The 57671-nt window shown below is 50.1% G+C and carries 56 protein-coding genes (1 of these 56 running past the window's edge); 24 read left to right on the top strand and 32 right to left on the bottom strand.

The window, feature by feature from the left end:
* The 5 genes in view from OMP95_RS07345 to OMP95_RS07325 are tightly spaced (at most 30 nt apart) and all read right to left on the bottom strand, a layout consistent with a single transcriptional unit that may run on beyond the window.
* Nucleotides 1-1242, bottom strand: partial view of a phosphomannomutase/phosphoglucomutase gene (locus OMP95_RS07345; RefSeq protein ID WP_266327472.1) — the 5' portion only. The gene continues 1236 nt to the left of window position 1, outside the view; the window shows 1242 of its 2478 coding nt (coding positions 1-1242); the start codon lies at nucleotides 1240-1242; the stop codon falls past the left edge of the window.
* Between the two features lie 30 nt (nucleotides 1243-1272).
* Nucleotides 1273-1728, bottom strand: coding sequence for a dUTP diphosphatase (dut, locus tag OMP95_RS07340; protein ID WP_266327470.1), 456 nt, complete (start codon nucleotides 1726-1728; stop codon nucleotides 1273-1275).
* Entirely contained in the window at nucleotides 1700-2929 is a 1230-nt protein-coding gene (gene coaBC / locus OMP95_RS07335) for a bifunctional phosphopantothenoylcysteine decarboxylase/phosphopantothenate--cysteine ligase CoaBC (protein ID WP_266327468.1), read from the bottom strand. Before coaBC ends, dut begins: the two co-directional genes overlap by 29 nt.
* Complete coding sequence (locus OMP95_RS07330) at nucleotides 2922-4283, bottom strand: YhjD/YihY/BrkB family envelope integrity protein (RefSeq protein ID WP_266327466.1); 1362 nt, start codon at nucleotides 4281-4283, stop codon at nucleotides 2922-2924. Before OMP95_RS07330 ends, coaBC begins: the two co-directional genes overlap by 8 nt.
* 8 nt (nucleotides 4284-4291) lie before the next feature.
* Nucleotides 4292-5053: a Nif3-like dinuclear metal center hexameric protein gene (locus OMP95_RS07325; RefSeq protein WP_416234636.1), complete on the bottom strand. Its 762-nt coding sequence runs from the start codon at nucleotides 5051-5053 to the stop codon at nucleotides 4292-4294.
* A 53-nt stretch (nucleotides 5054-5106) separates the two neighbouring features.
* Between OMP95_RS07325 and OMP95_RS07320 the strand changes: the two genes are divergently transcribed.
* On the top strand, nucleotides 5107-5772 hold the full coding sequence (locus tag OMP95_RS07320; RefSeq protein ID WP_266327462.1) for a DUF4126 domain-containing protein: 666 nt from the start codon (nucleotides 5107-5109) through the stop codon (nucleotides 5770-5772).
* Here OMP95_RS07320 and OMP95_RS07315 read toward each other — a convergent pair.
* Complete coding sequence (locus OMP95_RS07315) at nucleotides 5769-6605, bottom strand: CheR family methyltransferase (RefSeq protein ID WP_266327460.1); 837 nt, start codon at nucleotides 6603-6605, stop codon at nucleotides 5769-5771. The genes OMP95_RS07320 and OMP95_RS07315 overlap by 4 nt on opposite strands.
* A gap of 125 nt (nucleotides 6606-6730) precedes the next feature.
* On the opposite strand from OMP95_RS07315, the gene OMP95_RS07310 reads away from it, so the two are divergent.
* The gene (locus tag OMP95_RS07310) at nucleotides 6731-7573 is read left to right on the top strand and encodes an SDR family NAD(P)-dependent oxidoreductase (RefSeq protein ID WP_266327458.1); all 843 of its coding nucleotides are present in this window, start codon (nucleotides 6731-6733) and stop codon (nucleotides 7571-7573) included.
* A 47-nt stretch (nucleotides 7574-7620) separates the two neighbouring features.
* Complete coding sequence (locus OMP95_RS07305) at nucleotides 7621-9786, top strand: putative bifunctional diguanylate cyclase/phosphodiesterase (RefSeq protein ID WP_266327456.1); 2166 nt, start codon at nucleotides 7621-7623, stop codon at nucleotides 9784-9786.
* A 109-nt stretch (nucleotides 9787-9895) separates the two neighbouring features.
* Here the strand turns inward: OMP95_RS07305 and OMP95_RS07300 are convergent, their stop codons facing one another.
* From OMP95_RS07300 to OMP95_RS07280, 5 genes are all read right to left on the bottom strand, one after another.
* The gene (locus OMP95_RS07300; protein WP_266327454.1) at nucleotides 9896-10744 is read right to left on the bottom strand and encodes a formate/nitrite transporter family protein; all 849 of its coding nucleotides are present in this window, start codon (nucleotides 10742-10744) and stop codon (nucleotides 9896-9898) included.
* A gap of 120 nt (nucleotides 10745-10864) precedes the next feature.
* Nucleotides 10865-13438: an ATP-dependent chaperone ClpB gene (gene clpB, locus OMP95_RS07295; protein ID WP_266327452.1), complete on the bottom strand. Its 2574-nt coding sequence runs from the start codon at nucleotides 13436-13438 to the stop codon at nucleotides 10865-10867.
* A gap of 81 nt (nucleotides 13439-13519) precedes the next feature.
* Entirely contained in the window at nucleotides 13520-14218 is a 699-nt protein-coding gene (locus tag OMP95_RS07290) for a lysophospholipid acyltransferase family protein (protein WP_266327450.1), read from the bottom strand.
* A complete protein-coding gene (locus OMP95_RS07285) occupies nucleotides 14193-14816 on the bottom strand; it encodes an L-threonylcarbamoyladenylate synthase (protein WP_266327448.1) in 624 nt (207 codons plus the stop codon). Before OMP95_RS07285 ends, OMP95_RS07290 begins: the two co-directional genes overlap by 26 nt.
* Nucleotides 14817-14871: 55 nt before the next feature.
* Nucleotides 14872-15702, bottom strand: a complete 831-nt coding sequence (locus OMP95_RS07280; protein WP_266327446.1) for a PHP domain-containing protein — start codon at nucleotides 15700-15702, stop codon at nucleotides 14872-14874.
* Between the two features lie 236 nt (nucleotides 15703-15938).
* Here OMP95_RS07280 and OMP95_RS07275 point away from each other — a divergent pair, with 236 nt between their 5' ends.
* Genes OMP95_RS07275 through OMP95_RS07260 form a run of 4 tightly spaced genes read left to right on the top strand, consistent with a single transcriptional unit; the run spans nucleotide 15939 to nucleotide 19307 of the window.
* The gene (locus OMP95_RS07275) at nucleotides 15939-16520 is read left to right on the top strand and encodes a septation protein A (RefSeq protein ID WP_266327444.1); all 582 of its coding nucleotides are present in this window, start codon (nucleotides 15939-15941) and stop codon (nucleotides 16518-16520) included.
* Nucleotides 16521-16532: 12 nt separating this feature from the next.
* Nucleotides 16533-16832, top strand: a complete 300-nt coding sequence (locus tag OMP95_RS07270; protein ID WP_266327442.1) for a YciI family protein — start codon at nucleotides 16533-16535, stop codon at nucleotides 16830-16832.
* A complete protein-coding gene (locus OMP95_RS07265) occupies nucleotides 16829-17095 on the top strand; it encodes a BolA family protein (RefSeq protein ID WP_266327440.1) in 267 nt (88 codons plus the stop codon). Before OMP95_RS07270 ends, OMP95_RS07265 begins: the two co-directional genes overlap by 4 nt.
* Before the next feature lie 16 nt (nucleotides 17096-17111).
* Nucleotides 17112-19307 (top strand): PilZ domain-containing protein, encoded by a 2196-nt coding sequence (locus tag OMP95_RS07260; protein ID WP_266327438.1) that lies wholly within the window; start codon nucleotides 17112-17114, stop codon nucleotides 19305-19307.
* Here the strand turns inward: OMP95_RS07260 and pmbA are convergent.
* From pmbA to OMP95_RS07225, 7 genes are read right to left on the bottom strand one after another with little or no spacing between them, the layout of a single operon-like run.
* Nucleotides 19304-20638, bottom strand: coding sequence for a metalloprotease PmbA (gene pmbA, locus OMP95_RS07255; protein ID WP_266327436.1), 1335 nt, complete (start codon nucleotides 20636-20638; stop codon nucleotides 19304-19306). The genes OMP95_RS07260 and pmbA overlap by 4 nt on opposite strands.
* Entirely contained in the window at nucleotides 20635-21042 is a 408-nt protein-coding gene (locus OMP95_RS07250) for a M67 family metallopeptidase (RefSeq protein ID WP_266327434.1), read from the bottom strand. The genes pmbA and OMP95_RS07250 overlap by 4 nt, the downstream gene beginning before the upstream one ends.
* Nucleotides 21039-21797 carry a HesA/MoeB/ThiF family protein gene (locus OMP95_RS07245; RefSeq protein WP_266327432.1) on the bottom strand — a complete coding sequence of 253 codons (759 nt, stop codon included), beginning with the start codon at nucleotides 21795-21797 and terminating at the stop codon, nucleotides 21039-21041. Before OMP95_RS07245 ends, OMP95_RS07250 begins: the two co-directional genes overlap by 4 nt.
* 31 nt (nucleotides 21798-21828) lie before the next feature.
* A complete protein-coding gene (prmC, locus tag OMP95_RS07240) occupies nucleotides 21829-22665 on the bottom strand; it encodes a peptide chain release factor N(5)-glutamine methyltransferase (protein ID WP_266327431.1) in 837 nt (278 codons plus the stop codon).
* Between the two features lie 17 nt (nucleotides 22666-22682).
* Nucleotides 22683-23732, bottom strand: coding sequence for a response regulator (locus OMP95_RS07235; RefSeq protein ID WP_266327429.1), 1050 nt, complete (start codon nucleotides 23730-23732; stop codon nucleotides 22683-22685).
* Nucleotides 23733-23765: 33 nt separating this feature from the next.
* Nucleotides 23766-24077 carry a DUF3301 domain-containing protein gene (locus OMP95_RS07230; RefSeq protein WP_266327427.1) on the bottom strand — a complete coding sequence of 104 codons (312 nt, stop codon included), beginning with the start codon at nucleotides 24075-24077 and terminating at the stop codon, nucleotides 23766-23768.
* Nucleotides 24074-24802, bottom strand: a complete 729-nt coding sequence (locus OMP95_RS07225; RefSeq protein ID WP_266327425.1) for a 16S rRNA (uracil(1498)-N(3))-methyltransferase — start codon at nucleotides 24800-24802, stop codon at nucleotides 24074-24076. The genes OMP95_RS07230 and OMP95_RS07225 overlap by 4 nt, the downstream gene beginning before the upstream one ends.
* A gap of 367 nt (nucleotides 24803-25169) precedes the next feature.
* On the opposite strand from OMP95_RS07225, the gene OMP95_RS07220 reads away from it, so the two are divergent.
* From OMP95_RS07220 to OMP95_RS07180, 9 genes are all read left to right on the top strand, one after another.
* A complete protein-coding gene (locus OMP95_RS07220) occupies nucleotides 25170-25964 on the top strand; it encodes an inositol monophosphatase family protein (protein WP_266327423.1) in 795 nt (264 codons plus the stop codon).
* Nucleotides 25964-26707, top strand: coding sequence for a peptidoglycan editing factor PgeF (gene pgeF, locus OMP95_RS07215; protein WP_266327484.1), 744 nt, complete (start codon nucleotides 25964-25966; stop codon nucleotides 26705-26707). Before OMP95_RS07220 ends, pgeF begins: the two co-directional genes overlap by 1 nt.
* A gap of 37 nt (nucleotides 26708-26744) precedes the next feature.
* Nucleotides 26745-27551, top strand: coding sequence for a ZIP family metal transporter (locus OMP95_RS07210; RefSeq protein WP_266327421.1), 807 nt, complete (start codon nucleotides 26745-26747; stop codon nucleotides 27549-27551).
* Between the two features lie 4 nt (nucleotides 27552-27555).
* On the top strand, nucleotides 27556-28611 hold the full coding sequence (gene waaF, locus OMP95_RS07205) for a lipopolysaccharide heptosyltransferase II (RefSeq protein ID WP_266327419.1): 1056 nt from the start codon (nucleotides 27556-27558) through the stop codon (nucleotides 28609-28611).
* A complete protein-coding gene (locus OMP95_RS07200) occupies nucleotides 28592-30103 on the top strand; it encodes a hypothetical protein (protein ID WP_266327416.1) in 1512 nt (503 codons plus the stop codon). The genes waaF and OMP95_RS07200 overlap by 20 nt, the downstream gene beginning before the upstream one ends.
* Nucleotides 30081-30851 carry a lipopolysaccharide kinase InaA family protein gene (locus tag OMP95_RS07195; RefSeq protein WP_266327414.1) on the top strand — a complete coding sequence of 257 codons (771 nt, stop codon included), beginning with the start codon at nucleotides 30081-30083 and terminating at the stop codon, nucleotides 30849-30851. The genes OMP95_RS07200 and OMP95_RS07195 overlap by 23 nt, the downstream gene beginning before the upstream one ends.
* A gap of 173 nt (nucleotides 30852-31024) precedes the next feature.
* Complete coding sequence (locus OMP95_RS07190) at nucleotides 31025-32746, top strand: carbamoyltransferase (protein WP_266327413.1); 1722 nt, start codon at nucleotides 31025-31027, stop codon at nucleotides 32744-32746.
* Nucleotides 32747-32750: 4 nt separating this feature from the next.
* Entirely contained in the window at nucleotides 32751-33344 is a 594-nt protein-coding gene (locus tag OMP95_RS07185; protein ID WP_266327412.1) for a YrbL family protein, read from the top strand.
* A 4-nt stretch (nucleotides 33345-33348) separates the two neighbouring features.
* Nucleotides 33349-34047 carry a CatB-related O-acetyltransferase gene (locus tag OMP95_RS07180; protein ID WP_266327411.1) on the top strand — a complete coding sequence of 233 codons (699 nt, stop codon included), beginning with the start codon at nucleotides 33349-33351 and terminating at the stop codon, nucleotides 34045-34047.
* Here OMP95_RS07180 and OMP95_RS07175 read toward each other — a convergent pair.
* From OMP95_RS07175 to OMP95_RS07160, 4 genes are read right to left on the bottom strand one after another with little or no spacing between them, the layout of a single operon-like run.
* Nucleotides 34033-34869, bottom strand: a complete 837-nt coding sequence (locus tag OMP95_RS07175) for a sulfotransferase family protein (RefSeq protein ID WP_266327410.1) — start codon at nucleotides 34867-34869, stop codon at nucleotides 34033-34035. The two genes, OMP95_RS07180 and OMP95_RS07175, sit on opposite strands and share 15 nt — an antisense overlap.
* Nucleotides 34870-34913: 44 nt before the next feature.
* A complete protein-coding gene (locus tag OMP95_RS07170) occupies nucleotides 34914-36308 on the bottom strand; it encodes a lipopolysaccharide kinase InaA family protein (protein WP_266327409.1) in 1395 nt (464 codons plus the stop codon).
* Between the two features lie 5 nt (nucleotides 36309-36313).
* Entirely contained in the window at nucleotides 36314-37117 is an 804-nt protein-coding gene (gene rfaP / locus OMP95_RS07165) for a lipopolysaccharide core heptose(I) kinase RfaP (protein ID WP_266327407.1), read from the bottom strand.
* Entirely contained in the window at nucleotides 37114-38208 is a 1095-nt protein-coding gene (locus tag OMP95_RS07160) for a glycosyltransferase family 4 protein (protein WP_266327404.1), read from the bottom strand. The genes rfaP and OMP95_RS07160 overlap by 4 nt, the downstream gene beginning before the upstream one ends.
* 219 nt (nucleotides 38209-38427) lie before the next feature.
* On the opposite strand from OMP95_RS07160, the gene OMP95_RS07155 reads away from it, so the two are divergent.
* The 5 genes from OMP95_RS07155 to OMP95_RS07135 all read left to right on the top strand — a co-directional run bounded on the left by OMP95_RS07155 (nucleotide 38428) and on the right by OMP95_RS07135 (nucleotide 42346).
* Nucleotides 38428-38994 (top strand): D-sedoheptulose-7-phosphate isomerase, encoded by a 567-nt coding sequence (locus tag OMP95_RS07155; RefSeq protein ID WP_266327402.1) that lies wholly within the window; start codon nucleotides 38428-38430, stop codon nucleotides 38992-38994.
* Entirely contained in the window at nucleotides 38991-40187 is a 1197-nt protein-coding gene (locus OMP95_RS07150) for an FAD-dependent oxidoreductase (RefSeq protein WP_266327400.1), read from the top strand. The genes OMP95_RS07155 and OMP95_RS07150 overlap by 4 nt, the downstream gene beginning before the upstream one ends.
* Nucleotides 40184-41008: an aldo/keto reductase gene (locus OMP95_RS07145; protein ID WP_266327399.1), complete on the top strand. Its 825-nt coding sequence runs from the start codon at nucleotides 40184-40186 to the stop codon at nucleotides 41006-41008. The genes OMP95_RS07150 and OMP95_RS07145 overlap by 4 nt, the downstream gene beginning before the upstream one ends.
* A 353-nt stretch (nucleotides 41009-41361) precedes the next feature.
* A complete protein-coding gene (locus OMP95_RS07140) occupies nucleotides 41362-41814 on the top strand; it encodes a VOC family protein (protein ID WP_266327397.1) in 453 nt (150 codons plus the stop codon).
* 49 nt (nucleotides 41815-41863) lie between these two features.
* Nucleotides 41864-42346: a hypothetical protein gene (locus OMP95_RS07135; RefSeq protein ID WP_266327395.1), complete on the top strand. Its 483-nt coding sequence runs from the start codon at nucleotides 41864-41866 to the stop codon at nucleotides 42344-42346.
* A 124-nt stretch (nucleotides 42347-42470) separates the two neighbouring features.
* On the opposite strand, the gene hldE is transcribed toward OMP95_RS07135, so the two are convergent.
* The 4 genes from hldE to OMP95_RS07115 are packed head-to-tail and all read right to left on the bottom strand — an operon-like array spanning nucleotide 42471 to nucleotide 46308.
* Nucleotides 42471-43916, bottom strand: coding sequence for a bifunctional D-glycero-beta-D-manno-heptose-7-phosphate kinase/D-glycero-beta-D-manno-heptose 1-phosphate adenylyltransferase HldE (hldE, locus tag OMP95_RS07130; RefSeq protein WP_266327393.1), 1446 nt, complete (start codon nucleotides 43914-43916; stop codon nucleotides 42471-42473).
* Between the two features lie 37 nt (nucleotides 43917-43953).
* A complete protein-coding gene (gene waaC / locus OMP95_RS07125; RefSeq protein ID WP_266327391.1) occupies nucleotides 43954-44991 on the bottom strand; it encodes a lipopolysaccharide heptosyltransferase I in 1038 nt (345 codons plus the stop codon).
* Nucleotides 44992-44995: 4 nt separating this feature from the next.
* A complete protein-coding gene (locus OMP95_RS07120) occupies nucleotides 44996-45943 on the bottom strand; it encodes a homoserine kinase (RefSeq protein WP_266327389.1) in 948 nt (315 codons plus the stop codon).
* Nucleotides 45944-45969: 26 nt separating this feature from the next.
* Complete coding sequence (locus OMP95_RS07115; protein ID WP_266327387.1) at nucleotides 45970-46308, bottom strand: DUF2782 domain-containing protein; 339 nt, start codon at nucleotides 46306-46308, stop codon at nucleotides 45970-45972.
* Between the two features lie 94 nt (nucleotides 46309-46402).
* Here OMP95_RS07115 and polA point away from each other — a divergent pair, with 94 nt between their 5' ends.
* The gene (gene polA / locus OMP95_RS07110; protein ID WP_266327385.1) at nucleotides 46403-49129 is read left to right on the top strand and encodes a DNA polymerase I; all 2727 of its coding nucleotides are present in this window, start codon (nucleotides 46403-46405) and stop codon (nucleotides 49127-49129) included.
* A gap of 12 nt (nucleotides 49130-49141) precedes the next feature.
* On the opposite strand, the gene OMP95_RS07105 is transcribed toward polA, so the two are convergent.
* The 6 genes from OMP95_RS07105 to lptM all read right to left on the bottom strand — a co-directional run bounded on the left by OMP95_RS07105 (nucleotide 49142) and on the right by lptM (nucleotide 54025).
* Nucleotides 49142-49651 carry a hypothetical protein gene (locus OMP95_RS07105; protein WP_266327383.1) on the bottom strand — a complete coding sequence of 170 codons (510 nt, stop codon included), beginning with the start codon at nucleotides 49649-49651 and terminating at the stop codon, nucleotides 49142-49144.
* A 533-nt stretch (nucleotides 49652-50184) separates the two neighbouring features.
* Nucleotides 50185-51084, bottom strand: a complete 900-nt coding sequence (gene xerC, locus OMP95_RS07100; protein WP_323135117.1) for a tyrosine recombinase XerC — start codon at nucleotides 51082-51084, stop codon at nucleotides 50185-50187.
* Nucleotides 51085-51107: 23 nt separating this feature from the next.
* On the bottom strand, nucleotides 51108-51815 hold the full coding sequence (locus OMP95_RS07095) for a DUF484 family protein (RefSeq protein WP_266327379.1): 708 nt from the start codon (nucleotides 51813-51815) through the stop codon (nucleotides 51108-51110).
* Nucleotides 51791-52639, bottom strand: a complete 849-nt coding sequence (gene dapF / locus OMP95_RS07090) for a diaminopimelate epimerase (RefSeq protein WP_323135116.1) — start codon at nucleotides 52637-52639, stop codon at nucleotides 51791-51793. Before dapF ends, OMP95_RS07095 begins: the two co-directional genes overlap by 25 nt.
* Before the next feature lie 2 nt (nucleotides 52640-52641).
* The gene (lysA, locus tag OMP95_RS07085) at nucleotides 52642-53892 is read right to left on the bottom strand and encodes a diaminopimelate decarboxylase (RefSeq protein ID WP_266327377.1); all 1251 of its coding nucleotides are present in this window, start codon (nucleotides 53890-53892) and stop codon (nucleotides 52642-52644) included.
* A gap of 4 nt (nucleotides 53893-53896) precedes the next feature.
* Nucleotides 53897-54025: an LPS translocon maturation chaperone LptM gene (gene lptM, locus OMP95_RS07080; RefSeq protein WP_266327375.1), complete on the bottom strand. Its 129-nt coding sequence runs from the start codon at nucleotides 54023-54025 to the stop codon at nucleotides 53897-53899.
* Between the two features lie 314 nt (nucleotides 54026-54339).
* Here lptM and pilB point away from each other — a divergent pair, with 314 nt between their 5' ends.
* Nucleotides 54340-56055 carry a type IV-A pilus assembly ATPase PilB gene (gene pilB / locus OMP95_RS07075; RefSeq protein ID WP_266327373.1) on the top strand — a complete coding sequence of 572 codons (1716 nt, stop codon included), beginning with the start codon at nucleotides 54340-54342 and terminating at the stop codon, nucleotides 56053-56055.
* Between the two features lie 3 nt (nucleotides 56056-56058).
* Nucleotides 56059-57300, top strand: a complete 1242-nt coding sequence (locus tag OMP95_RS07070) for a type II secretion system F family protein (RefSeq protein ID WP_266327371.1) — start codon at nucleotides 56059-56061, stop codon at nucleotides 57298-57300.
* Nucleotides 57301-57671: the final 371 nt, after the last annotated feature.

Below are 57671 nucleotides of genomic sequence, written 5' to 3'. Positions count from 1 at the left end.
ACCCACAACCAGTTTTGTCTGGCCTTGATCCACAGCTTCACTGCCCATGGCCTGCCCCAGTTGCTGCATCACCTCGGCATTCAACTGCTGTCCGACAATCCCCCGAATGTCATAAGCTTTAAAAATTTCCTCATCCGGCAGCGTCATTACGGCTGACTGATTCATTGACTTCTGTGAAGCCTCCGCCAGCGCTTGGTCAACAATCAATTCCGAATCGGGAGATAGCGGCAGGCTTTCTTCCGCTGTAACTTCAGGCTCAGGCATACTGACAACTGATGCCGCTTTCACGGCTTTTTTGGGAAAGGCCAGTTGTTGAATGGTATCGCGGACGGGCCTTAATTGCGTCAGGACGATGGGATAATTTTTTTCCAGGTTTTGCCGTTGCAGATCGGTCAGTTGCTGCCGCAGAGAATCCGCATCCATCGATACAATCTTGCTGAACCAGTGCTGATTTAACCGCCACACCACCGCCAGTAACACCGCTATCACCACCATCAATAACCCGATATCGGCAACACCCTCGGGTTTGGGCCAGTAGTGCAGCTGCCAATGGCTGCCTGATACAGGCTGAATCATGGGGGCGGCACCCTGCTTGTACTCAGGATTGCCGAGTTGTGTCAATACCGCCTGGTTGGATGTTCCCTGCGTTAATTCTGCATAACCATGGGCAACAAATTTATCGTCAATCAGGCTGTCCACCCGTTCTGGTTTGATCGCCATTAACAACGCGGCTGGCTGCTGACTGGCGGAAGTTTCAACCTTGTGCACCAGCAAAATGTGGGCGGCATCGCTACCTGGCTGAATCATCGCGGCATCGGCCTGTTTGTTATCTTTGAGCTGACGCAGGCTGTTCAGTGTAGCGAAAGTGATTGGCAGGCATCCCAAATCCGTAGGCGCCGATATATCACCGATCAGCAAACAGAGCTTGGACACCTCAGGCAGCGCAGCACTGTAACGGTCTTGCCATTGATTAATGCGATCAGGATCATTCAACGCGACCAGCTGCTGCGTGTCCGGCAGGCTGGCCAGCTGTTGCAACTGGTTTTGCCAATCAGCGACTCTGGTCTCGACCGTCACCGCCATGGTCTGCAAGGTTTGCTGTTGATATTGCGATTTTTGCTCTGCTTGTTTAGCCAGATAATAACCGTGATACGCGCTGAGCAGACTCAGTAACAACGCCACCGTGATCAGCAATAAAATAAAACTGATCGATTTCTGGCCGATTTTACGTGCGAGCTTCACCGCTCACCTCCGCCCACGCAAAGGATTAATTTAGTGACGTCCGGTGTGACCGAAGCCACCCGTGCCCCTCTCTGATGTGGTAAATTCCTCCACACGTTCAAACCCGACCTGGACAACGGGAATAAACACCATTTGCGCAATGCGTTCGCCGATATTGATTTCAAAAGCTTCCTGCCCCCGGTTCCAACATGAAACAAATACCTGACCCTGATAATCGCTGTCAATCAGGCCCACCAGATTACCCAGCACAATACCATGTTTGTGCCCCAAACCGGAGCGGGGTAACAGCACCGCCGCCAGGTCCGGCTCATCAATATGTATAGCCAGGCCGGTCGGGATCAGGATAGTTTCTCCGGGCTTGAGTATCACCGCTTCTTCAAGGCAGGCCCGCAGATCCAGTCCGGCAGAGCCGGTCGTCGCATAGTCCGGCAACTCTATGCTGTCGCCGAGACGTGGGTCAAGAATTTTCAGTTGAATTTTTTGCATAAAATCTTTCTATTATCAGAGTCATTAAATCCCGAGCCAACTGACCTTTAGCTGCCAGCGGCAAAATCTGTTCACCATCAGCCCACAACACTTGCAAGGCATTGTCATCAACCGCAAAACCTAAACCGTCACCCACTTGATTAGCGGCAATCATATCCAGGCCTTTTCGCTGTAATTTATCCCGGGCATAATCCGCAACATGGCGGGTTTCGGCGGCAAAACCAACGATAAAAGCACTGTTATTCTCGCTGTTTACCACACTGGAGACAATATCCACCGTCGGCTCCAGCAGCAATTCCAGCTTGTCGTGTACGGTTTTCTTGATTTTGTTGGCTTCAAAAGCCACCGGTTTAAAGTCAGCCACGGCCGCACAACTGATAAAAATATCACTCTGTCCAACGTGATCCATGACCGCTTGCTGCATTTGTTCAGCGGTTTCGACATCAAACCGCTCGACACCTGCCGGAGTGGTCAAGGCAACCGGACCGGCTATCAGTTGCACTTCAGCGCCGGCTTCCTTCGCAGCCTGGGCCATGGCAAAGCCCATTTTTCCGGAACTGCGGTTACCGATAAACCTGACCGGGTCAATGGGTTCATAGGTAGGGCCGGCAGTAATCAACACGCGTTTCCCTTGCAAACGACCGGGTACCACCAGATGCGATAAGGCTTTCACGATATCCAGCGGCTCCATCAAACGCCCTTCGCCCTGTTCGCCACAAGCCTGATCGCCACTGGCAGGGCCGATTATCTGCACGCCCTGAGACCGCAGTTTGTTGAGATTTTCCTGTGTCGCCGCGTGAGACCACATTTTGTTATTCATTGCCGGTGCAATCGCTACCGGAGAGGCCGTTGCCAGATATAAGGCCGTTAATAAATCATCCGCCCGCCCTTGGGACAATCGGGCAAGGGTATCTGCACTGGCCGGTGCAATCAAAACCCAATCGGCCCAGCGCGCCAATGTGATATGGCCCATAGCAGATTCCTGATCGGCATCCAGCAGTTCCATCGCCACCGGATGACCGCTCAGCGTCTGCAAGGTTAACGGCGTAATAAACTCTGCGGCACCCCGGGTCATTACCACCCGCACTTCAGCCCCTTCGTCACGCAGACGACGGATCAGATCGGCGGATTTATAAGCAGCGATGCTGCCACTGACACCGACAACAATATGCTTGCCGGCAAGCGAGCGCTGGTCATTCATGCTTTTTTACTCCCATAGCCAGCTCACGCAAGGTCAGATCACCCAACACTTCAGCCTGGGCATTGCCGATATCCTGTAACAGTTTGTTCACGTCCTGGTCGGCCAGGCTTTTTATCGTCCAGTTGCTGTTTTCTTCCGACGTTCGCAAGCAATTCAAAACCGCGGCCACTTTAATTGAGGCAACATCCTGTGCCGGCACATAACGGGTTTCTTCACCGGCCAGTTCGGCCAGCAGGCCACCTTTTTCCAGATTATTAAGCAGCTCCTGCACGGCGTTATTAGTCAATCCGGATCGTTCTTCCAATGCCTGTACAGTCAAAGGCGGCTGGTTTTTACAAAAACGTCTGGCAATAACGGTCATCAGCCACAAACCTTCTTTCTCACGTAATCTGGGACTCAGCGTCAGCGGTTTGCCCGCCATCTGTACCAGTTTAGGATGCTGCAGATAAAACGCCACCTGCGAACCGGTTAGCAAGATAAACCACGCCAGATACAACCAGATCATAAAGAAAAACAGGATGGCAAAACTGGAATAAATCGCTGTGTAGTTAGTTGAGGAAGCAACAAATGACGCAAACAAAGTACCAATCGAGATCCATAACACACCCGCCACCGTGGCACCGATCAGTGCCGGACTAAAATTGACCTTGGTATTGGGGATGAATTTATAAAGGAAGGTAAATGCCAGAATAATCATGATGTAAGGCAGTAATTTAGTGACAATGAGCAATAATGTGCCGAAAGGTTCAATGGATCGCAGTTGTTGAACCACTTCGTGATCAAGCACTGTCGTCGCCAGGCCCAGCGCCGAAAACACCAGTACCGGCCCAATCATCACCACGCTGAGATAATCGGTAAAGCGACGGGCCAGCGAGCGTGACCGTTTTACCCGCCAGACAAAGTTAAAGGCGTTTTCGATTTTCTGCACCAGGGCAATGATAGTGTAGAACAGCATCGCCAGACCCAGCGACCCCAGCACACCGACTTTAACGTTTTGCACAAAGCCGATGATATTGGCGGTGATTTCCGGCCCTCGTTCTCCCAGCGGCTCCAGTAATCCAAGCAATAACGGCTCCATCTGATTGTGTACACCAAAGGCTTTCAGCACAGAAAAAGCAACAGCAATCAGCGGCACCAGCGATAGCAGCGTCGTGAACACCAGGCTCATCGCACGCAGATTCAGTTCACCGGTAGCCAGCTCCCTGATCATAATGTAGGAAACCCGCAGCGTATTCAGCCACAATTGCCACAAGGCGGAGGCCTGCTCCGGAATTTCCTGCCACAGCGATACATGGAAAAAGTGTCGCAACTGCATCAGTTTGGCGTGGAGTCGTTGCGAATAAGGATTAGTCATAATACTGTTTACACCGGATTGTCGATATCAATGAAATGATGGCGGATATTGAATCTTTGTGCCAGCTCCTGCCCCAGCGCCTGCACACCATAGCGCTCAGTCGCATGATGTCCGGCAGCAATGTAGTTGATACCCAGTTCGCGGGCAAGGTGCACCGTTGGCTCTGATATTTCTCCGCTGACAAACACATCCAGCCCCAACTCCGCCGCTTGTTGCAAATAGCCTTGTGCGGCACCGGTACACCAGCCTATCGTGGTAATAGGCCGGTCGTGCCCCTGAATCACCAGCGGCTCACGCTGCAACGTCTGACGAACTTCGTCAGCAAACCGGGTCAATGTCAGCGATTGCCGCAGACAGCCACACAGCGCAAGCGCCGGGTCACCGGTACCGGAGATGCGGCCGTCAATCTCGATGTCGAGTAAGCGGGCCAGTTGGGCATTATTGCCCAGAGAAGGATGGGCATCCAAAGGCAAATGATAAGCCAGTAAGTTGATATCGTTTTCCAGCAGTAGTTTCAGCCGTCGCTGTTTGATACCGACGATCCGGGGGTCTTCACCACGCCAGAAATAACCATGATGTACCAGAATGGCATCAGCCTCCCGTTCCAGTGCAGCCTCTATCAAAGCCTGGCTGGCGGTTACCCCGCTCACCAGCGTTGTCACCTGTTCCCGGCCGGCAACCTGTAACCCGTTGGGGCAGTAATCCTGAAAGCGTCCCGGCTCCAGCGTCTCGTCCAGATAGGCGAGAAGTTCAGTTCGGGTTATCATCAACGTAATCCTTGTGACCAATAAGCCATCACTATAGCAAAACGGAGAATAAAACGATGGATGCAGTGAGTATCATCGCTCTCAGTATGGGCGCGGCCTGGGCCAGCGGTATCAATCTATACGCCACTATCTTTATGCTCGGCTATATGGGCATGACCGGTAACATCGTACTGCCAGAAGAATTACAGGTATTGAGCAACCCGATGGTCATGACGGCAGCGGGTTTCATGTACTGCGTTGAGTTTTTCGCCGACAAGATCCCGGGCGTGGACTCCGGTTGGGACAGCTTGCATACCTTTATCCGTATCCCGGCAGGCGCCATGCTGGCTGCCAGCGCTGTCGGTGATGTGACGCCGGCGGTGGAATTAACCGCGGCGATTCTGGGTGGCGCGCTTGCAGCAGGCAGTCATACCACCAAGGCAGGCAGCCGTTTGCTGATCAACACCTCGCCCGAACCGGTTAGCAACTGGGGCGCATCCATTACTGAAGACTTGCTGGTGATCGGCGGTTTGTGGGCCGCGTTGAATCATCCGGTGCTGTTCCTGATGGCCTTGGTGTTGTTCATCATTTTGATGATCTGGCTGTTACCCAGGCTGTGGCGGCTGTTCAAGGTGATTTTCCGCCGTATCGGCAGCTGGCTGGGGTTATGTGAACCGCCGCCCCCGGCAGAGCCAAAACCATCGACTGACGAGCAAACCAGAATCACGAAAGATTCCAGTTAATCTTTTCGTTTATAAACACTGCCAAACGGTGTGCGAACCAGCTCAAAAGCATCAGAATAGCCACTGATGGTTTCCGAGGCACCCAGAAACAGATAACCGCCCCGGTTCAGTGTTTGCGCCATACGTTTCAGAATGTCCTGCTTGCGCTCAGCCGAGAAATAAATCAGCACATTACGGCAGAAAATAATGTCAAAACGGCCCAGCGTTGCAAAGCTCTGCAGCAGATTCTGTTCTCTGAAACTGACGCGCTGCCGGATATCCTCTTTTACCCGCCAACTTTCACCCACACGGGTGAAGAACTGCTGCCGCCGTGATTCCGACAGTCCTCTTCCCAATGCCACACTCTCATACTCGGCCAGCCTGGCCTGACTCAACATCGAAGTGGATATATCGGTGGCAATAATCTGACTGCCAGCCAGCCGGCTGTTTGGCACCCTACGGGCGTACTCGCTTAATGTGATGCTGATAGTGTAAGGCTCCTGACCCGACGAACAGGCGGATGACCAAATGCGCAGCGGGCTTGGTCGTTGCTGCTCCAGCGTGGGTAAAACGACCTGCCCTAATGTTTCAAAAGGTGTGCCATCGCGAAACCATGAGGTTTCGTTAGTGGTCATCGCATCAATAACCGCATCGCGTAAATGGCGGGGCTGTCCAAGCCTGATAGCGACCAGCAAGTCAGCTACATTGCTGATTTTCTCTTCTCTGAGCAGCTTGGTCAGCCTGCTGACAATAAGATATTGCTTACCGTCACCCAGCAGAATACCGCAGGCATCTTCAAGAAATTGCTTGAAGCATTGATAATCAACTGAACTGATTTCTTGCGTTTGCAGCATAAGAGGCTTTATGAATGAAACTGACAGAATATATCCCATGTATCGGCCGCAATGCTTAAACATTTACCCAAACATGCGTTAAAGTGCAACCTATACTTTATAAATATGGCCGGGCTGATTCATCCATGAAGAATATTTTGATTACCGGTTGTTCCAGCGGCATCGGTTTTACTGCTGCGCAGATTTTACATCAACGTGGTTTTAATGTAATCGCCACCGTACGCAATGCTGATGACAAAACCCGACTTGAACAGACGGGTCTGACCGTCACCCTGCTTGATCTGAACAATGAAAACAGTATCAGCCAGGCTTTTCAATTCACACTGGACACTTTTAACGGGCGTATAGACGCCTTATTCAATAATGCCGCTTATGGTCAGCCCGGCGCGGTAGAAGATCTGTCCAGATCGGCATTACGGGAGCAATTTGAAACCAATGTATTCGGTACTCAGCAACTGACCAACCTGGTCATCAAACAAATGCGGCAACAGGGTCATGGCCGTATCATCTATAACAGTTCTGTACTGGGTTTTATTGCGCTGGCTTATCGTGGTGCCTACAACGCCAGCAAATATGCCATCGAAGGTCTGGCTGATACCTTGAGACTGGAGCTGCATGGCAGTGGCATTCATATCAGTCTGATTGAGCCGGGGCCGATCTTGAGCCACTTTCGCGCCAATGCTTTTGCCAAATATCAGCAAAATATCGACAAACACAACAGTGCCCATCACCAAGTCTATGAAGCAATGGAGGCCCGCCTCAACAAACAAGGCCCTACAGCACCTTTCACCTTACCGCCGGAAGCCGTGGTCGCCAAACTATTACATGCGTTGCAGGCTAAAAAACCGAGCATTCGATACTACGTGACATTTCCCACCTATCTGTTTGCGATTCTGAAACGGATTTTGCCGGTTAATGCACTTGACTGGGTATTGAGAAAAGTGTCTGATAATGAAAAGCGATCATAGTTAACGCCTGGGGGCGTGTCGTATTCGCATAGGAACGGATTTTATATATGGCGAAAATCTCGCGTGACAGCCTTCAATGGCAGACAGCCGTAAGAACCTTTATCAGTGTGCTACTCGCTGGTGTAACGGCGCTGGCAGTATCCAGCTACCTCTATTACCAACACGCGACTAATGCCAATCTCAATTGGCTTTATTTTGTACTCTACTACTCACTTGCAGCATTGGTTTTACTGGTCTTTGCCGGACTTTTTGCTATTAGAAATTATCAGGCCCTGGCGCGGCCATTGGACAACCTGGAACGCATCACCCATGCCTTACCATTGCTATCATCCAAAAAATACGATGAAGCCAAACAGATTTTCCAGCAAATCGAGAATCAGACCCATCTAAAAGAAATTGGTGAACTGCAGGCGGCATCATTGCAGTTATCGAGTATTCTCGAACAGCTGGATGCCAATGTTATTCAGCGCACACGCACAATCAACGCTACCAATGAAGAACTGCGCGGTGAACGGGACTTTGTAAAAAACCTGCTTGATACTGCACAGCTTATCATTCTGACTATTAATGAAGATTTTCAAATCACCATGTTTAACGACTACGGTGAAAAAATTACCGGCTATACCGAATTGCAAGTCCTCAACTCGGATGTCGCGCGTTTTTTCCCTGCCGGTAACTGGACTGAGGCACAGACGTTTTTTCACGAATTATTTGCTGGCAATCTGCCCATCGCCCAGCAGGAATCAGAACTCATTGACAAGGACGGCCGCATCCGTCACATATCCTGGTTGCATTCCAGACTGGAAAATCACGCATCAAAGGCCGTTTTGCTGTCGGTCGGTCTGGATATGACCGAGAAAAAAGAAGCCGAGAAACGCATCGTATGGATGGCAGAACATGATCCGCTCACGGATCTGTGCAATCGCCGCAAGTTTACTGAAGAGTTTGAGAAATCCCTGCGTACCGCCATACGCTACAATCACAACAACAGCTTGTTATTTCTTGACCTGGATCAATTCAAGGATATCAACGACACCAGTGGCCATGGCGCTGGCGACGAATTACTTAAAATCGTAGCCAAAACACTTAAGCGTGTTACCCGTTTCACAGATCTGGTTGCAAGATTAGGCGGAGACGAATTTGCAGTGCTGATGCCTGAAAGTGATGAAATCGGCGCGGTGATACTGTCCCAAAAAATCATCAGTGAGCTGAGTAGAATCCAGCTTGAATATGGCAGCGTTAAACATAAAGTTTCTACCAGTATCGGTATTGTTAACTTTCCGATCCATGATGCCAGTATTCATGAGTTGATGGGCTTTGCCGATCTGGCCATGTACAAGGCAAAAGCCAACGGCAAAGGTAGTTACCATGTTTTCTCAGGTGATGACCACACTATCGAACAGCTTGAAACCCGCGTGTTCTGGAAACACAAAATCGAAGAGGCGCTGGAACATAATCTGTTTGTCTTGCACTACCAGCCGATTTTGAACATCGAAGCAAACACCATTCAGCATTATGAAGTGCTGATACGCATGCGTGATCCTAATACAGGGGAAGTGCGTATGCCCGGTAAATTTATTGAGATTGCCGAAGAGGTGGGCCTGATTCAGAGCATTGATCACTATGTCATTCAACACGGGATGCGGAAACTGGCGGCAATGCAGAAAAAAGGCATGAAAACCAAACTCGCGATCAACCTGTCGGGCTCTATTGTCGATGCCCCGGTACTGTTGCCGCTGCTGAAAAAACTCATCAAGAAATTGGCCATTGATCCAACCGGATTGATATTTGAAGTAACGGAAACGGCGGTAGTCTCGAATCTGCAGCAAGCGAAACTGATGATGACTGCGGTCAAAGCCCTCGGCTGCCAGTTTTCGCTGGATGATTTCGGTGTCGGTTTTGCCTCCTTCAACTACATGCGTGAACTGCCCGTTGATATCATCAAAATAGACGGCATATTCATTAAAGACCTTGATAAAAATGCAGATGACCAGTTATTTGTCAAAGCATTGATTGACGTTGCAAAAGGTCTGGGACGCAAAACCATCGCTGAATTTGTCGAAAATGAGGCCGTGTTAAACATGCTCAGCCAATATGGCGTTGATTATGCCCAGGGCTATTACATAGGGCGGCCTGACTCCGCTATCAGAAAAGATGAGAACTGGCATCCTTCTCAGGCCAGTCCAACCGTAATTACTTCTCCCCTGGACTGACTGGTGCTCTTTCATGCCGGGTTCCGCAACCCTGTGACGTTTTGACCTGAACGCTGACAGACCAACTGAACGCAACAATATCAAATTGAAAGAACACCAGCTTTATCGCTTATTCGTTGGGCCGTGAGAACACAAACACCAGATAATAAGCCATCGCCACAAAGCCGGCACCACCGACAATATTACCCAAAGTCACCGGAATAATATTGCTGATAAGGCCATGCAAAGACAGGTTCGCCAACAGAGCTGCATCAATACCACTGGCAGCAACAATACTCGGATCCATTGAAGCCAGGATGGCAACAGGGATCATGTACATATTCGCAATACAGTGTTCAAAGCCCATTGCCACAAAAGCTGAGATCGGAAAAAGAATCGCCAAGACCTTATCAGTCACTGTCCTTGATGCGTACACCATCCAGCTCGCCAGACACACCAGCACATTGCAGAAAAGACCGCGCACGAAGGCTTCCGTCATCGTATGATCGACTTTTGACAGACCCACCTTAATGGCCGTCGCACCTACCAGGTGATGGGCATTGTCCAGATAACCTGACAAGTAAACCAGGTAAACCATAACTAGTGCGCCGATGGCATTACCGATATAGACGATACCCCAGTTACGCATCAGCCCCCAGAATCCCACTTCGCCTTTTGCATAGGCCATGATGACCAGCGTATTACCGGTGAACAGTTCGGCACCGGCAATAACGACCAGGATAAAGCCTAATGAAAACACCAGGCCGCCCACCAGTTTTGTTATGCCGTATGAGGCATGACTGTCAGTAATTACCAGGTTATAGTACATGGCACCAAAAGCGATGAACGCACCAGCCATCAAAGACAATATCACCAGCGGGAAAGCGGGCATATTCGCCTTAACCACACCGAGTGTTTTCACTTTTTCAGCGACTTCCGCTGGCGTGAAAGCATCAACGAACTTGCCAAAATCAGACATCACAGCTTCTCAGTTTCAAACAAAAGCTGACAATTATATCAAGCACCTAATCTATACAACCAGGTAGATACCTATTTAGTAGAAATAAATATAAAAAGCCCTGACTCGCAGGGCTTTTTATCAGTGCTTGAAGACCAGTTTATCGTTGTCTACCGACACGCTAATCGTATCGCCTGCATTAAAGCTGCCTGACAGCAGATCCTGTGCCAGCGGATTTTCCAGTTCATGCTGGATCACCCGTTTCAACGGCCGAGCCCCATAAACCGGATCGAAACCGGCGGCGGCAATCATATCCAGCGCTTCGTCTGACAGTTCCAGCTTAATCTCACGTTCGGCCAGCCTTGCACGCAAATGCTCCAGCTGAATATCGGCAATAACGCGGATTTGTGCTTGTTCAAGGGGATGAAACACCACCACATCGTCAACACGATTGATAAATTCAGGGCGGAAATGCTGCGCTACAATTTCCATCACCGCCTGTTTCATCTGGGCGTAATTTTCCTCGCCTGCCATTTCCTGAATCAGATTGGAACCCAGGTTGGAAGTCATCACCACCACGGTATTGCGAAAGTCGACGGTACGGCCCTGACCATCGGTCAGACGGCCATCATCCAGCACCTGCAACAAAATATTGAACACATCCGGATGCGCTTTTTCCACTTCATCCAGCAGAATCACCGAATACGGTTTCCGCCTGACAGCTTCCGTCAGATAGCCGCCTTCCTCATAACCGACATAACCAGGAGGCGCTCCAACCAGCCTGGCGACCGAATGTTTTTCCATAAACTCGGACATATCAATCCTGACCATGGCTTCTTCGGTATCGAACAAAAATGTTGCCAGCGCCTTGCATAGTTCCGTCTTACCAACCCCGGTCGGTCCCAGGAACAGAAAAGATCCATTGGGACGGTTTGGATCAGATAAACCGGCACGGCTGCGGCGAATTGCATTAGCCACGGAAGTAACGGCTTCATCCTGTCCCACCACCCGCTGGTGCAGGGCTTCATCCATTTTCAGTAACTTATCCCGCTCACCTTCGAGCATTTTGGATACCGGAATGCCGGTCCACTTGGAAACAATTTCAGCAATTTCTTCCTCACCGACTTTGTTACGCAGCAGCGTAAACTCCTGCATCTCGGCCTGGGTGGCCATATCCAGTTGTTTTTCCAGTTCCGGAATGCGGCCATATTGCAGTTTGGCCATTTTTTCATAGTCAGCATTGCGATTGGCGGCATCCAGTTCCAATCTGGCTTTTTCCAGTTCTTCCTTGACGTGCTGACTGCCATGCAAGGCGGCTTTTTCCGATTTCCAGACTTCTTCAAGATCGGTGTATTCACGTGCCAGTTTCTTCATTTCGGCTTCGAGTGTTTCCAGCCGTTTTTTTGAGGCCTCGTCGCTTTCTTTCTTCAGTGCCACCCGCTCGATTTTAAGCTGAATCAGACGCCGTTCGAGTCTGTCCAGCACTTCCGGTTTGGAATCAATTTCCATACGGATACGACTGGCCGCCTCATCAATTAAATCGATGGCTTTATCCGGCAGATTGCGATCGGTAATATAGCGGTGTGACAAAGTCGCGGCAGCGACAATCGCCGGATCGGTAATATCCACCCCGTGATGCAGTTCGTAACGCTCACTGAGGCCACGCAATATCGCAATGGTGGATTCTACCGTCGGTTCACCTACCAACACTTTCTGGAACCGTCGCTCCAGAGCTGCATCTTTTTCCACATACTGGCGATATTCATCCAATGTTGTCGCCCCGATGCAATGCAACTCCCCCCGTGCCAGCGCAGGTTTGAGCATATTACCGGCATCCATCGCGCCTTCTGCTTTACCGGCTCCGACCATGGTGTGAAGTTCATCGATAAACAGAATAATCTGACCTTCCTGTTTGGAAAGATCATTCAATAAGGCTTTTAAACGTTCTTCAAATTCGCCACGGTATTTAGCACCGGCAATCAATGAGCCCATATCCAGTGACAAGACGCGTTTGTGTTTCATGCCTTCCGGCACTTCCCCATTCACGATACGCTGGGCCAGTCCTTCGACAATGGCGGTTTTACCAACACCGGGTTCGCCAATCAGCACCGGATTATTTTTGGTGCGACGCTGCAATACCTGGATAGTACGGCGTATTTCATCATCACGGCCGATAACAGGATCCAGCTTGCCGCTCTCGGCACGGGCAGTCAGATCAATCGTATATTTCTCCAGCGCCTGGCGCTGTTCTTCGGCATTGGGATCGGTCACACGTTCGCCTCCACGCATTTTTTCGATTACAGCTTCCAGCGCGGCTTTGCTGGCGCCATGTTTTCGCAATAACTCACCGGCCTGATTTTTGTCTGCCACCACCGCCAGCACAAACAGTTCGCTGGAAATATACTGGTCCTGTCTTTGCTGCGCCAGTTTGTCGGTCTGGTTGAGCAGACGATTCAGGTCTTGTGACACATGAATATCACCGCTGCCGCCTTCAACACGGGCACTGCGCGATAACTGCTGCTCCAGATCAGCCTGGTATGCCGGCACGTTAACGCCACTTTGTGCCAAAACCGGTTTGACGCTGCCGTTTTGCTGAGCCAGCAATGCCAGCATCAGGTGAGCCGGTTCGATGAACTGATGATCACGGCCGACTGCCATGCTTTGGGCCGCTGCCAACGCTTCCTGAAACTTGCTGGTTAATTTATCAATTTGCATGGGTTATTTCCCTTGAAAAAGTGTGTCATCAGGAAAGTGGGGAAAATAAATCGGAAAATCAAGAGCGGCCGCAATAAAACATCATTTGGTAACAGGTGTTTCTATTGCCAGGGTAATCTCCTCCAAGGCTTTAACCAGCTCAGTTCCGGTAACCCGAATAGGCGGCGTCAGCGTCAAAGTCACCCGACTGGGTTTAAAAGGGGCGAGCATGACTTTACCTTCAGCTGCAACGCCATCAATACGCACCGGATACACTGGTGCCTGAGACCAGGCAGCTAAACGGACAACACCACCTTTAATCCGGCGTGGCGGATCAGTATCAAGATGTATCGTGCCATGGGGAAACAAGGCGATCACTTCACCTTGCGCCAATGCCCGCAATGCCTGTCTTAAAGCCTGTTCGGGCTTACCGGCCCTGTCAACAGGAATGCAACCCGCCGCTTTAAATAACCAACGCAGTCCGCGCCGTTCATATTGCTCTCTGGCGATCAGAAACCGCAGCGGTCTGCGACTGGCACTGGCCAGCAAGAACGGATCCAAACCGGAAACATGATTCGCGACCACGATAGCGCCCCCCTTGTCCGGCAGATTCAATTGCGTATATTTCAAGCCATGCCAAAAACGGCAAATCAGCCGTGTCCAGCCGTCTAACCAGTTAATGTAAGCACTGCCCCAGTCGGCACCGGCATGGCGTTCACCAATCCAGACAATAAAGGCCGCGATACCAAGCAGCGCAAGAATCAGCAGCCACATATCAATCTTGAAACAGAGTCGGGTCACCGCGGCCGACCCTGATCACCTCAGGCAAATCGTCGATAAATTCAATCACTGTGGTCGGTTCAGCGCCACAGGCACCGCCATCGATGACCAGATCTACCTGCTTGCCGATACGCTCAACAATATCCTCGGCATCGGTCATTGGTAGTTCATCGCCTGGCAAAATCAAGGTTGAGCTCATTAAAGGTTCGTTCAACTCTTCCAATAAAGCCAGTGCGATGGAATGCTCAGGAATACGCAGACCGATACTTTTTCTTTTCGGATGTTGCAACCGTTTGGGCACTTCCTTGGTGGCGGGCAGGATAAAGGTATAAGGACCGGGGGTATGGGCCTTTAACTGGCGAAACACGGCATTATTCACTTTTGCATATAAAGACAGCTCGGACAGATCACGACAGACCAGGGTAAAGTTGTGCTCCTCATCCAGTTGGCGCAGTCGGCGAATACGGTTCATCGCGGTTTTATCCCCCAGGTGACAGCCAAGTGCATAGCCTGAATCAGTGGGATACACCACCAAGCCACCACCTCGAATAATATCGCAGGCCTGTTTTATCAGCCGCAGTTGCGGGTTCTGGGGATGGATCTGGAAAAATTGGCTCATGACTTACCTGCACTTTCTGCCGTAAAAAGGCACATCATACACAAAGCCGTGCAGCTCATTGCCATTGACTCCATATAGGTGTCACAAACGGCGGCATCGCTGTGCTTTTACCCAGTTCGGTCCAGGCATTGTCGGGACTGTGGAAGTCCGAGCCACATGAAGCCAGTAACTCAAAATCGTTAGCCAACCTGGCCATATTCCTGACTTCTTCAGGATGCTGATTACCGGAAGAGACTTCGATGCCGGCACCGCCAAGTGCTTTGAACTCCGTCAGCAGGCGGCGGCGTTTTGTCGCGGTCATTTTGTAACGTGCCGGATGCGCAATCACAGCCTGTCCGCCAGCGGCATTGATCCAGCCCACTGCATCGGTCAGCGATGCCCATTCTCCGGGCACATAGCCAGGTTTATTTTTCACCAGAAATCGTTTGAATACGTCTTTTATATCCCGTGCGTGACCCTGGTCTACCAGAAAACGGGCAAAGTGCACCCGTCCCAGCATGGTTTCAGAAGCATAAAGCTTTGCCCCTTCCAGCGCCCCGGCAATACCGGCTTTTTCCAAGCGCCGGGCTATGATTTCAGCCCGAAGCTTACGATAGCGACGCAAACCGGCAAGGCCCTGCTGCAAACCCGCATGGCCAATATCAATGTTCAATCCGACAATGTGAACGGTCGTACCGTGCCAGCTGACAGAAACTTCCACACCGGCAATAAGTTCTATATTTGCATGCTCCGCAGCTGCCCGCGCCGCCTTGATTCCTTCGGTACCATCGTGATCAGTCAGTGCCAGATGAGTGACACCTTGATTATGAGCGCGTTCTACCAGTGCTTGCGGCGTTAATGAGCCATCGGATGCGGTGGAATGTGTGTGTAAGTCATATTGGGCCATAGTTCACATTCTATACCGAAACAACCTGGACCTGCGCGTATCAGAGCCCATGTAAACAGTCAGAACAAGGCGCAGTCTGCAGCGAATGGCTATTCCCTTGGCAAAGGCTGCAACGCCGTGCTGACTGTTTACATGGGCTCCCGCAGGGCAGCTTCTTGTCTCGCTGATATCGTGCATTTCCAGGTTGTTTCGGTATACGTTAGAATGCTGATGTCTGTATTAATGTAGCGAATGTAATGAAACTGTTTTTTGATTTTTTACCCATTGTATTGTTCTTTGTCGCCTATAAATTCGGCGGTGGCGATTATGTCTTCAACGGCCAAACCTACCAGGTAGAAGGCATTTACGCAGCGACAGCTGTGATGATCGTGGCCAGCCTGTTACAGGTAAGCTATTCCTGGCTGCGCCATCGCAAAGTGGAACGCGCCCATCTCATCACGCTGGTTCTGGTGGTATTGCTCGGTGGTGCCACCCTGTGGCTGCAAAATCCAGACTTTATTAAGTGGAAACCCACAGCCGTCAACTGGCTATTTGCCTTGGTATTTGTCGGCGCCTATTTGTTTACCGACAAATCCTTGCTTGAAAGAATGATGGCCGAACACATCCAGTTACCCGCCAAAGTCTGGACAAGGCTGAATATGGCCTGGATCCTGTTTTTTATCGGTTCCGGCCTTGCCAACCTTTATGTTGCTTTCAATTTCGAGGAAGCCACCTGGGTGAATTTCAAATTATTCGGTATGCTGGGTTTAACCATCGCCTTTGTCATCGCCCAGTCGATCTATCTGGCCAGACACGCCGTCGAAGTACCCAAGCAATAACAAGGTTTTATTATGCTCTACGCCATCATCAGTGAAGATAAACCCGGTAGTCTGCCGAGACGCTTGCAGGCCCGTCCTTCCCATCTGGCCCGTTTGCAGGCGCTGCAGGATGAAGGGCGCTTGATTCTGGCCGGTCCCCACCCGGCTGTAGACAGCGAGGATCCCGGTGAAATTGGCTTCAGCGGCAGTCTGGTGGTCGCCGAATTTTCTGATCTGCAAGCCGCCCAGCAATGGGCAGATGCCGATCCTTATCTTGCTGCGGATGTATATGCTCAAGTCACTGTTAAACCATTCAAAAAAGTGCTGCCATGACTACAGTTGAACAAATCAAACAGGCGTTGCAAAAGCTTGATCCCGAGCGGGTTGAAATTGAAGACGACAGCGACAAACACGCAGGCCATGCAGGCAATACCGGCGGCGGCCACTATAATTTGCTGATAGTCAGTCAGGCTTTCGAAGGCCTGCCACTTATCAAACGTCATCGACTGGTTTACGACCAGCTTGATACATTGATGCAGACACAGATACATGCCTTGAGCATTCAGGCTAAAACACCGGCAGAGATCCAGCGGTAGCCGGTATCATCTGATCATGGCCGAGCAACCCGATCGCAAGCAGCAGAACCAGGCCTTTCTGCAGGAGCTGGAACGACAGCGTCTTAATAAACCTTGTAATCGGGTGATTGACCTGCGCGGCAAAGTGGCCGGTGAGTGTCAGGCCTATCAATTCGGCGAACGAACGCATTATCTGGATGATCGCGCCTACCTGCTTGCCCGGCAGTTAATGGCACGTTTTGATGGCCGCTACACGATCGGCGTATACGAAACGGTCTTGAAGGCACTGAAGAAACTGGCTCAGTCTGATCCTCCTCCTCCCCCAACTCATAGCGGACCACAGCTGATTCAAGTCGATGAGGCTTTGCAACGCAGTGGCCAACGGGTCGTATTCAGCACTCCGGTCAGATTGCGACTTGAAGATGTGCTGTACAACGGCAATACGGTGGATATTGCCAGCCGTGCTATCAGGGTCGCGCTGAAACGCAGCTATTCTCTGCATCTTGGCGATCGGGTTCTGGTTGAGTTTGTTGATTTCTATCAGCAGACCTCGTTGCCTTTTCTGCAACAGCTGCCGTTTGACATTATCAAGCTCGATCACGATGCCACCTACACCACCATTGTATTATCGCGAACGGATAACAGCGACCAGGCGGCCAATGACTGGCTTGAACAATGGGTAACCCAGCATGCAGGCAGCCGGCAACTTGATATTGATAACGAACTCATTAATCTGGTCAGCCAGATATACCTGCGCCTGTGGCTGAGAAAACTGTCAGCGCCTTTGTTATGGTTAGCTGATAGCAGCGATATGCAGCCACCGCTGGCCTTGCATATGATGCCTACCGCCGCAGCCATTTTCGAGCCCTGGCAGCAAACGAAGCAGACCACGCTGCTGGAAAAATTACCGCTGTCATTACTGAAGCAGCAAACAGCTGTGCTGGCCGTCATTGATAAGGAGCAAAGCCATGCGGCACCTCTCGGACAGACCAGTACTATTAATAAGTTGATATTGTGGCATCTGCAGCATCCGGGCAGTCAACTGCTGTTACTTAAAGCACACGCACTTGAGTTCAATCCACGGGACTTTAGCCATGAGGTGACAACCATTGCGGCAGTAGACAGTGAACAGGCAAAAAACCTGCAACACCGGCTGACACAGCTGCAGCAAAAGGTCAGCATAATCGATTTAACAGCGTTAACGGCCAATATCGCCCCGGGTCCCACTATCAATAGCCGGCAAATATCCACTTTTCAGACCTTGAAAACCTTTTTTGATAAAGAACCGCCCTTACCCAAACCCCTGCATCAACCAATCCAGCGTGATGCCGTGCGTTTTTACATCCGCACGCCCATCACCCTGCATATAGGTGACAAGCATTACCAACTGGAAACACTGGACGTATCGGCAGGCGGGCTGGCACTGAAAATTCCCATCACGGAGAAGCTTGAACTTAACAAACGTGTGCTGATTGATTTTGATCGTTGGCAAACCCTGACCAAAAAGGTCAAATTGCAGGACATTCCCTATCAGATCAAAAATAAACTGGTATGGAACGGCGAGATCAGGCTGGGCTTGCAACGCATCAAGAATAATTGCCCGGCAAGTCTTAACAGCTTTTTTGACTGGGTCATCGCGCAAAATAAAAGCGCACTGAAACCCAATAACGATGATGTGATTGATGCGGCAGAAAGCAGAGTTTTCAGTGAACTGCTGACACCGACGCTCGACTCTACCGGCCTGTTTTTCGGGCTTGATAACAATGGCCACCGTCATCTGGAAACCATTGCTGCCACCCGCGTCAATCAGGCTCGGACACTAGACGATTCATTCTGGCAAGCCATCAGCCATGAACTCACCCGGCTGAGTGAGATCATTAAAAACCTGCCGGCAGACGACAGCGCCCATCATACTACCGGCTTATATGCCTATCAGAATACAAACGGTAACTGGACAACCGCACTGGAAACCGATTTCCATCATAGTCGGGAAAAAGCGGTGTTTATGCAACGCGCCTTAGCTGCTGCTGATTTCCGGATTTATCTCTGCGTATTAATGCCTTTTTCGGCTAAAGACAGCGAAGCAGAAAAAAACCTGTCAGCACAACTGATGCAGATGCGTCAGCAACGAGCGCACCGGGTCAAACAAATCCGCCAGCAACTCACCAATCTGTTCGGTATGGCCGAACTCACTGATGTCAGTGATATCTTCAAATTGCTGTATCAGACTTAGCTTGACGCTATCATCATATTTTCGAGCAGCACGGAGCCGCAGCGGGTGTTGCCGCGCAGATCGATATCATTGCCAATGGCCTGAATGCCCATAAACATATCCTGCAGATTACTGGCGATGGTGAACTCATCAACCGGAAACTGTATCTCGCCGTTTTCCACCCAGAAGCCGGCGGCACCCTGCGAATAATCACCATTGACAATATTGACACCCATACCCATGGTTTCGGTAACAATAATGCCTTTGTCCAGCTGTTTGACCAAAGCCGCAAAGTCCTGGTCAGCACTGCTGTCCACAGTCAAGTTATGCACGCCGCCGGCATTGGCCGTTGTTTTCATCCCCAAGCGGCGGGCGGAATAGCTGTCCAACACATAACCCTGTAATACGCCGTCGCGAATAATGTCGCGGTTTTGCGTAGCAACCCCTTCAGCATCAAAGGCAGCGCTGCCCAGGGCCTTGTGAAGGTGAGGCTGTTCGTGAATATGCACAAAGGCCGGGAAGATTTGCTCACCTTTCTTGTCAAGCAAAAACGTGGCTTTACGGTACAGCGCACTGCCACGAATCGCGCCTATCAACTGGCCGAATAATGAAGGCGCGACTTCCGCTGCAAATAACACAGGATAGGAACCGGTTTTTACTTCACCGGCGCCCAGCCGCGCCATGGTTCTTTGCGCGGCTTTCAGGCCGATGGATTCCGCGGTGTTCAGATCATTTTTATCACGGGCAATGTCATACCAGTATTCACGCTGCATGCCTCTGTCATCACGGGCAATCAGACTGCAGGAAAGGCTGTGGCGACTGCTTTGGGTGGCACCGATAAAACCGTGGCTGTTGGCATAAACACGATCCCCGCTGTGACTGGACAAGGTCGCCCCTTCAGAGTTGCTGATGCCTGCATCATAATCCAGACCGGCCTGTTCACAAATTGTGGCCAGATCAATTGCCTGCTCGACCGTCAATGCCCAGGGATGGTAAAGCGATAAATCAGGCAAAAAATCAGCCATCAAATCGGCGTCGGCAAGACCGGCAGCCTCATCAGGCTGGGTATGTTTGGCGATATTACATGCCGCAGCAACCGCTTCGGAAATCGCTTCAGGACTGAGATCGGAGGTGCTGGCAGAGGCTTTGCTCTGGCCGAAATACACCGTGACCCCAAGGCCGGTGTCATTATTGTGCTCCAGTGTTTCTACTTCCCGCTGGCGCACGGTAACTGACAAACCCTCGCTGTGATTCACCCCGACCTCGGCGGCACTGGCGCCCCGTTTTTTAGCCTGCTCCAGTGCAATTTCTGCAGCCTGTTCCAGCCCTGTGTTAACAATTTCCTGACTCATATAATCAGCTCTACTTCTTCGTTTGTTCCATCACGCAGATAGAAACCGCGCATTTCCAGCACCCCTTTGGTATTAAGCGAAATAATCAAATAAAGTGCCTCGGAATAATTAGCCTCTTCAATATCAATCTCAGAAGGAATCGGCGGACTGCTGGGGTGGGAATGGTATATCGCAAATAATTCCTGGCCCTTCTCCTTCATTTTTTTGAAGGCAGCCAGTTGTTCACTGGCATTAAGCGCAAACAGCACGCTGGCATCTGTTGCCACATTTTCTATCGGATAACAGACACAATCGTCCTGATCTCGACCGACCAGTCCGCAGACTTCCTGGGCCGGAGACAGTTGAGCCTGATGCAATAGCTGGTTCACCAGCGTGCGTGGAATTTGTACTGTTTTCGTTGTCATTGTTTTACCTGAAATTTGGAACAGACAGGACAGTTCGGGTCCTGCTTTAACTTGATTTCGCGCCAGGTCATCGACAAAGCATCGAGCAATAATAGCCGCCCGGCTAACGTTTCACCGATCCCGGTCAGTAATTTAACCGTTTCCACGGCCTGAACGCCACCAATCATAGCCAGCATCGGTGCCAGAATGCCACTCTCCGAGCAGGTTTGTTCCAGTTCACCCTTGTTCTCGTACAAACAACGGTAACAAGGACTGTCAGCCTGGCGGGGATCATAAACTGTGACCTGTCCTTCCATACGAATAGCGGCACCGGACACCAGCGGCAAGGTTTTTTCACGGCTGACTTCATTGAGCAGAAAACGGGTGGCAAAATTATCACTGCAGTCCACCAGCACATCGACATCGTCAGTGATAGCAAGCAGTTCTGCTTTATCCAGACGTTTATCGATAAGTTGCAGATTCACTTCATGATTCAGACTACGCAGCGTATCGGCCGCAGAAGCCACTTTGCTGCGGCCAATGTCGTTTTCACTGTGCACAATCTGACGCTGTAAATTGGATAGTTCAACCTGGTCATCATCAAGCAACGTGAGTCTGCCCACGCCGGCAGCTGCCAGATACATCGACACCGGCGCACCTAAACCGCCCAGGCCGACAATCATCACATGACTGTCGATTAATTGCTGCTGGCCGCGGATATCCATTTGCGACAATAGAATATGCCGGCTGTAGCGAAGTAGCTGTTCGTCGTTCATCAATAACAAAGGTTGCTTTTAAAATTAGCCATTATAACGTCAGTTGCCCCATCACTGCCCGGTCTTGACCACCCAGATCCTGATGAGCACTGATATTTTCAAATCCGGCATCGGCAAAAACCGTTTGCACCCGTTCGGATTGATCAAAACCATGTTCCACCAGCAGCCAGCCACCTGGTTTCAAACAGATTCGGGCCTGCGCCACAATCTGGCGGATATCATTGAGTCCATCCGCACCGGAAATTAACGCTGACAGCGGTTCGAATCGCACATCTCCCTGCAAAAGATGCGGATCAGCCGCTTCAATATAAGGCGGATTGGAAACAATCAAATCAAACTGACGAGGTTTAAAACCGCCCAGCCACGACATTTGCAGAAAAGCTACATTGCTGATCTGATGCCGGGCAGCATTAAGTTGCGCCAGTTGCAGAGCAGGCCAGGAAAAGTCTGTAGCCAGCATATACACATCCGGACGCTCTGCCGCCAGTGCCAGCGCAATGGCCCCGCTGCCGGTGCCCAAATCCACTGCCCGCATGCCGGGCTGCAGCTTACTCAATGCCAGAGACACCAGCAGTTCGGTATCCGCTCTTGGAATCAATGTCGATTCGTTTACCGCTAAATCCAGCGTCCAGAAACCGCGGGTGCCGGTCAGATGCGCTATCGGCCGTCCCTGCTTTCGCGCCGCAATCAACTGCAAAAACTGTTGCCACTGTTGCGAAGTCATCTCGGCTTCAGGGAAGGTATGTAATCTGGTCGCAGAACACTGCATTACATGACAAAGCAGCATTTGCACATCAATATCCGGGCTCACGCCGCCAGCAAGCTGTGCGCGGCCGAATTCAACCGCGTCGCGCAGAGTATAAGTCATCCGCAGGGCAACAAGTTTCAGATGAAGGCAATAATCAAGGCCAGCACGGCCACACCCGCAGCACCGAAACTGATATTACGTTGCAGGGTCAATTGTGCTTGTAGTTGAGACAACTGATCTAGCTGTTTATTTTCAAGCTCTGCCTGTACATCGCTCAACTGGCTTTTCACCAACGGCTGTAAACGCACGTTCAGCTGCTGCTCCAGGTAACGGTCAATCGCCGGCGTCAAATCATCATGTAGCTGTTGTTGCACAGCATCGCGCAGGGGTTGTTGCTGTTTTTTCAGCCACTCAGCACCTTCACTGCGCAAAGCAACCATCAATTTTTCAGTGAGGCCGTAATCCTGAAACGCTTTATCCACTGCCTGCGCAGCCGTGCGTGAAACCAGCTCTTGGGCTTGTATTGACAGTTCGCCTTTCAGTTCCTGAATACTGCTTAACGCAGATTCACTGACCTGACGGCTGATTTCCGGAATCAGGATCTGAACATGTTTATTGCTGGCCTCCGCGGCGGTTTGTTCGGCAACCTGACGGCTGATGTCTTCAGCGGTTTCCCGCAGTTGCCGATGCAAATCAGGTAAAAACTGTTGCTGTATCGATTGCATCAGTTTAGCGAATAACACCTGCTCATCAATACCGGCTGCAACAGGTGTTTCCTCTCCTGCTTCTGCGCTGATATCAGCTGTTTCAAGCCGGCTGCTCACATCATTGAGCACAGCGGTTAAAGCCTCGGCAGCCGGCGGCTTTGATAATACCGCCACAGCGCCGGTAGCCAGCGCTTTGTCCAGATCCGCCTCACTCTCATTACCGGTGCAAATCACCACCGGAATCCGAGCCAAGCGGGGGTTGGACTTGATTTGACGGGTAGCGGTGAGTCCGTCCATGCCATCCATCATCACATCCATAAAAATAATGTCCGGTTCATGCTCAGCCGCTTGCAACCAGCTGACTGCTTCTTCTCCGCTACCCAGTTCAGTCAGTTCGAAGTCTTGCGCCTTAAGCAGTTTACCTAGCGTCATTCTCGCTACCCGCGAATCATCCACCACTAAAGCCTTTTTGATATGCATAAGATTTCCTTTCCCTCCAGGGGCTGTTGACCGTCAGCTAATGCGAAAAGCATCCAGACTGACTGACTCCACTTTTTTTCCCAGCATGACTATTTCGCCACGATAGCGCTGTTGCATGTCACTGGCAAATTCAAAAAAATAGGTACGCTGCAGCTGCACCCGGCCTGCCCGATTGCGTTTGAGACGGATTTTCTTCCAGGCCACCGTATCGTTGAGAAAACTGACACCGGCATTGCTGCAATAGGTTTTGGCAGACAGGGTCGCCCGTTCGGCCGCACCGCGGCTGTCCCACCACAACCAGCCGATAGCGGCCAATATAATAATAATGATGCCGCTCTCATTCATCCAAGATCTCCCCATAACGTCTGCACCACAGCCAGTGCGGCGGTAGAGGCAGTTTCCGTTCTGAGGATACGTGGCCCAAATTGGACGGCAGTGAATCCACCGGTTTGAGCCTGCGCTATTTCAATGTTTGTCAGCCCACCCTCGGGACCGATAAGCAGCGTCAGATTTCGGGGCTTTTGCAACTGACCGAATCCGGTATTTGCTTCCGGATCAAGCACCAGTTTCAAATCACTGTCAGCCTGGTTGATCACCGTATCTAGCGTGGTCACAGCGGCCAGCGTGGGTAGAAAACAACGGCCACTCTGCTCACAGGCACTGGTCATCACCCCATGCCAGTGTGCATAACGCTTATCTGCCCTGTCACCACTGAATTGCACATTACAACGCTCTGTGATCACGGGAATAATAGTATTAACGCCCAGCTCCACCGCTTTCTGTATCGCATAGTCCATACGCTCACCGCGAGAAATGCCTTGCAGCAGGGTGATATTAAGGGGTGATTCGGCTTGTTTTGTCAGTTTTTGCCCGAGTTCCGCCTGAGATTGGCGCTTTTGCACCTCGGTCAGCCTGGCTTCATATTCCAGCCCCTCGCCATTAAACAGCCTGATCTCCGCACCGGTTTTCAGCCGCAATACCTGTATAGCATGGCGATGCACCGTCTCCGGCAGCAGGATAGTAGTCTGCTCCAGGCTGAGTTCAGGACAAAAGAATCTGGGAATGCGCATGTAATCAACAATCTGGACGAAAGGAAATGTCTATGCAGTTTACAGATTGTCGCCGCAGGATTGAATCAAAAAATTAATTGACGCTGCTATACCGAAACAACCTGGAAATGCACGATATCAGCGAGACAAGAAGCTGCCTTATTCTTTGCCAGAATATCGCAGCAATAGTTATTCTCTTGCAAGATGTTATGGCAAAGAATAAGGCAGCTTCTTGTCTCGCCCTGTGGGAGCCCATGTAAACAGTCAGCACGGCGTTACAGCCTTTGCCAAGGGAGTGGCCCTTCGCGGCAGGCGGCGCCTTGTTCTGACTGTTTACATGGACTCTGATACGCGCATTTCCAGGTTGTTTCGGTATATACTCAGGCGCATGGAAATCGACCTCAGGCTTTTACAGCGGCTAGTCAGGGATGTGGTTGACACCACGTTGCTGCCGCAATTCAACAACGTTAAACGTCAGTACAAAAAAGACGGCAGTATTGTCACCATCGCTGATCAGGCTATGCAACATCAGCTCACTGCCGCTTTGGCTGAGGCGTATCCCGATATTGCCTTGCTCGGCGAGGAAATGCCGCTGCAACAACAGCAGCAACTGCTGGATTCCGGACAGCTTTTATGGTGTCTGGATCCGATTGACGGCACCAGTAATTTTGCATCCGGTCTGCCTTTTTTTTCCATTTCTCTGGCTTTGATTGAAAATGGTCAGGTCAGCCTGGGGCTGGTTTATGATCCCATTATGGACGAAAGTTTCACCGCCAAAATAGGGCAAGGCGCCTGGCTTAATGATGTCCCGTTGCAGGCAGAACAGACCGGCTTAACGCTGGAACAATCCATTGCGCTTATCGATTTCAAACGCCTGCCGGCAACAATAGCTTCGCGCCTGGTCAGTGAACGGCCTTTTGGCTCGCAACGCAGTCTGGGTTCCGTTGCATTGGAACTGTGCTGGATAGCTGCCGGCCGCGCTCAGTTGTATTTACATGGCGGCCAACAGCTGTGGGACTATGCAGCAGCACAGTTGATCATCGCAGAAGCCGGCGCTTATGCCTGCACGCTGGAAGGTGAAGCCTTATTCACCAATTCTCTGCAACAACGTTCTACCTGTGCCGCAGTGGACAAGGCTTTATTCGATAGTTGGCGCAGTTATCTCGACGGATTACCGGGATGATGCCGGTGGCTGACTTGATTACACCCGACTGGCCTGTTGCCGCTCATATCCGTGCCTATTGCAGCACCCGGCATGGCGGCGTCAGTCAAGCTCCTTTCGATTCGCTGAATCTGGGTACGCATGTAGGCGATGCCCCGGAGGCGGTCAAACAAAACCATCGGCGTTTCAAGCAAATGGCCCGCTTGCCGGCTGATCCTTTGTGGTTAACTCAAAAACATGGCACAACAGTGATTAACAGCCAGAATTGGTACAGCGGCTGTGAAGCGGATGCCATTTTTGCCGATATCCCCGGCCATGTTTGTACCGTGCTATCTGCGGACTGCCTGCCGGTTTTACTGTGTGATAAGGCCGGGCAACAAATTGCCGCGGTGCATGCTGGCTGGCGCGGTTTGCTGGCCGGCGTCATTGAAAATACGGTCCGGCAATTCCGCGGCCCGCATGAAAACATCTTGGCTTGGTTGGGACCGGCCATTGGCCCGCAGCAGTTTGAGGTGGGCAGTGAAGTTTTTCAGGCTTTTACCCGTGTTGATAATAAAGCGGCGGTTGCATTCCGGCAGACTGATGCCGAACATTATCTGGCAGATATTTTTCAGCTGGCACGACAACGCCTGAACAAAACAGGCATCACGCAAGTCTCTGGTGGCGATTTATGCACCGTCTCAGACCCTGAGCACTTTTTTTCGTATCGGCGCGATGGCCAAACCGGCAGAATGGCAACGGTTATTTGGATGATGCCTAAATAAGGTATCATTGCTGATTAATTTTTACTTATGGTTTGATATGGAACTATTGTCCTGGATCATCGGTTTCAGCTTGCTGGGAGGGCTGCTGAGCGTCCTGATTGCCTCCTCGTTTCTGCTGTTATCCAGTAATCACCGCACTATAGCGGTACCGCATCTGGTCAGTTTTGCAATCGGCGCCCTGCTCGGCGCGTCCTTCCTCGGCTTAATCCCGCATGCCATTGAACATCAGTATACGGTTGATTCCCATGAAATCGGTCTGACGCTGTTGCTGGGTTTGCTCAGTTTCTTCCTGCTGGAAAAACTGGTGTTATGGCGACACTGCCATACGCATCACGGCGAGGAGCATATTCCGGAACTGGATCGTCCCGATCATCATGGCGGCCATAATCACAAACATCAAGCGGCAGGCTCGCTGATCCTGATTGGCGATACCATCCATAACTTTGTCGACGGTATTCTTATCACTGCGGCCTTTATGACAGATATCCATCTGGGTATTGTCACTGCGTTGGCAATCGCGGCCCATGAAATTCCACAGGAACTGGGGGATTTTGTGATTCTGCTGCACAGTGGCTTTAGCCGCAGCAAAGCCTTATATTTCAACATCTTGTCCAGTCTCGGCACCGTGGCGGGCGCCTTGCTGGCTTATTTTGCTTTGGCCGATATGCAGCATTATCTGCCTTATATTCTGGTGATCGCGGCCTCCAGCTTCATCTATATTGCTGTAGCCGATCTGATCCCGGGTCTGCATGCCCGCATCAAACCATCAGAAACCTTACAGCAGATTTCGTTAATTGCTGCCGGCGTTATCTTTATTTTTGTCGCTCACAGTACTTTGCACTGAGTCCATGTCCAAACAGCAGCACAGAACCATCGGCAAAATACTGATTATCGGCCCATCGTGGGTCGGTGATATGGTGATGGCGCAGTCTTTGTTCCGGGCACTGAAAGCAGACAATCCCGAGGTTCAGATTGATGTATTGGCCATGGACTGGACCAAACCGCTGTTACAGCGAATGCCTGAAGTAAATCAGGCGATCAGCATGCCGGTCAGTCATGGCAAATTCAGCTGGAAAATGCGTAAGCAACTGGGGCATCAACTCCGATCCGCAAATTATGATCAGGCGATTGTGTTACCCAACTCGTGGAAATCTGCATTGATTCCCTGGTTCGCCAATATTCCGGTTCGCACCGGCTGGCGGGGGGAAATGCGTTATGGTTTGCTTAATGACCTCCGCAATTTGAACAAAGATGTTTTGCCGATGATGGTACAGCGCTTTGTATCACTGGCGTATCCGGCTTCACAATCATCTGCCGCCCCCAGTTACCAGCCACCGCTGATGCTGGCTAAGCCGGTAAAAACCGAATTCGATCCCGTCCGTAATCAGCATGAGAAAAGACTCGTGCTCTGCCCCGGCGCCGAGTTTGGTCCGGCAAAACAATGGCCGCCGGAATACTACGCGGAAGTCGCCAACAGGCTGATAGCAGAAAACTGGCAAGTGCTGATTCTGGGCTCAAAAGCCGACCGGGGCAGCGCCGAACTGATTTTTTCTCAGATTCTGCCTGAGTATCAATCCAAGCTGTTCAACCTGGCGGGGCAAACACAGCTGGAAGATGCAATTGATTTACTGGGTAGCGCTGACTGTGTGGTATCAAACGATTCCGGACTGATGCATATTGCCGCGGCGCTGCAAATCCCGCTAGTGGCGGTTTATGGCCCGACATCACCGGCATTCACCCCCCCGTTGGCGGACAATGCCCGCATTGTTCAAATTGAGGTTGACTGTGGCCCCTGCTTCCAGCGTCATTGTCCGGAAGGACATCACCGTTGCATGCAGGATCTTTCCGTTGATAGGGTTATTCAGCAGATACAAGAACTTGTTCATGATTCATCACAACGCTAAATTCCCGTTAGGATTTAACCAGATCCGAATGATAACGGCTTTGATCAGCCTGCTGTTTTCGGTGGCAGCATTTTATTTTGATGACGTTATCAACCGCGATGGCGTGATGTATATGGAAATGGCGCAGGCCTATCTGGATGGCGGCCTGGAAGCGATGGCGAAAATCTACAACTGGCCTTTGTTTGCCATCCTTGTCGCCTGTATCAGTAAACTCTTGTCTTCACCACTTGAATTAACCGCAAGTGCTATTAACTCAGTCTTGTTTGTATTGTTTACGGATGCCTTGCTGCTTATCAGTCACCGTATTCTGCCTAATCTGAGGCAGGTATTGATTGCTGCAATTCTGATTTTGAGTTTTTACACCATAAACGACTATCGTGATTTTATTATCCGCGATATTGGTTATTGGGCTTTTTCCGGCCTGGCGCTATATCAGCTGATTCGTTTTCTGGAGCATGCCGATCATCGTCATGCCATATTTTGGCAACTAAGTGTCATTACCGCCGTATTATTCCGTGTCGAAGGCTTAGTCATTCTGCTTGCCATGCCTTTGTATGTCTTTGTTACGCAACCTTGCAGACCGGCGCTAAAGCAACTGGTGCAGCTTAACTCGATTGTTATTCCCGCGACGATATTGCTGATCATGATCAGTCTCAGTTATAGCGGCTGGGTGCAGGCATTTGACAAGCTTGGCAGCTATCTCAGCTATCTCAATACCGAAGCATCGGAGCTGCAACAACTGAAGCAGAAGCTCAATCTATTCGAAAAAGAAATTCTGAGCCCGTTCTCCGCCGATTACAGCACACTAATTCTGTTTTCGGGTCTGTCGGTGATGATGCTCTACAAATTGTTCAAAGGTCTGTCCATCAGTTATCTGTTACTGCTGGGCCTTGCCGTCTGGCAGCAAAAACAAGCCCCCCGCATCCCATGGCGTGGGCTCATTGTCTATTTCACCATCGTCAATATTCTGATTCTGACGGCCTTCCTGTTTAAACACTATTTTGTTGTTTCGCGCTACTGCATCATGGCGATCGTGGGTGTATTTTTGTTAATCCTGCCCCGCCTGACGCAACTTATCGAACAAAGCTGGCAACAGAAAAAGTGGTGGCTGTTTGGCCTGAGCAGTTTGATCATTCTAGCGGGCGTAATCGATACTTTTCACACAACCAGCTCAAAAGCCTATATTAAAAATACCGCTATCTGGGCCGGCCAGAATCTGGCAGCAGAGAGCCGGGTACTGACAAATGATGAATTCATCCAGTACTACTTCAACACCCGGCCATCACAGGCAACGCTGGATTATCGGCCGGGAGGCCTCAAATATTATCAGGCTTATGATTATGTTATTGTGGTTGAAAAGAAACGTTACCGGGACTTATTAACAAGGCTGGAGCAGATGCAACTTGAGCTGATCTACCACGAAACCAGTAAACGTAACAATCAAGCCAGTGTATATCGAGTGATCAGCGATGGAAAAAAAGCCGAGCCTTAGCCAGCCCCATGCTCTGGATGAAGATGATCTGGACAGTTTTGGCCGTTTATGGACGGTAAAATCAGACTGGTTTGAACCGCCTAATGTGCGCCGCGGCGGCTGGAGCGGAGTGATCAAATATGCTCTGAATTCCGCCAGCGGCAAGATCAATGTCTTTATTAAACGCCAGGAAAACCACATCACCAAAACCTGGAACCATCTGATAAGCGGCATTCCCACTTTTCAGAAAGAATATTTCAATATTCTTAGGTTGACTCGGAACAATATCCCTACGCTTGAACCGGTCTATTTCGGTGTGCATGAAAAACGGGCGATTTTAATCACCAAAGCACTTGAGGGTTATCAGGGTCTGGATAGCGTAGATCCTGTTGCATTGTCCGGAAAAGATAAAAATGCTTTGATTGCAAAAGTCGCCGGGGTCATCCACCAGATGCATCATTATCATTTCCAGCATAACTGCCTTTATCCCAAACATATCTTTGTCAGACAAGCAGCTGCTGGCTGGGATATCAAAATCATCGATCTGGAGAAAATGAAGCGCACGTTGTTGCAACATCACGCCATGATCAGGGATCTGTCAACGCTGTTTCGTCATACTGGTAATGCCTGGTCGCTAACAGACAAACTGCGTTTTTTCAAAGCCTATCGCGGGGAATGCCGACTATCGCCGTCATCAAAAAAATTATGGCGACAAATTGCCCGTAAATCCCGCAATAAACGGCAGCAAAGCGGAATGCTGGCCGGGTGAGAACAGCTTTCATTTGTCAACAGGCGTTTTATTAGCGCAAAAAAGCAGCAAATACTGAACCGCACAAGCGAACTTACAACCGATCCAGCATAACGCTGACAGGCTTCTGGCCCCCTTATCACAGCGCTTGCTATACTTAGCGCTGTTTAACTTTAAAGACTCCGATACCCAATATGATAGTTTTAGGTCTGTCCGGTGCCGTCAATCACGACGCCTCCGCCGCACTGTATATCGATGGCAAACTGATTGCCGCAGCTGAAGAAGAACGCTTTCTGCGTGATAAACATGCCAAAGGTAAAATGCCTTACGAGGCCACACGGTTCTGCCTTGAACAGGCGGGTATTCGTCCCGAACAAATCGATATCGTCGCGTTTCCCTATGCCCAAATCGGTCTGAAATCGCCGGCCCGCTGGCATTATGCCAAACGTCACTGGTACGCACCTGACCGTGCTTTAACCGCTTTGTTCAGCGGTAACCGCCGTTACTGGCGCAACCACCGCAATGTGATGAAACTGCTCGATGATCTGGGCATCGGTGCGGATCGGGTCAAGTTTGTGCCGGTCGAACATCATTTGGCCCATGCCAGCAGCGCTTATCATCTCAGCGGTTTCAAAGAAAAAACCGCCATTATCGGCATCGATGGCAAAGGTGAATATGCCACCACTTTCTTCGGCTACGGCGAAAACGGCAAAATTCATAAAATCAAAGAGTTTTATGATCCGGATTCCTTGGGGGGGGTCTACGGTGCCCTGACTGAATACCTGGGTTTTGAAATGCTCGATGGTGAGTTTAAAGTCATGGGTATGGCGCCTTACGGTAACCCGGAACGCTTCGATTTTTCGCCTCTGATTGACTGCAACAACGGTCAATTCAAGGTCAATACCCGGCTGGTCAATACCGTCGGCTTCAGACGTTATAAGAAAAACGGCAAAGGTTATTTCTTCAGCCCTGAACTGATCGAATGGCTGGGTCCGATGCGTGAAGGCGATGAAAAAGATGAACCTTATATTGATTACGCCGCCAGCATTCAGAACTTGCTGGAAAAAACCGCTTTGCATCTGATTGATTATTATCTGGGCGATATTATCAAAGAAACCGGCAAAATCGCTTACGCCGGCGGCGTCGCACTCAATGTCAAACTTAATCAACGCATTATTGCCATGCCGGGTGTCAAAGAGCTGTTTGTACAACCGGCAGCCAGTGATGCCGGCACCGCCATCGGTGCGGCCAGTTATGCATCTCAGATGGCGGGCGTACCGGTTGAGAAGATGGAACATGCCTACCTCGGCCCCTCTTTCACTACCGAACAATGTATTCAGGCATGTGAACAATATTCACAGCCAGTGAAATGGCAACCTATGCAGAATGTCACTGCCGAAACCGCTCAGCTGCTTGCTAATGGCAATCCGGTATCCTGGTTTCAGGGGCGTATGGAGTTTGGTCCGCGAGCATTGGGTAATCGCAGTATTCTCGGCAGCCCAAGCCACTCCGGTGTTGCAGACCGGATTAATGCCCAGATCAAGTACCGCGAACGCTGGCGCCCGTTCTGCCCCAGTATGCTGGATACAGTGGCGGCCGAGATTTTACAGACCGATCATCCCAGCCCGTATATGACGTTTACTTTTGATGTCGCCGAAAGCTGGAAGTCGCGTATTCCGGAAGTGGTGCATGAAGATGGTACCGCGCGGGCACAGATTGTGACCCAGGCGACCAATCCGCGCTATTACGCCTTGTTACAGGAAATGGAAAAACTGACTGGTAATGGTGTGGTGCTCAACACCTCGCTGAACCGCCGCGGTGAGCCGATGGTGTGCACGCCGACGGATGCTTTGAATATGTTCTTTGGCTCCGATCTGCAATATCTGGTGATGGAAGATATTCTGATCACGAAATAACAATATGATTAAACTTAAAACTGAAGATCCTATCGGCAAAGGCTGGCATCGGGAATGTTACCAACATCCGGAGGATAACAACTTATGTATCAAGGTCGTGGTTAATGGTAATCACAAGGAAACTGAACGGGAGCAGGCCTACTATCGCCTGTTACAGAAACGGTTGACTGACTGGCAAGGCCTGCCACGCTTCCACGGTAATGTGGAGACCGATATGGGATGGGGCGCCGTGTTTGACCTGATACGGGATCATGATGGGCAAGTCGCCAAAACACTCGACCATTACCTCAGCGATACCATATTGCTCGAACAATACAGCCAGGCCATTATCGAAGCATTAAAAGCATTGAAAGCATATCAGGTGCAACACAATGTACTCAGCATGTCACTCAAGCCTAAAAATTTGTTATTTCAACGGATGAACGAAAATAATGGCAGAGTACTGATTATTGATAATATCGGTAACGCTGACTTAATTCCTTTTTGCTCATACCTAAGCTTTTTAGGCAAGAAAAAAATAGCCAGAAAGTGGAACAGATTTAAACAATTACTTAATAAAACCTACCCTGAGTCTACTGCCATTTTCGAGAAAATTTGATTCAATGTTGAATTTGTATGAGCTATACCAGCGAATAAAGGCCAAGAAACTGGGGATCAAGCTCAGTAATATTCGTCATTTTGGACGTGGCTCACTACTCTGCCTGGAAGCACCTTGCAGGCTAAGTGATATCGTGGTCGATCTTGCCTTTTCTGAACATGACAGAGTGCAAATCGGCGCCTATAGCTATATTAGAAGTGGTTCGCAAATATTAAGTGTCGCCAGCATTGGCCGTTTTTGCTCAATTGGGCGTAATGTCACTCTGGGCTTAAATCCCAGAAACCATCCTGTGTCATGGGTATCTACCAACAGTCAGTTCAGTCAAAACTACTCAAGAAAAATTAAACCCCTTGAAATTGGGCATGATGTCTGGATTGGCCATAATGCTGTGATTATGGCGGGCATTACTATTGGCCATGGCGCAGTAATAGGTTGTGATGCTGTAGTGACAAGAAACGTAGCCCCTTATGAAATTTTTGCAGGCAACCCGGCCAAGAAAATCAGGCTACGTTTCCCGGAAGATATAGTCGAACAATTATTATCAACGCAGTGGTGGGAGTATGAATTCTCCGAACTCAAGGCTATCGACTTCGAAGATGTCGACAATTTCGCAAACAATGCTGCAAAACTCTCCAGAAAAGCCCACTACAAAACAGTATTCATAAACGATAGAACAGTGTCCACTGAACTAAAGCTGCCTTAACAAATGTCTCAACTTGCTTGTTATCTGTCCCCAGTTATGTGACTGAGACAATCTGTATAGCAAATGGCGCCTGGGCTGAGTGATGTATTTTTCACGCCATTTTCTGACAGCGGATTTAAGTTTGACCGGCTCCTCTGTATTGTCAGGTTCTACGCCTTCCAATTCATTGAGCCACTGTTCGTTTTTTTCATAACCTAAATTAATCAGAATATCTGTAATATCACCATATTTTTCCAATTGCGCTTTCAGGTATGATTTGGCGTTTCGCCAGTTTCCAATACTCACGGGACTGATGGGTCTTACCCCGCCCAGAGCCGCATCAGACTTACCAGATGGTGAGGCTTGTAGATGGTATTCACTAAACTTGGCTTTAGCGTTCAGGAACGGCAATTGTTGCTGTAATGCAAGCTGAACCTTATCAGGATCAGTGACTAAATCCTCATATTTGACCGTAATGAATCGGGGATGAGACGACAGCGATGTTGCGATTTCATGATGTCTTATCCAATCCGCCAGATTGCCCCAGATCTTTTTGCTCTGACTATTGTTTTTGTGACTTCTGCTTGAAATCGCATCACGCGGATCTCTCAACATATAAATCACGTAGAGATCCGGGTTCACCTTGAGCGGATAATCAACACGCTTGATATCGTTAGGCTTTTTGGTACACAGCACATCATATCGGCGCGGGAATTCCTTGAAAATACTGTATTCGTGATCGGTAAACGCGTCGATATCGAAGCAATTGATCATGATCTCTGTCATCAGAGTAGTGCCACTCCTGGGCAGACATCCGACGATGTGTATATGCTTTGCGGTCATAATTGTTCTGTCTATAAATAAATAATGAATCTGAGTGTTGATACTCAGGATAACATGGCCTTGAACTTGTCTTTTGTATCCGTACTTTGCCAATTCTTCATAAACCGGCGTTGATCCCGCGCAAATGCTTTCTGAAAAAACCAGTGATGGCGATGCTCTTGCATCGCATCAAGATCAATTAATTCTATTTCACCATGAGCCGTGAGCAATAAATTACTGGCTTTCAAGTCACCATGGCTAATACGGTATTGTGCCAGCAGCCTGAAAATCCGTCCTACCTGCCTCAATTCCGCCTCGGAAGGCGCCCGATCCGCATAGACTTTTGACAGCTCCTGCGCCTGCTCACTGAATTCGCAAATCAGGTAAGCCCTGGTTCTGAGCGGCCCCAAACGCTGCTCTACAAACCCCAGTACTTTCGGTGTCGCAATGCCCAGTAACTCCATCAGATTGCCATGTTGCCAGGCATTGGCCGCCCGACTGCGCCGCCAGCAGCGTTTCACAAAATGCCACGGAGATTTAATGTTGTAACGCTTAATCACCACCTGTCGGCCGCCCAGCCAGGTTTTCACCACCGTCGCGCTGTTACCCGCTTTAAGTACTTCGCCTGCATTCACCAGTTGGTCAATATTCTCCACAAAGCCGGAAGCGGCTTGCTGGTAGAACGAGCGCCTGAAAGCGAACTCCCGACGATTATTTTTCTCATAAACGGTCATCGTGCAGCTTCGGAAACGTTTGCTAAGGTAATTGTCTTTTCTTTTCTGCCAGGCTTTATCCAGCAGGTTTATAAAATGCAGTTGGGTATCTTTATCCAGCCGCCAGCCCCGCCCCCGATAATAATATTCAAGTCTTTCCAGCAAATGCTGTTGCTCATCCGGTTTGAACTGTACCATTAATCTGGCCAGATTTTTCAGGCTTTTTGACGCTGGCAGGGGCTTGCCAAACTGCCCTTGTATTGACGCCAGATCAATCAAAAACAGGCCTTTTGGCGTCATCAGCACATTATCGGTATGAATATCATGTTGATAGATGCCTGCTTTATGGCATTTGAGCATCAAATCCAGTAACGCCTCTGCGGCTTGATAGTCAGTCACGTCTTGCAGCGAAAACGACCGGGCCTCATCAAGGAATTGGTAGGCTACCGCCAGACAACCGGCAAAATTATCACTGAGAAAAATCTCTTTCGGCACAGCCACATCAGCAGCCCTGCAGGCACGATAGCCGTGCTGTTCTCTGGAAAGTTCACGCCAGCCTTTTTTCGATGGCACAAACAGCTTGAGCAACAGCGACAAGTTGTTATGTTCGGCTTTGACCACCAGCCGTCTGCCAGGCAGGAAGCGCAGGATATCGGTACAAAGATAATGTTGGCCCTCAACACAAAGCTCAAAAGGCGCTTTGATATCCTCACCGCCGGCCAGAAACTGCTGGATAACGTCAGACATCCCGCCTACCTCTGCCACTTGGCCAGCAAGGCTTTCGCCCGCTGTGCCACTTTATGCCAGAACACGCCCTGAGTCAGTAACAAATCACGCAAATCCAAACCGGAATATGCTTGCATAAAGCGATAATAATCACGTTGTGTCAACGGCACTTCATGAGCTGAAAACAGCAAAGCCCCCAGGTCTTTGACCTTCCAGCGTTGCGGTACCTTTTTTCGAATCTGTGCCCGGTGCAGGTCAATGACAAATAAACGGGTATCTTCATCAATCAAATTGGTGCGTGCAAAGCTGTTATCGAGTAAAAAGTGACATAGATAATAATCACGATGATTAAGGCCGCTTTCATGCATGATTTTACTGATACGCGCGATATGCTGAATCAAATACTGCTTGGTTTTGAAGCTGGGCGGTTGCTGCCACTGTTTGCCCAGATCTTCCAGGCTCATGGTATCAGTCAGATCATCGGTCACGATAAAAGAAGTCCGTCTGGCGGGATTCCAGCCACGCTCCCCGAAAGCCGCCAGCTGCATGGTATCGATGCCATGCTGCTGTAGTTTTTTGATCGCCCTCCATTCATTCCTGGCACTAATCACCGGCAAGCGGCCCTGCACCAGGTTCTTAACTATTTCCGCCCAGCCGACGCCGTGATGGTATTTAAGAAAATAACTACGGCCGTTAAGCTGAAAACGCAACGTGCGGCGGCCTTCCTTATCACGAAAGATCTCGCCTTGCTGTGTCGCCAGCAACGCAAAGACATCTTTACCCTGCCAGGCCGATGCCAGCTCTTCACGCAAAAATAAAGTCTGTTTCATGACCGGCACCATTTCTCAATCTGATCGGCACACAATTTTGCTCTGGAAGCAGCTGAAACTTGAGGATTGACCACACTTCGTCCGACAGGTTTTTCCTGCCCGGCGATCGTTGTCAACTTTGTGCCCAGCGCGGCAATCACATTCTTCTCAGGCATGATGGCCGACAGCGTATCGTTGCCGGCAAGAAAAGCATAACCACAAATATCACTGATCAACATTGGCAGTCTGGCAGCCGCCGCTTCGGCAAGCACCATACCGGCCGCCTCTTTGCGGGCCGGGTGCACCAGATAATCGGCAGCCAGATAAAAATGGGACAAGTCCGTCTGCCCTCCCCAGAAGCGGTAGCGGACCGATGCCAGCTGTGCCAGTCTATTTTCATAGCTTTGTTGCTTGCCATTACCCACGATCCATAATTCAAACCGGGCCCGCTGCTGCTCTGTCAGTGTCGCCAGGGCATCTATCACCCTATCCAGGCCTTTGGTATTGAAATCAGCCGCAACAAACAATAATAAAATCCGTTGTTGGTCTTGCAGTTCCTGCCGCCGCCAGGATCGGGCCTGCTCAAAAGTGGCCGGGGTGAAATGAAATGCCGGTTCGACACAGACCGGCAGCAACAGCTGGTTATCATCGGCAATATTAAAATTTTGCCGGTACTGATTGCGTTGATGTTCGGTCAGGAAAAACACTTTCAATGTCTGATTTTCAAACAGTTTCTTCTCAATAGCCGCGTAAGTGCGGTAGCGGGGTAATAACCGTCTTAAACCTCGATATCGGTTAGCCGTAAAACAGGGATCGGCAGCAAAATAAATATCTAGTCCGGCCAGCTTGGTAAACCCCACCACCACATCAAACAAACCTTGCTGCTTCAAAGACACCACATAATCAGATAAGGCTTTGATCCGGCCATGATTAGTGGGCTGGCTTTTTTCCAATTCAAACAAAGTCCAGTTTTCTGGCTTGTCACCATGCCATCCCAGCGTAATCACCGAGATCTGGTGCCCTCGCTGAGCCATTTCCGCAACCACGGCATAAAAATCACGTTGAGCGCCACCGTAAGGAAAATATTCAGTGATGGCAAAAGCAAAATGCATGAAATCAAATATCCCGGATTGAAAAAAGCACAGCGGGTATCAGGGTCGGTTGATGTTTCAGCTTCATCACAGGTGAGCACAAAAATATCCCACCCCCTAACATCTTTCTCGGCATTGCACTAGAATAATGATTTTTATCATATCCCAGTGCTATCTGCGGACTCTGACTGGCTCTGAACCAGACGCAATAGTACCACCTGGATTAAACCGAGGTAAGCCGTGTCATTCAAATCGACGCTGATTCGCCACCAAACCATGATCGAGGGCTTGTTTGCACTTGAGCCTCAGCTAGTTCAGTTAGTTAAACGCATCGCTCAAAGCCTGGCTAACGGCAACAAAGTCCTGTTTTTCGGCAATGGTGGCAGCGCTTCTGATGCCCAGCATCTGGCTGCAGAATTTGTCGTGCGTTATCACAAAGAGCGCAAACCATTGGCAGCGATTGCCTTGACCACCGATACCTCGATTATTACCGCGCACGGTAATGATTTCAGTTTCGACACCATTTTTGATCGACAAATTCAGGCATTAGCCAAACCCGGCGATATTGCCATTGGTCTGTCGACCTCCGGCAATAGTGCCAATGTGATCAATGGCATTAAAACCGCTCAGAATAATGATGTCTGGACCTGCGCTTTCACCGGCGACTCAGGCGGCCAGCTGAAAGCCTTAGCTGACGAATGTATTTGTGTGCCCGACCGGGAAACCGCCAGAATCCAGGAAGGTCATATTCTGATTGGCCACTGGCTGTGTGAAGCATTGGACGAAGCCGAACAAACCGATTCATGAACCGTCAACGCCTCACCACCGACGTTGTGATCTTTGGCGGCGGCATTGCCGGCCTGTGGCTGCACCGCCGTCTCAACGATATGGGCTATCACGCCCTGCTGCTGGAGAATGGCCGACTCGGCCAGGGGCAGACTTTAAGCTCACAAGGCATTATTCACGGCGGCAGCAAATATGCCTTGAACGGTATTCTGTCCAAAGCCTCGCAGGTGATAAGCCTCATGCCCGCCCGCTGGAAAGCCTGCCTGGATGGCGAAGGCGAGATCAATCTGCATCAGGTCAACAAACTGGCAGACCACCAGTTGCTGTGGTCAAAAGACAAATTATCGTCAAAACTGGTGTCTTTTTTTGCCAGTAAGGCTTTACGCAGCCGTATGCAACCGCTCAAAAGTGGTGCACGTCCGGCTTTATTTGAAGATCCGGCTTTTAAAGGCACCTTGTATCAACTGGATGAGCCGGTGTTGGATGTGCCCAGCCTGCTGCAAAATCTGGTGGCGCCCTGGCATTCACGTATGCTGCACATTTCTGCGCAGGCACCGCTTGAATGGCTTAAGCAGGATAATCAAACCCGGGCCGTGTTTATCGGCAAAGATTATGAAATCCAGGCCCAGCATTTTGTGTTGGCCGCCGGTGAGGGAAATGAAGCTTTATTGGACAGTCTCGGCTTGACACAGCCTGAAATGCAAAGACGTCCGCTACAAATGGTGCTGTGTAAAAGCAGGCAGGCCGATAAGCCGCTGCCGATGATTTATGCCCACAGCCTGGGTTCGGGCGCTAAGCCTATTGCGACCCTATCCAGTCATCAGGACAAAACCGGCAATATCGTCTGGTACATCGGCGGCAATATCGCCGAAGAAGGCGTCGGCAAAGCCAAGCAGACTTTGATCAATGAAGCCAAACAGCTACTGCAAACCATTCTGCCCTGGTTTGAATTACCGGATCTTGAGTGGGCCACACATTCAGTTAATCGGGCTGAACCGAAGCAATCCAGCCTCACTCGCCCGGACAGCGCTTTTGTCGACACTCAGAGTAATCTGCATATTTGCTGGCCGACCAAATTGGCCTTGGCCCCGGACCTGGCTGATCAAGTTATTACGGCTTTGCAAGCAGGCCATTTGACCACTGGCGAACATCATAATCCGCCTTTTGAACAGCCGAAAATGGCCGAGCCATTATGGGACCGGGCTTTTTTATGAGCTACCTGTCGCAACGCAACCTCATTGCCGATACCGGCCTTGCCGTATCACCACTGGGGCTGGGCACCGTAAAACTGGGCCGGGACAAAGCGGTGAAATATCCCCAGGGCTTCAAAATCCCCGACGATAAACAAGCCGCCGATCTGTTATCCCAGGCCTGGGCTCTGGGCATTAACCTGCTTGATACGGCGCCGGCCTACGGCCATAGTGAGCAGCGGCTGGGACAACTGCTGAAACAACAAAACCGCGACTGGATTATCGCCACCAAAGCCGGTGAATATTTTGATCCCGCCAGCGGCCAATCACATTACGATTTCACCCCCGAATCGTTAACCGCCAGCGTGGAAAACAGTCTCAGACTGTTGCAACGTGAGGTGCTCGATATCGTGTTGATTCATTCCGATGGAAATGACAGCGATATCATTCAGCGCCTGGGTGCTTTGGATACTTTGAACAACCTTAAACAGCGCGGTCTGATCAGAGCCACGGGCATGTCGACCAAAACGGTGGCAGGTGGCTTGCTGGCCTTAAAGCAGTCCGATCTGGTGATGGTGATGCATAACCTGTTTTATCAGGAAGAACGGGCCGTGCTGGAACAGGCCGCGCGCGACAATAAAGGCATTTTTATCAAAAAAGCCCTGGGCAGCGGCCATCTGGCCCAAGATCCGGATCAGGTTCAGACACAAACCGATATCGTGCAGGCCAATTTCGACTTTATTTTTGCCGAACCGGCCGTGACCAGTGTGATTATTGGAACCATTAATCCGATGCATCTGGCGGATAATGTGGCAAAGGCCATACAGGCAATTAAAAAGAATTAAACACAGAGGGCACGGCGATGACCTTAAATTGAAATTCCAGAAATAGTCTGAAAATAAAAGACTTTGTGATTTCAGGCTAAATCGGTTTAAACGCGAAGCCTTCATTCAAGATGGATAAAGACATGGGCGCTCGACTAACATCACCATCTCACTCCACTCGGATCAGGCAAAAAATAATCGTGAATCATTCACGATTATTTATATTGGCTCAAGTTAGCTTTTAATAAAAATCTAGTTTTCAATAACTTATTATGGCTGTACAAGTTTGATAAATAATTATGATCCATTCACGTTAATAAATATTATGAGGTCGAAGACTTCATTAACAGACTGTTAGACACCAAGGAGACATCATGACGGTCAAACGTATGGACAACGTCGGCATCGTGGTGGAAGACATCGATGCCGCCATTGAGTTCTTCACCGAACTTGGCCTCGAGCTCGAGGGTCGCGCCCCAATCGAAGGAGACTGGGCAGATGGCGTCACTGGATTGCGGGACATGCGCGTAGAAATTGCCATGATGCGTACACCAGACGGTCACAGCCGGCTCGAGATGTCCCGATTCCTCGCACCGCCTGTAGTCGCCGATCACCGCAGTGCCCCGGTGAACGCTCTCGGCTACCTACGCATCATGTTCACCGTGGAGGATATCGACGATACGCTCGCCCGACTCGGCAAACGCGGCGCGGAGCTCGTCGGCGAAGTGGTTCAATACGAAGACACGTATCGGCTCTGCTATATCCGGGGCCCTGAAGGAATTCTCATCGGGCTCGCGCAAGAACTCGGGCAACAGACTTCCCGATGAGCACATGTGACAGGTACAGACTTGATAGGAGATTAAAGGGGAGAGTTTTATGAGTAGCAGCTCGGAGGCAAGCAGCATCTTGCTTTACAGTTTAAACATCGGCTTCTTTCTATTCGGAATATTGGCGGAAGTGGTGGTACGGCGTTTATCTAAGCGTGAAAAAGTACACCCAATACGATGGGGAATTGCGTCTATTGTGGCCTTAAACGTGCTGCTTCTTGGTCTCGTTATAAGCCACTTTTCGAACATACCCGCCCAGGTGGCAACCGATGGCGTGCAACAATTCAACAACAGCGTATCAATGGGAGCAATGCTTGGCACAGTGATTTCTCCCGGTTTGATTATGCTTTGCTTGATCTGGATTTATATTCGTGTAAGAGCTGGGCAAATTGTCCTCAGGGTGGAATCTGCTGACGACATTGATGCAAGTAGGGTTGTTTCGATCGGAAACAAAGTGGCGACAGTAATTTTTTGGATCGTTGGAGGCGGTTTCTTGCTTTTGATTCTGGGCGCATTGGTATTTGGGAGCTGATACGAGTCCATGCGCATGCCATCATCTCGTTCCCACGGTCTCCCGTGGGAACGAACATGTGCTGGGAAATGCCACGGGGTTCCCACGCAAGAGCATGGGAACCAGATTTCACGTGTCTCTGAGGTTAATTTTTCTGATTAATCTTGTTCACGATCGCGGTAGTCGAGCAGTTTTCGGTCAGCCCCATCACTTTGACTTCACCGCCATAGCCTTCAACAATTTCCCAGCCAACCACGCCTTTTTTATCGTAATCGCCGCCCTTGACCAGGATATCGGGTTGAATCAGGCGCAGTAATTGTTCCGGCGTATCACCAGGGAAACAAGTGACCCAATCTACTGCCGACAGTCCGGCCAACACGGTTAAACGACGTTCCGCCGTGTTGATCGGACGGCCTTCCCCTTTAAGCTTGGTGACCGACTCATCGGTGTTGATAGCGACTATCAGCCGATCGCCCAGCTCCCTGGCCTGCTGCAGATAACTGACATGGCCCGCATGCAAAATATCGAAGCAACCATTGGTAAACACGATCTTCTCACCGCGTTTTTTGGCCTGATCAACGGCGATCTTGAGCTGCTCAATGGTGACCGCGCCACCGATGCTGTGATCGGTATTATAAATGCCCTGGTGTCGCTGATATTCGGCCTGTAACTCAGGCCCGCTGACCGTCGAAGTACCCAGTTTACTGACCACGATACTGGCAGCCACATTGGCCAAAGTGACCGCGTTTTCCAGGCTCTCTCCTGCCGCCAGCGCCGCTGCCAGCGTCGAAATCACGGTGTCGCCGGCCCCTGTCACATCCGCCACTTCTTTGGCGATGGCCGGCAGATGGAATTCCGTTTCGTCGGCATGAATCAGCGACATGCCATGTTCACTGCGGGTAATCAGAATGGCCTTAATATCGAGCTGTTTGATCAGCGTCTGCGCCTTGCTTATCAAATCGGCTTCAGATTCCACTGTACCGGCCACGGCTTCAAACTCGCTCATATTGGGGGTAATCAGATCCGCGCCGCGATATTTACTGAAGTCATTACCTTTCGGATCTACCAGCACCTGAATGTTTTTCTGTTTTGCTGCCTGGATCCAGAACTGCGGATCAGCCAAGGTACCTTTGTTATAGTCCGACAGCACCATGACCTGAGCCTGATCGAATACCTTTTCCGCCAGCTGATGCAGCTCTTTCGCGACTTCACCGGCAAAAAAGGTTTCAAAATCCAGTCTTAACAGCTGCTGATGACTACTCACAATGCGGGACTTGATAATGGTGCCTGCCTGGCTGCTCTGGTGAAACAAGCAATTAACGCCCACCGAATTCAGCCGCTGTCTGAGCATATCAGCTGCTTCGTCCTGTCCGGTAACGCCACTAACATCACAGCTTGCCCCCAGTGAAGCAATATTCATCGCCACATTCCCGGCCCCGCCGGGCACATCTTCCAGTCTTTCTACATTGACCACCGGCACCGGGGCTTCCGGCGAAATACGGCTGGCTTTGCCGAAGTAGAACCGATCCAGCATCAAGTCGCCGACAACGGCCACTCTGGCCTGATGGAATTCCGGAAATGTGTGTTTCATAGCTGTAAGTCAGTCGCTGCAGTAATAAAGCAAAACGTTATTGTGCTTGTAAAACAGCTTGCAGTCTATGCCAGACCTGCTCTACGTCCATCTCAGCCATACATACCGGCGCCCCGGCAACGGCCTCAGGCAGAGGACATTGCCGTTTATAACAAGGTGAACAGGTCATGCCGGTGATAAGGTGCTGCTGATGGGTTCCTGCCGTGCCAATAAGGTGGGTATCCGTCGAGCCGTAAAGCGTCATTGCCGGCTTGCCGATCATGGCTGCCATATGCGCCAGGCCCGTATCACTGCACACTGCGGCTTGCGCGCCCTGCATCAAGGCCAGCACATTATCGAGCGGCAATCTGGGTAAAGCATGCGCCTTATCAGATACCGAAGCTATCTGGCGTGCGCGCTGATACTCCTCGTCATTACCACTGGGTAACAGCAGACCGTATCCCTGTGCTGCGGCTTTCAAGATCAATGTCTGCCAATGTTGGACCGGCCATAATTTGGTCAGCCAGCTGGCATTATGCACCAGCATCAGATAACGCTCCGGAAGCGTGAAGTCGAGTTCGGGCAACTGACAGTGTTTCAGCTCAACACCATAATCAGCCTCAGTATCAGGCACCGCATAACCCAGCGCGGAAGCCAGGATTTGCCGCATGCGCTCTACGGCATGCTGATTGGGATTAACGTTAATCGTATGACGGTAAGCCCAGTGCGCCGGTTTTTCCCGGCAGCTGAATTTATCCAGGCCATAAACCGGGCCTTTTCTGAGCACACTGACAAAAGCGCTTTTCAGATTATTCTGCATATCGACGACAACATCGTAATCATCGGCATTCAAAGCCTTGTAGAATTGCCCCACTTCGCCGCTTCTAAAGCTGGTTAACCATTGCTTGCGCCAACTGCGATGAGACGTCGTGATCACTTTATCTACTTTCGGGTGCCATTTGGGCACAGCCGCAAAAGCTTTATCCACTACCCAATCGAAGCGGATATCAGGAAAAACCGCAGCCGCATCAGTCAGCGCCGGCAAAGCGTGCATCAAGTCGCCCATCGAGGTCAGTTTGATAATTAAAACGCGCATGAGCTCAGGCGAAGTCCAGACTCAGTGGATGGTCACGATGTTGTTGCAAAATTTTGAGAAAGGCACCCGGGTTCTTAATTTGAGTCAGCTCGCCTTCACGCGGAAATAACTGGTCCTGTAACCGTGACAGCCAGAAGCGCAACGCGGCCGCACGCAACAGCAGATTCCAGTTTGCCTGCTCGGCTTCGGTAAGTTGGCGTTTGCTGAGATAACCTCGCATCAGCGCCTGATAACGGGTTTGCTCCGGCAGGCCATGGTCATCAACACACCAGTCATTGACCACCACCGCCAAGTCATACAGCAGGTACTCATCACAGGCATAATAAAAATCAATAATGCCCTTGAGTTCATTACCCTCAAACAAAGCGTTATCACGGAACAGGTCTGAATGGGTCACGCCCCAGGGTAAATCCAGATCGGCATAACCGGCCTGGAAAGCCAGCTCGTTTCGTAATATAGCAGCACTATCCGCATCCAGATGAGGAAGCAGGGCATGAGCGGTGTCCTGACGCCATTGCGGGCCACGCTCGTTTTGACGGCGCGACTGGAATTCTTGACCTGCCAGATGCATTTCACCCAGGATATGGCCGATTTCAGCACATTGTTCAGCTGTTGCCACTGTGGCGACACCACGTCCGGACAACCGCAGCACCAATGCCGCCGGGCGATCACACAGTTTTTTCAGATAATGCCCCTGCCGATCAGCCGCCGGGTGTGCGGAAGGAATACCATGCTGGTAAAAAAAGGTCATCACCTCAAGAAAATAGGCCAACTCACCGAAATCATGCTGCTCAAACAGCGTGAGCACGAACTGATCTTCAGTAGTGGAGACAAAATAATTGGTGTTTTCGATACCGTCGCTGATCCCTTCATAAGAGACCAGATCGCCAACCGCATAATCACCCAGAAACGCGATCAGATCGTCGCGCCCGACTTCAGTGTAAACCGACATTAAAACTGCTCAGATTATGGTGCTGCTTACCACTCCAGCAGGATCCAGTTGGGTATCAGTAAACCGGAATCCAGCTCGAATTGTCTGGACTCAAGCGATCCGTCACCGTCCGTATCCATCAGGTAATAAGGTCTACCAACTGATGGCGTGACCTTGATCATATAGAGCTGACCACTGACACGGTATTCTTCGATAGTGCGATCTTCTTTTTGAATGATAGTAATGTCAGGCTCAATGCTCTCACCACTCTGTAAAGGCTCTGGAATCACCGGTGGCTTTTCCATTATCGATTCTTCATCAGCCGCCCAAACATTGGCTGTCATTAATACCGCAACTGCGCATACAATAGCGATTTTGTTAAACATGTGAATGCTCCGTGTCATTTAACACAAAGATAGCATTTCCGCTGCCATGAGAAAAGCAGTCTGTCGCTCACTGAACTGGTAATCAACAACGCTTATGACTCAAACTGCCCCTTTTATTCTGGTCGATGGTTCTTCTTATCTGTATCGCGCTTACCACGCCATGCCGTCGCTCACTAATTCCGCAGGCGAAGCTACCGGCACCATCTATGGTGTGATTAATATGTTGCGTAAATTATTGCGCGATTATCAGCCGGAACATATCGCCGTGGTCTTCGATGCCAAAGGCAAAACATTTCGTGACGATATATACAGCGAATACAAAGCGCACCGGCCACCGATGCCGGATGATCTGCGCGAGCAAGTCGAGCCTATTCACGAAATTGTCAAAGCAATGGGATTGCCGCTACTGATGATTGATGGCGTCGAAGCCGACGATGTGATTGGCACTTTGGCCCGCCAGGCAACTGAAGCCGGCATTGAAACGGTCATTTCCACCGGCGACAAAGATATGGCGCAGCTGGTCAACGAGCATGTGACGCTGATCAACACGATGAGCAACACCATCACGGACATCGACGCCGTTAAAGAAAAATACGGTATCAGTCCGAATCAGGTTATCGATTATCTGGCTTTGATGGGCGATAAAGTCGATAACATTCCGGGTGTGCCTAATGTCGGTCCTAAAACCGCCACCAAACTATTGCAGCAATATCAAACGATGGAAGAGGTGATCAAACACGCTGATGAAGTCAAAGGCAAGCTGGGCGAAAATCTGCGTAAAGCCTGTGAAGATCTGCCGTTGTCCTATCAGCTCGCGACGATCAAGCTTGATGTTGAATTGGACTGCAGCCCCGTCAGTCTGCATATGCAGCCACAAGATACAGCAACCTTACTCTCGCTGTTCAAACGGTTTGAGTTCAGAACCTGGACGGCTGAGCTGGAATCCGGCTCCAATCCGGTGACCGTCACCGCAGCATCAGCCGTGCACAACTCAAATGCCACCACAACCGAACAAAACTATCAAACCATCCTGACTGACAAGCAGTGGCAGGACTGGCTGCAACGGTTGAACCAAGCCGAGTTATTTGCCTTTGATACGGAAACCACCAGCCTCGACTATCTGGAGGCACGTATTGTCGGTGTATCGTTTGCCATTAAGGCCGGAGAGGCAGCCTATCTGCCGCTGGCTCATGATTATCCGGGCGCCCCTGAACAGCTGGAATTCGACAAGGTCATGCAGGATCTGAAACCGTTGCTCGAAGATCCGCAAAAACTCAAAGTCGGCCAGAATCTCAAATATGATCGCCACGTATTACTGAACCACGGCATTGATCTGCAAGGCATTGCCCATGACACCATGCTCGAATCCTATGTACTCGACAGCACCGCCACCCGTCATGATATGGACTCGCTGGCAAAAAAATACCTAGACCGCGACACGATTCATTTCGAAGATGTTGCCGGCAAAGGCAAAAAGCAGCTGACCTTCAATCAAATCGGTATTGAAGAAGCATCCCCTTATGCGGCTGAAGATGCCGATATCACGTTGCAACTGCACCATGTATTGTGGCCGAAAATCCAGGCTATTCCTTCTCTGGTCAAAGTCTACACAGAGCTGGAAATGCCTTTATTGCCGGTACTCAATACGCTGGAACGCAATGGCGTCAATATCGATATCTGGATGCTGCAACAGCAAAGCGACAATATGGCGCGGCAAATTGAAGAACTGGAAAAACAGGCCCATGAAGCGGCAGGCCAAAAATTTAACCTGGGCTCTCCCAAACAATTGCAGGAAATCCTGTACGACAAACAGCAACTGCCGGTAAAGAAAAAAACCCCGAAAGGCCAGCCATCTACAGCGGAAGAGGTATTGCAGGCACTGGCCGATGACGGTTATGAGTTACCGCAGATCATTATGCAGTATCGGGGCTTAAGTAAGCTCAAATCGACCTATACCGACAAATTGCCGCTACAGGTCAACAAAACCACGGGGCGAGTACATACTTCTTATCATCAGGCCGTGACCGCCACCGGGCGTTTATCGTCATCGGATCCGAACCTGCAGAATATCCCGATTCGCAGCGAAAACGGCCGCCGCATCCGCGAGGCGTTTGTCGCCAGCGACGGTTATATCCTGCTGGCCGCTGACTACTCTCAAATTGAGTTACGCATCATGGCGCACCTGTCCGGTGATGAAAGTCTGTTACAGGCGTTTGCCAAAGGCGAGGATATTCACCGCCATACCGCCTCGGAAATTTTCAATATCGCATTGGATGAAGTCAGCAGTGATCAGCGCCGCAGTGCCAAAGCAATTAATTTCGGGCTAATCTACGGTATGTCCGCACATGGGCTGTCGAAACAGCTCGGTATCGAACGCCATCAGGCGGCCGAATATATGCAAACCTATTTTGAACGATATCCGGGCGTACGCAAATATATGGATAACACGCGTGAACAAGCCAAACGGCAAGGTTATGTTGAAACGATTTTCGGCCGCCGCCTTTACCTGCCGGAAATCAATTCCAGCAACGGCATGCGCCGGCAATATGCTGAGCGTACGGCGATTAATGCGCCCATGCAGGGCAGTGCCGCCGACATTATCAAAAAGGCCATGATCAATATCCACCACTGGTTATGCCAAACGGATAACGGCATTCGCATGATCATGCAGGTGCACGATGAACTTGTGTTTGAAGTGCCCAAAGATCAGTTGGATATGGCCAAAACCACCATTGAGAAGTTTATGGATGGTGCAGCGGACTTGAGAGTGCCGTTAGAGGTGGGGATTGGTGTTGGGGATAATTGGGAACAAGCCCACTAGCATTATCCAGTGTCAATTGTTTCGGAGGTTCTCCACAAGACTTACAAGAGGATCTTCTGTGTTTAAGGCTAACTCATCGTAATGCAAATCTAGGTCTGGACCTGAAGCATAACAAGCAATTACACCAGGAACGGGAATTAGCTCATTCAAATCTTCTATTGCCTGGATCACATCATCCTTGATGTCCATTAGAACTTTCTCGGTCAGCTCGAAAGTTTTCTTAAGACTTTGATTAATGACTACAGATGTAGACTCCTCTTTGACTTTTGTTATCAGTCCGTGCAAGAGACTATTTCTGCGCATAGTAAGCTCTTCTATTCTGTCACAAAGTTTCTCAAGAGCTTCACCACCTTTTACCAACTCTCTTAGACCGGGTTCAGAATCATAATTGCGACAATGCTCACCTGCTTTACGACATGCTGATAATCCATTCAGCTTAACACCTAATGAATGATTTCTATAGCGTTCTTGAATCTCGCTTAGAGGGAGGTTTCTTGTCCTCTTTATTGCCAGCAATACCATATGTTCTAGCCGACCAAATAGAATTGTGAGTTCACCAATCTGACAAGTCAGGTGTAGGCATTGCCTCAGCTAAGTCGATAAAGTAGGTTTTCATAACAAATCTTCCCTATTTTCTCTATTGAGCTGTCATTGTGGATGCGTTTGCTCAATCATGGCATCTATTTCGCTTAGACGGCGAGTTAGAAATTGCACGCCCATGTATCCTGACAAAAAGCCGCTACTCATCAGCGCAACAGGGGAATTTTTGAGATCTGAAACAGCAGATATTTATGTACCCAATATGCCCTTTTGCGCAGCCGAGCATCGCAAATCAGTTTGGATTAAACACGGCGAGTGTTTGAGTGCAGCGAGTTTTCGTCGTGTTCCAAACTGATTGAGAAGCGCAGGGAACCCGAAGGGCAAGCATCGGGCTGCCCTTTTGTTTGGTTCGTTTATTTTGGGCACGCAAAATAAATGAACTCGCCACCAAGGCGAAATCATCAGTGCTGTAGATTGCCGCGGCCTGCGGGCCAGTAATGACTGTAAATCAGAGTTTAAGAATCTGATCGTTTCTTAGCCCGCGGATGGGCGGCATCGTAGACTTTCGCCAGGTGCTGAAAGTCAACATGGGTGTAGATCTGGGTAGTGGCAATATCGGCATGGCCCAGTAATTCCTGCACCGCCCTCAAATCGCCGCTGGCTTCGAGCATATGCGAAGCAAAAGCATGGCGCAGCCGGTGTGGGTGCACATGGTCAGAAATACCCTGTTTTTTGCCCCAGAAACTGAGTCGTTTCTGTATCGAGCGCACGCCCAGACGTCTGCCTTGTTGGGTAATAAACAAAGCCGGCTGGTCGAAAAAACCCGTTTGGTCACGTTTTTCCAGCCAGTTTTGCAAAGCTTTTATCGCCTGACTGCCAACCGGGCAGACTCGGCTTTTATTGCCTTTACCGGTCACATAAACCAGATAATCGCCAAAGTCGATATCCCGGATATTCAAAGCAGCCAGCTCGGCAAGACGCAGGCCGGAGGAATAAAACAATTCCATAATCGCCCGATCACGACAGGCCACAAAAGTATCTGCTTGAGTGCGCTCCAGTAACGCATTCATCTGATCGACATCCAGGGTGGAGGGCAGCCGTTTTTCCGCTTTAGGTGCTTGCACGGCCTGCGCTGGGTTATTCTCGACGAGCCCTTCACAGATAAGAAAACGATAAAAACTGCGCACCGCCGACAACATGCGCTGAATGGTTCGGCCGGAAAGCCCCTGCCGGTGCAGTAAGGCGATAAATTGACGAAGGTGGCTGGTCTTGATTTGCTGCCAGCCGTTCAGTTCCTGCTGACGACAAAAATCATTGAGTTGTTCCAGATCCCGACGGTAATTATTGACGGTATGGGCGGAAAGACGACGCTCACCGGCCAGATATTGCAGAAACGCGCTAATGTCTTCCGGCAGTTCACTCATACATTGATGCGTAACTAGTCATGATGGGCGTGACAAAATTCTCTGACAATTCGCATAAACACCTCACCCAGGAAACTAAGGTAGTCAGTGCCCATATCGGCATGAAAACGGTTGGCATCGTGGCTGCCAATCGCCAGTAATCCGGCACAGGGCTCATGGCCCAAAGGCAAACATGCTACCGATTGTATTGCCGCAGCCTGCTCGGGGAACAATAATTGTTTTTGTGTTTTGGTAAGGCGGCCGCAGACCGGTTTCTGTTTGCTGAAAAGATTGTCGAAACTGCGCAAACTTTTATCGTCGGCGTGCAGCTGGGAGACATTGGCAGCCAGCTCCGGCAGCGTCAGCTCCTTGTCTGCACTGTAAAATAATCTTAATGCCACATCATCAGCCGCAAATTCATGTTTGAGTTCGGTGACTAGCGTCTTGATCAAACTGGCCAGATCGGGGGCATCGAGCAGATTGAGACAAAGTGCATGAACCCGCTGCTGAAGCTGTGTGTTGCTGTGGGCGTTGTCAAGCAAGGCGTGCAGCTGTTCGTTCAGCTGTTTATTTTTGTCTTGCAAGCGCTGCAGCTGTTTTTGTGCCAGGGAAATAGTCCCCTCGGGAGAGCTATTCAGCTCCAACGATTCCAGTAGCTGCGGGTTTTGCAGAAAAAAATCCGGATGCTGCTGCAGGTAGGCTTCAATATCAGTGGTGGTTACATTTGGTTTAGTGTCGCCCACGCAATTTCTCCATCAAACACATGTTCAGCCGGCCCGGTCATCCACACAGAGGCATCGTCTTCCGGCCAGCTGATTTGCAATTCACCGCCGGGCAGACTGACTGTCACATTGTTAGCCAGCAATCCACGTCTAATACCGCTCACCACGGCGGCACAGGCCCCCGTTCCACAAGCAGAAGTCTCGCCGGCACCTCTTTCATAAACTCTGAGCTTGATAACTTCTGAACTGACCAGCTGCATAAAGCCGGCATTGACGCGCTCAGGGAAACGTTCATGCACTTCAACCAATGGTCCGATTTCGGCAACTGGTGCCGTATCGATATTATCCACCAGCATCACGGCATGGGGATTACCCATCGACAAAGCCGTGATCTCCACTTTGCCATGCTCTGGAATAGCCAGCATGTAAGTAGTGGCCAGTTCTTCTGCCACAAAGGGAATATCGGCAGGCTCAAATACGGGTTTTCCCATGTCTACTGTCACCGAGCCATCCGCCTGCAGGGTGGGGTATATCAGACCCGATACCGTTTCCACCGCTATGGTGTCTTTATCGGTCAGCCCCTTGTCTCGGACAAAACGGGCAAAACAACGCGCACCGTTACCGCATTGTGCCACTTCGCCGCCATCGGCATTAAATATACGATAACGAAAGTCGGCATCCGCGGATTGTGGCGCCTCCACCAGCAAAAGCTGATCACAACCGACACCGAAGCGTCGGTCAGCCAGAAAACGAATCTGCTCGTTGCTCAGATTCACTTCCTGGTTAATGGCGTCAATGACAATAAAGTCATTGCCAAGGCCGTGCATTTTGCTGAATTTCAACATATCTATGCCTGCAAAATATGTTCACCGGCGAAAAGCGAAGCGACCGTTTCACGCTCACGCACCAGATGCATTTCATCACCATCCACCATCACTTCCGCGGCACGGGGACGGGAATTGTAATTGGAACTCATGGTAAAGCCATAAGCGCCGGCTGAACGAATCGCTAACAAATCACCGGTTTTTATTGCCAGTTCTCGATCTTTACCCAGAAAATCACCTGTTTCACAGATAGGTCCCACAATATCATATGTGACTTTTTCTGCATCAGAATTGCTTATCACCGGCTGAATATCCTGCCAGGACTGATAGAGCGCAGGTCTGAGCAAGTCATTCATCGCTGCGTCAACAATAGCAAATTGTTTGGCTTCTGTCGGTTTGATGTACTCAACTCTGGTCAATAAAATTCCGGCATTGCCAGCAATCGCCCGGCCCGGTTCCAGCAGAATTTCCAGGTCTCTGCCCGTTAATAGCTCACGCAGCGCCGCTGCATACTCGGCAGGAGTAGGCGGGATCTCATCACGATAATGAATCCCCAGTCCCCCGCCTATATCCAGATGTTTGACCACAATGCCATCTTGTTGCAGTTGGTCTATCAACTCCAACACCCGTGACAATGCATCGACAAACGGAGACACCGAAGTCAATTGCGAACCGATATGACAGTCCACGCCGACTAGCTGCAGATGAGACATATTTTGCGCAGATTGATAAACCTGCCGGGCATCCTCGATTGCAATACCAAATTTATTTTCTTTAAGACCGGTAGAAATATAAGGGTGGGTCTGCGCGTCAACATCCGGATTCACTCGAATTGAGATGGGCGCAATCATGTTTAACGAGGCTGCCACAGCATTGATACGGCTCAGTTCGGGAATTGATTCCACATTAAAGCAGCGAATCCCCTGGTTAAGTGCATACTCAATCTCTGCGCCAGTTTTGCCGACACCGGAAAAGACGGTACGTCCGGCATCCCCTCCCGCAGCCAGAACCCGGGCTAATTCACCGGCTGAAACAATATCAAAGCCCGACCCCAAGCGCGCAAGCACATTCAGCACCGCCAGGTTGGAGTTGGCTTTGACCGCATAACACACCAGGTGAGGCTGTCCGGAAAAAGCGTTGTCAAAAGCACGCCAGTGACGTTCCAGCGTCGCGCGGGAATAGACATAGGTAGGCGTACCGAACTGCTCAGCGATGTTGGCCGTAGGCACATTTTCCGCATAAAGCACCCCTGCCTGATACTCAAAATAATCCATCTGTTTACCTTGCCTCTACTGAATTAAATTGTCCTTCAGGTAGATAAAGGTCACCCTTTTGACCACAGGCACTGAGCATCAGCAGTGCACAAATCAACAGCGCCAGCGTGTTCCAGCGAGTTATTTTTTGCATTTTTTGTTTTCCCCAATGATTTTTAACCGGCAGTATATACGGGAACAGGCTTACCCGCCTAAGAGGCTGATGATATTCTCCCGCTAACCGCGTTGCTGCCAGAAAATGGTTCAGGCAGAATACCTACTGTGGCTAACGCCTCTTATCAAGGGTAACGAAACAGCCTGCCTTACTCTGCGGAAAATGTATTTCCGCTGCGATTTATCGCGAAATCATACACAGGCTATTAACATCTGAAACTAGAATTTCTAGCGCAACTTACATACTATTAGCATTTATGAGCTTAAGCTTATGTTGAGGAATCGCAATTAGTCATGGCAAATATGGCAACATCTATCAGACTCAGCGGTTTGGCACGACGTCTCGTCAATGAGGGGTTATTGAATGAAGAGCAGGCTCAATCTGCTCAGACCGCCGCAAAAGAAGCCAAACAACCTTTTGTCACCTACCTGGTTAACCACAAAATTCTGGGCAGCCAGGATATCGCCGCTATTGCTTCGCAGGAATTCGGGGTTCCCCTGTTTGATATTGACTCGATGAACCTGGATATGGCGGCCACCAGCCTGATTCAGGAAAAAATGATTCGCCAGCACAATGCCTTGCCATTGTTCAAGCGCGGCAAACGTCTCTACATCGCCGTATCTGACCCCACCAACCTGCAGGCATTGGACGAATTCCAGTTCAATACGGCGATGAATACTTATCCTATTCTGGTGGATGAGCAAAGACTTTCAGCTTGTATCGAAAAAGCGCTGGATAAAACCGCCGAACAGCTGGACAGCTTCGGGGATGCCGATCTCGATGATCTCGATCTGGGTCCGGACGACTCAAACAAAGCTGAAGATATCACCGAGGCCAATATTGATGACACCCCCGTCGTCAGGTTTATCAACGGCATTCTGACTAACGCCATCAAAGCCGGTGCCTCGGACATTCATTTCGAACCGTATGAGAAAAAATACCGCGTGCGTATGCGTATCGACGGTATTCTGCATGAAGCTAAAACAGCGCCGGTAGCCCTGGGCGGCCGTATTGCAGCCCGCCTGAAAGTTCTGTCGCGCCTGAATATTGCTGAACGGCGGGTACCCCAGGACGGGCGTATGCGCATGAAATTGTCCAAAACAAAAGCCATTGATTTTCGTGTTAACAGCTGCCCGACTTTATTTGGCGAAAAAATTGTTTTGCGTATTCTCGACCCCACCAGCGCCCAGTTGGGCATCGACGCACTCGGTTATGAAGAAGATCAGAAACAGATCTTTATGGAAACCATGCACAAACCCTACGGCATGGTGCTGGTAACCGGCCCTACCGGTAGTGGTAAAACCGTATCTCTTTACACTGCCCTCAATATTCTCAACACCGGTGATCGCAACATTTCCACGGCGGAAGATCCGGCTGAAATCAGTCTGCCCGGCGTCAATCAGGTCAATGTGCACCCTGCAATAGGCCTCACCTTCTCAGAGGCACTGCGCGCTTTCCTGCGCCAGGATCCAGACGTCATCATGGTCGGTGAGATTCGTGATCTGGAAACGGCCGAGATTGCCATCAAAGCCGCTCAAACCGGTCATATGGTTTTCTCTACCCTGCATACCAACGATGCGCCGCAAACCCTGACCCGTCTTGCCAATATGGGTGTACCTGCTTTTAATATTGCATCCGCTGTTACGTTAATCATCGCTCAGCGTCTGGCCAGACGTTTATGCAACAAATGTAAAGCACCGGAGACTCTTCCAAACGAGACCTTGCTGAATGAAGGATTTACTCAGGAACAAATCGACAACGGCGTGACCGTTTATAAAGCTGTCGGCTGTGATAATTGCACGGAAGGTTATAAAGGCCGTATCGGTATTTATCAGGTTATGCCAGTATCCGATGCTATGGGCCGTATTATTATGGAGGGAGGCAACTCCATTCAACTGGCCGATCAGGCAGCAAAAGAAGGCATTGATGATTTACGTGCATCAGGACTGAAAAAAGTGGCTGCCGGATTGACCAGCCTTGAAGAAATCAACCGTGTGATCAAGGAGTAGCCTGTGGCACAAGCACAAGCGCGCAAAGCAAAAAAAGTCAAAGTCCCTGACATATATCTATGGCAGGGAACCAACAAGCAGGGCCGACGTGTTAAAGGGCGGCTGAGTGGCGAAAATGTTAATCAGGTTCGTGCCGAACTGCGTCGCCAAGGTGTTGCTCCGCTCAAGGTAAAAAAGAAACCAAAAGACCTGTTCAAGCCTCGCAAACCGCCGATCAAACCGGCGGACATTGCCGTATTCAGTCGCATGTTAGCCACGATGATGTCTTCGGGCGTGCCACTTATGCAATCGATGCAAATCATCGGTGAAGGTCATGAAAATGCCAGTATGCAGGAAATGATACTGGCCATTAAATCAGATGTTGAATCGGGCACCAGCCTGGCCGAGTCGCTGTCCAAATTCCCTTTGCATTTTGATGATCTCTACATCAATCTGGTCAATGCCGGTGAGCAGTCCGGTACACTCGAGACCTTATTGCACGAAATCGCCAATTATCAGGAAAAAACCGAAGCCCTGAAAGCCAAAATCAAGAAAGCCCTGGTTTATCCGACCGCCATCATTGTGGTCGCATTCCTGGTCACTGCCATTTTGATGATTTTTGTTATTCCTCAATTCCAGTCATTGTTTACAGGCTTTGGGGCCGATCTGCCCGGCCTGACGAAACTGGTGATTCGCGTTTCCGAGGTCTTCCAGCAATATTGGTGGCTGATATTTGGAATCATTATTGGCACGGTTGTTGGTTTTATGGCAGCGAAAAAACGTTCCAGAAAACTGCAGCACTTTCTGGATAGATTGCTGTTAAAAATGCCCGTTATCGGTGTGGTCATGACCAAAGCAGCCATTGCCCGCTTCTCACGCACCTTTTCTACCATGTTTAAAGCCGGTGTACCGATGGTCGAAGCCATGACGTCTGTTGCAGGCGCAACCGGTAATATCGTATATGGTGACGCCACTCTGGAGATGCGTGATGAAGTCTCCACCGGTACGCAATTAAATAAAGCCATGCTGGAAACCGAACTGTTTCCAAACATGGTAATTCAGATGGTCGCCATCGGTGAAGAGTCCGGTTCACTGGATGCGATGTTGGCTAAAGTGGCAGACTTCTTTGAGCGTGAAGTCGATGATGCCGTGGATAATATGACGGCATTGATGGAACCTATCATTATGGTTTTCCTCGGTGGTATTGTCGGTACGCTGGTTATCGCGATGTATCTGCCCATCTTTAAACTGGGTGCAGCCATCTAGGGCCTGCTAACACTAATTGCATTATCATCGCTACTGGAAGCCATTTTTGCTCCCAGCACGGCGGAAGGAGTGAAATCTAGTGGTTCTACATGAACGACTGACAACGCCGCTGGGGGTAAAAAAGGCCCCAGCCCTTCGGGTTGCGGCTAAAATTCCGCCACTTTTCGTTATTCGTCGCTTATTTGGAATAAACAAACCGCACTCCTCATGCCTCAATTGGCAAAATTTTAGTCACAACAGTGACAATGCAATTAGTGTTAGCAGGCCCTAGATGGCTGCACCCAGTTTAAAGATGGGCAGATACATCGCGATAACCAGCGTACCGACAATACCACCGAGGAAAACCATAATGATAGGTTCCATCAATGCCG

The sequence above is a fragment of the Methylophaga sp. OBS4 genome (genome assembly GCF_026319305.1).
Classification (GTDB): domain Bacteria; phylum Pseudomonadota; class Gammaproteobacteria; order Nitrosococcales; family Methylophagaceae; genus Methylophaga.
The sequence above is the reverse complement of the archived record's forward strand: the minus strand, read 5'-3'. Positions and strand labels throughout refer to the sequence as shown.

What these genes read in the sequence shown, in the direction of transcription:
- dut (WP_266327470.1), bottom strand. Translation starts at nt 1,728, where the DNA reads ATGCAAAAAATTCAACTGAAAATTCTTGACCCACGTCTCGGCGACAGC.
- coaBC (WP_266327468.1), bottom strand. Translation starts at nt 2,929, where the DNA reads ATGAATGACCAGCGCTCGCTTGCCGGCAAGCATATTGTTGTCGGTGTC.
- OMP95_RS07330 (WP_266327466.1), bottom strand. Translation starts at nt 4,283, where the DNA reads ATGACTAATCCTTATTCGCAACGACTCCACGCCAAACTGATGCAGTTG.
- OMP95_RS07320 (WP_266327462.1), top strand. Translation starts at nt 5,107, where the DNA reads ATGGATGCAGTGAGTATCATCGCTCTCAGTATGGGCGCGGCCTGGGCC.
- OMP95_RS07315 (WP_266327460.1), bottom strand. Translation starts at nt 6,605, where the DNA reads ATGCTGCAAACGCAAGAAATCAGTTCAGTTGATTATCAATGCTTCAAG.
- OMP95_RS07310 (WP_266327458.1), top strand. Translation starts at nt 6,731, where the DNA reads ATGAAGAATATTTTGATTACCGGTTGTTCCAGCGGCATCGGTTTTACT.
- OMP95_RS07305 (WP_266327456.1), top strand. Translation starts at nt 7,621, where the DNA reads ATGGCGAAAATCTCGCGTGACAGCCTTCAATGGCAGACAGCCGTAAGA.
- OMP95_RS07300 (WP_266327454.1), bottom strand. Translation starts at nt 10,744, where the DNA reads ATGTCTGATTTTGGCAAGTTCGTTGATGCTTTCACGCCAGCGGAAGTC.
- clpB (WP_266327452.1), bottom strand. Translation starts at nt 13,438, where the DNA reads ATGCAAATTGATAAATTAACCAGCAAGTTTCAGGAAGCGTTGGCAGCG.
- OMP95_RS07285 (WP_266327448.1), bottom strand. Translation starts at nt 14,816, where the DNA reads ATGAGCCAATTTTTCCAGATCCATCCCCAGAACCCGCAACTGCGGCTG.
- OMP95_RS07280 (WP_266327446.1), bottom strand. Translation starts at nt 15,702, where the DNA reads ATGGCCCAATATGACTTACACACACATTCCACCGCATCCGATGGCTCA.
- OMP95_RS07275 (WP_266327444.1), top strand. Translation starts at nt 15,939, where the DNA reads ATGAAACTGTTTTTTGATTTTTTACCCATTGTATTGTTCTTTGTCGCC.
- OMP95_RS07270 (WP_266327442.1), top strand. Translation starts at nt 16,533, where the DNA reads ATGCTCTACGCCATCATCAGTGAAGATAAACCCGGTAGTCTGCCGAGA.
- OMP95_RS07265 (WP_266327440.1), top strand. Translation starts at nt 16,829, where the DNA reads ATGACTACAGTTGAACAAATCAAACAGGCGTTGCAAAAGCTTGATCCC.
- OMP95_RS07260 (WP_266327438.1), top strand. Translation starts at nt 17,112, where the DNA reads ATGGCCGAGCAACCCGATCGCAAGCAGCAGAACCAGGCCTTTCTGCAG.
- pmbA (WP_266327436.1), bottom strand. Translation starts at nt 20,638, where the DNA reads ATGAGTCAGGAAATTGTTAACACAGGGCTGGAACAGGCTGCAGAAATT.
- OMP95_RS07250 (WP_266327434.1), bottom strand. Translation starts at nt 21,042, where the DNA reads ATGACAACGAAAACAGTACAAATTCCACGCACGCTGGTGAACCAGCTA.
- OMP95_RS07245 (WP_266327432.1), bottom strand. Translation starts at nt 21,797, where the DNA reads ATGAACGACGAACAGCTACTTCGCTACAGCCGGCATATTCTATTGTCG.
- prmC (WP_266327431.1), bottom strand. Translation starts at nt 22,665, where the DNA reads ATGACTTATACTCTGCGCGACGCGGTTGAATTCGGCCGCGCACAGCTT.
- OMP95_RS07235 (WP_266327429.1), bottom strand. Translation starts at nt 23,732, where the DNA reads ATGCATATCAAAAAGGCTTTAGTGGTGGATGATTCGCGGGTAGCGAGA.
- OMP95_RS07230 (WP_266327427.1), bottom strand. Translation starts at nt 24,077, where the DNA reads ATGAATGAGAGCGGCATCATTATTATTATATTGGCCGCTATCGGCTGG.
- OMP95_RS07225 (WP_266327425.1), bottom strand. Translation starts at nt 24,802, where the DNA reads ATGCGCATTCCCAGATTCTTTTGTCCTGAACTCAGCCTGGAGCAGACT.
- OMP95_RS07220 (WP_266327423.1), top strand. Translation starts at nt 25,170, where the DNA reads ATGGAAATCGACCTCAGGCTTTTACAGCGGCTAGTCAGGGATGTGGTT.
- pgeF (WP_266327484.1), top strand. Translation starts at nt 25,964, where the DNA reads ATGCCGGTGGCTGACTTGATTACACCCGACTGGCCTGTTGCCGCTCAT.
- OMP95_RS07210 (WP_266327421.1), top strand. Translation starts at nt 26,745, where the DNA reads ATGGAACTATTGTCCTGGATCATCGGTTTCAGCTTGCTGGGAGGGCTG.
- waaF (WP_266327419.1), top strand. Translation starts at nt 27,556, where the DNA reads ATGTCCAAACAGCAGCACAGAACCATCGGCAAAATACTGATTATCGGC.
- OMP95_RS07200 (WP_266327416.1), top strand. Translation starts at nt 28,592, where the DNA reads ATGATTCATCACAACGCTAAATTCCCGTTAGGATTTAACCAGATCCGA.
- OMP95_RS07195 (WP_266327414.1), top strand. Translation starts at nt 30,081, where the DNA reads ATGGAAAAAAAGCCGAGCCTTAGCCAGCCCCATGCTCTGGATGAAGAT.
- OMP95_RS07190 (WP_266327413.1), top strand. Translation starts at nt 31,025, where the DNA reads ATGATAGTTTTAGGTCTGTCCGGTGCCGTCAATCACGACGCCTCCGCC.
- OMP95_RS07185 (WP_266327412.1), top strand. Translation starts at nt 32,751, where the DNA reads ATGATTAAACTTAAAACTGAAGATCCTATCGGCAAAGGCTGGCATCGG.
- OMP95_RS07180 (WP_266327411.1), top strand. Translation starts at nt 33,349, where the DNA reads ATGTTGAATTTGTATGAGCTATACCAGCGAATAAAGGCCAAGAAACTG.
- OMP95_RS07175 (WP_266327410.1), bottom strand. Translation starts at nt 34,869, where the DNA reads ATGACCGCAAAGCATATACACATCGTCGGATGTCTGCCCAGGAGTGGC.
- OMP95_RS07170 (WP_266327409.1), bottom strand. Translation starts at nt 36,308, where the DNA reads ATGTCTGACGTTATCCAGCAGTTTCTGGCCGGCGGTGAGGATATCAAA.
- rfaP (WP_266327407.1), bottom strand. Translation starts at nt 37,117, where the DNA reads ATGAAACAGACTTTATTTTTGCGTGAAGAGCTGGCATCGGCCTGGCAG.
- OMP95_RS07160 (WP_266327404.1), bottom strand. Translation starts at nt 38,208, where the DNA reads ATGCATTTTGCTTTTGCCATCACTGAATATTTTCCTTACGGTGGCGCT.
- OMP95_RS07150 (WP_266327400.1), top strand. Translation starts at nt 38,991, where the DNA reads ATGAACCGTCAACGCCTCACCACCGACGTTGTGATCTTTGGCGGCGGC.
- OMP95_RS07145 (WP_266327399.1), top strand. Translation starts at nt 40,184, where the DNA reads ATGAGCTACCTGTCGCAACGCAACCTCATTGCCGATACCGGCCTTGCC.
- OMP95_RS07140 (WP_266327397.1), top strand. Translation starts at nt 41,362, where the DNA reads ATGACGGTCAAACGTATGGACAACGTCGGCATCGTGGTGGAAGACATC.
- OMP95_RS07135 (WP_266327395.1), top strand. Translation starts at nt 41,864, where the DNA reads ATGAGTAGCAGCTCGGAGGCAAGCAGCATCTTGCTTTACAGTTTAAAC.
- hldE (WP_266327393.1), bottom strand. Translation starts at nt 43,916, where the DNA reads ATGAAACACACATTTCCGGAATTCCATCAGGCCAGAGTGGCCGTTGTC.
- waaC (WP_266327391.1), bottom strand. Translation starts at nt 44,991, where the DNA reads ATGCGCGTTTTAATTATCAAACTGACCTCGATGGGCGACTTGATGCAC.
- OMP95_RS07120 (WP_266327389.1), bottom strand. Translation starts at nt 45,943, where the DNA reads ATGTCGGTTTACACTGAAGTCGGGCGCGACGATCTGATCGCGTTTCTG.
- OMP95_RS07115 (WP_266327387.1), bottom strand. Translation starts at nt 46,308, where the DNA reads ATGTTTAACAAAATCGCTATTGTATGCGCAGTTGCGGTATTAATGACA.
- polA (WP_266327385.1), top strand. Translation starts at nt 46,403, where the DNA reads ATGACTCAAACTGCCCCTTTTATTCTGGTCGATGGTTCTTCTTATCTG.
- OMP95_RS07105 (WP_266327383.1), bottom strand. Translation starts at nt 49,651, where the DNA reads ATGGTATTGCTGGCAATAAAGAGGACAAGAAACCTCCCTCTAAGCGAG.
- dapF (WP_323135116.1), bottom strand. Translation starts at nt 52,639, where the DNA reads ATGTTGAAATTCAGCAAAATGCACGGCCTTGGCAATGACTTTATTGTC.
- lysA (WP_266327377.1), bottom strand. Translation starts at nt 53,892, where the DNA reads ATGGATTATTTTGAGTATCAGGCAGGGGTGCTTTATGCGGAAAATGTG.
- lptM (WP_266327375.1), bottom strand. Translation starts at nt 54,025, where the DNA reads ATGCAAAAAATAACTCGCTGGAACACGCTGGCGCTGTTGATTTGTGCA.
- pilB (WP_266327373.1), top strand. Translation starts at nt 54,340, where the DNA reads ATGGCAAATATGGCAACATCTATCAGACTCAGCGGTTTGGCACGACGT.